Origin of the sequence: Actinoplanes sp. CA-252034 (genome assembly GCF_050956125.1) — a bacterium.
Lineage (GTDB): Bacteria > Actinomycetota > Actinomycetes > Mycobacteriales > Micromonosporaceae > Actinoplanes.
In genome coordinates, this window is the sequence record NZ_CP191846.1 from 5,137,690 (window position 1) to 5,191,862 (window position 54,173).

The window sequence follows — 54,173 nt, forward strand, 5'->3', positions numbered from 1 at the left end:
TCGGTCCTGGCCACCCGCGCCGACGACCGCGTCGACCTGCTCGCCCTCGACGCGAAGGTCCGCACCCGCATCGAAGGCGGCGGCAACCGCAAACTGCCCCGCCTCATCGACGCCATGGCCTCCCTGCACCCGCAACTCGCCGAAACCGACTTCACCCTGCTCGGCCAGGAGATGCTGCGCCGCGACCGCAAACGCGCCCTCCTGGTGATCTTCACCGCGCTCGACACCGCCCCGATGATCGCCGGGCTGCTGCCGCTGCTGCCCCGGCTCACGGCCCGGCACAAGGTGATCGTCGCCGCCGTCCGCGACCCACTGGTCAGTCGCCTGGCCGACCTGCCCGACAACGCCGGCCCCGCCGACGTGCACCGCGCCGCAGCCGCCCAGCGGGTGCTGGCCGAACGCGACCGGGTCCGTGACGTGCTCGCCCACTCCGGAGCGACCGTCGTCGACGCCGACGCCGACACCTTCGCCGGCAAGGTCGCCGACGTCTACCTGCTGCTCAAAGCCTCCGGCCGGCTCTGAACCACCCGGCCCCACACCAGCGCATAGCCCAGAAACAGCAGCCACAGCACCGCCCCGATACCGACGCGCACCGCCGGCGGCAGCCCCGACGGCGTCACATACGCCTCCAGCACACCCGACACCAGCAACACGACCACCAGCCCCACCGCGACGACCATGCCCTCGCGCGCCCACCGCACCAGCGACTCCCGGCGCGTCATCAACGGACCCGGCGCGATCCACGACCAGCCGATCCGCAACCCCACCCCACCACCGATGAAGATCGCCGTCAGCTCCAGGAAACCGTGCGGGGCGATGTAGGTCAGATAGATGTCACCGGCCCCGGCGTCGAACATCGCCGCACCCATCATCGCGATACCGATCAGATTGCTGCCCAGCAGATAGAACACCGGCAGGATCAGCACCCCCGACGCCAGGCACTGCGCGGCCAGCATCGCGTTGTTCACCCACACCGCGCTGAAGAACGTCTCCGCCCGGTACTCGCTGTAGTAGCCGACGAACTGCTCCACCAGCCGCGCCTCGTCCGGATGCGCCCCGAACCAGGCCTCCAGCACCGCCGGATACCGCTGCACATGCGCGATCAGCGCCCACGCCGCGGCGACCATCACCACCATCACCGTCAGCCACCACCGACGCGTGCGGTACAACGCCGCCGGCAGGTCCACGACGAAGAACGCCGCCACCGGCCGCCACGACATCCGCTCACTACGGTTGATCGCCGCCCGCCCGGCCAGCACCAACCGCGACAGGTCGGCCAGCACCACCGCGTCCGGCGTACGGCTACGCACGATCGACAGGTGCGTCGCGGCCCGCTGATACAGCAGCACCATCTCGTCGATCTCCGCCGTGTTCAGCCGGCGCCGCCCGACCAGCACCTCCAGTCGCCGCCACTCACCGCCGTGCTCGGCCACGTACGCATCGAGATCCACCCTCGCAGCCTAGAGGGCCCATCGTGTTGACTGTCCGGGTGCTCACCACCGCCGAAGCCGTCGAGATCGACGTGCGCCCCGCCCGCCTCGGGTCCCGCGCGATCGCCCTGATGGTCGACATCCTCATGCAGGTGATCGTCTTCGGCTTCCTCACCGCGGTGTACCTCATCGCCCTGGACATACTGCCCGAGTGGTACGGCGAGCTGATCCGCCCCGACACCGCCTACCTACTCGGCGTCGCCATCGTCACCGTCGGCTACCCCACCGCGATCGAGACGCTCACCAACGGCCGCAGCGTCGGCAAGAAGGTCATGGGACTGCGCGTCATCCGTGAGGACGGCGGCCCGATCCGCGCCCGGCACGCCTTCACCCGCGCCCTGATCGGCCTCGCCGTCGAATGGCCCGGCCTGCTGCTGCCGCTGGTCACCTGGGCCGGAAGCCTGGCCACCATGATCGCCTCCCAGCGCGGCCGCCGCCTCGGCGACCTCGCCGCCGGCACCCTGGTCGTCCACGAACGCCGCCCGGTGCCCTGGAACCTGGTCCCCGGCATGCCCGCCGGGCTCGCGCCCTGGGCCGCCGACGCCGACCTGTCCGCCGTCGACGACGACCTGGCCGAGGCGATCCGCCAGTTCACCGCCCGCTCGTTCAACTTCGCCGAACCGTACCGCTCCGCCCTCGGCCAGAGCCTGCACGCCGAAGCCAAAGCCAAGGTCACCCCGCCACCACCACCCGGCACCCCACCATGGCTGTTCCTGGTCGCCGTCCTCGCCGAACGCCGCCGCCGCTCCGCGGCGCAACTGGCCGCCACCCGAGCCGTCACCCAACGCGTCCTGCCCGGCTTCGGCCAACTCCCGGCCGGCACCCGACGATGAAACCCCGTCGCCGTCGCGCACGTCGCCACCGCACTTCCGGTTGACCTCAACCAAGGTTGAACGACGACGCTGGACACCATGACCGTGACGATCCTCGACGAAGCCCTCGACCGGCTACGCGACACCGGCCCGGAACGCGACGGCTGGCTGTCCAACCACGCACCGATGGCCGTCGAAGCCCTCGTGCACACCGGGCACGGCGATCGGGTGCACCGATGGATCGACGACTACGCCGGCCGCCTCGAACAACGACCCCGCGGCATCGCCCGGATCCACCCCGACCAGTGGCGCGACCCGCTCGGCGACCCCGTCCGCACCGGCGACTGGCTCGACCTGTTCGACACCGAGCTACGCGCCGACCCCTGGCGGCAGGTACTGCTGCGCTGGTGGCCGCGACTACTGCCGGGCATCGCCGCCGGCGCCACCCACGGCGTCATCCGGGTCGGCCACGCCGTCCGGGCGCTACAGGCGGCCGAAACACCGGCGCGGGTCACCGAACTCGGTCAGGGACTGGCCTACTGGGCGGCCCGCTGGCAGCCGCTCGCCCCCGCCGGTGCCGGCCCCTACCCGTCGGCCGACCCGAGAGCCGCCCTCGACGCGGTGCCACGGATACCGGACCAGCGGTTCGGGATCCGGCACCGGCTGGCCCAGCTCGCCGACCTGCCCCGCTGGCCGTCCGTGCCCGACGCGGGCGCCGCCACCACCCAGGCACGGCTGTTCGCCGTGGTCGCGGCGGCCGCCCGACGCCACGGCGAATACGGCCACGGCAGCCCGGTGATGATGGTGCACGCCGTCACCGCACCCAACGCGGTCCGGCGCGTCCTACCCGTACTGCCCGAATCGATGTGGCCGGCGAGCCTCGCCGCCGCCTGGGCCGCGACAGCGGCGATCACCGCCGCCTACACCCCGGCCGACGCGCGCCCGCTGCCGCCGCCGCGCCCCGGGCTCACCGTCGTCGACCTGGCCGACCGGGCCGCGGCCACCGGCGACCCGCACGCCATCAAGTACGCCGACGCGGTCGCCGACGTACTGGCCGCCGCCCCCGATCCGGTGCTGCTGACGGCCGCGCTGCGCAGCGTCGACGACCTGGCGTGACGCCGCGCAGCCGCGGTGCTCAGCCGATCGCGCCGTAGCCGGCGAACGCGCCGCCGGTGGGCCACATCGCCGCGTACGACGTCAGCTTGCCCGCCCCGTTGCCCGGGAACAGCAGCATGTCGTTGTTGTTGTTGATCGCCGCGATGTCCAGCTTGCCATCGGTGTTGAAGTCACCGGCGGCGATGCCCTTGTAGTTGACGAACGCGCCACCGGTGGGCCACATCGCCGCGTACGACGTCAGCTTGCCCGCCCCGTTGCCGGGGAACAGCAGCATGTCGTTGTTGTTGTTGATCGCCGCGATGTCGAACCTGCCGTCACCGTTGAAATCTCCCGAGGTGATCGCCTTGTAGTTGACGAACGCCCCACCGGTCGGCCACATCGCCGCGTAGGTGCTCAACTTGCCCGTACCGTTGCCGGGGAAGAACAGCATGTCGTTGTTGTTGTTGATCCCGGCCAGGTCCAGGTTGCCGTCACCGTTGAAGTCACCGGCCGTGATCGCCTTGTAGTTCGCGAACGCCGCGGTGCCGGGCCACATCGCCGTGTACCCCAGCAGCTTGCCCGCGCCGTCGCCCGGGAAGAACAGCAGGTCGTTGGTCCGGTTGATGCCGGCCAGGTCGGCTTTGCCGTCGTTGTTGAAGTCGCCGGTGGCGATGCCCTTGTAGCCGGTCCACGCGCCGCTGCCGGGCCACATCGCCGCATACGACGGCAGCTTGCCCGCGCCGTCACCCGGGAACAGCAGCAGATTCTGGTTCTGGTTGATCGCCGCGACGTCCGGGTTGCCGTCACTGTTGAAGTCACCGCGCGGCTTGATCTCGGCCGCGGTCTGCGCCACCCAGGAGGCGATGTCGTCGACCCGGGTCTGCGTACCCCCGGCCGTGGCGTCGGCCGGCGCGCGCAGGCAGCCGCCCTGGCCACCCTCGGCGGTGATCGCTGCCAGCTCGAACCCGCCGGCCACGGCACGCAGCCCTGGCCCGCCGGCGTCACCCTTGCACGGCCCGGCCTGCCCGGCGGTACTCGGCGCGATGCTGGTCACCGCCGCACCCACCGCCGACACCACGAAGGTCCCCAGATGCGCCTGCTCCGGCACCCACGTGGTGGCGGTCCGCCCGTACCCGATGACCGACAGCGTCTCCCCGGCCACCGGCGCCGTCGTCGCGACCTTGACCGGGGTGACACCGAGCGCCGAGGTGGCGAGCTTGACCAGCACCACGTCGCGGCTCGCGTGCGGCACCACCCGCGTCGCACCACGGGCCGTGCCGGCGACGGTGACCGTGGTCGCCACCTTCGGCGCCCCGTCGACCACCGCCTGCCCGCCGGCCTCGAAACACGACTTGGCGGTGATCACCCAGCGGGTGTTCACCAGTGCACCGGTGCAGGCGAACCCGGACCCGGGCGTGCCCACGACCACCTTGGCCAGATACGGATGAACGGCCGGATCAACCGCGGTCCCACCGACCGCCGCGACCGGAACCTCGAACAGCACCGCACCGACCGACACGGCAGCCACCACCCCGCCGACCAGCCGTCTCCGTGACCCTGCGCGCATCAGAACGTCCCCCATGACCAGCCCACCGGCATAGACACAACCGAATATCGACGCTGGGCACGATACACGGGCGGGCCGACACGGTGGTCACCCGCGAATCCCACCCGGGCCCGCTAGAATTCCGGCGTGACCGACGACGCCGACACCCCCGACGTCCCGCCCAGCCACCAGTTCGCGGCGCTGTTGGGCCTGCCCGCGCCGCAACCGTTCGACGATGCCGAGGAACGCGCCTACCAGCAGTGGCTGACCGACGGCGACGCCCAGGTCGAGGCGGTCCTGGCCCGCCGCCGGCACCGCGCCGCGTGATCCAGGTCCGCCCGCGCATCCTCGACGCGTCCGCCCTGGTCGAGTTGTTCTCCGGCCATCCCCGCCTGATGCGGCTGCTCGACGACGCCGACGCCGGCGACCGGTTCGTCATCGTGCCGACCCTGGCGATCGCCGAGGCCCAGGCCGTGCTCAACGCCCGCCAGTCACACTGGGACCGCATCCTCGGCGTGCGCAGCCTGCTCACCATCGACCTGAGCCCGCACGTCGCCGTCGAGATCGGCCGTCTCGCCGCGCCCCGCCTACGCCGGCCCACGGTGCTCGCACCCCTGGTCGGGCCACTGATGGCCGCACAGGTGCTCCACGAAGCGCAAATGCTCAACGGCGTCATCGTCACCCGCGTGCCGGAGGCCTACGGCGGACACGACGTCGCCGTCCAGACGATCTGATAGGTTCGCTCACGCCGTGCGCCACGACGACCCGAGGAGGTGAGACCGATCAACGCTGCAACCGATCGGGACTCCCCGCCTCGCATGGTCCGGGGAGTGCCATCCAGGCATCTCCGAAAGGCCTCGATCACTCGTGCGCTCACTCTCCACGTCGTCGGCTGACGGCGTACAACAGCTGATCTTCTCCGTCGCGGACGTCCCCGCCGCCCTCTGGACGCCGCAGGGCGCCACCGGCGCCCGCCCGCTGATCCTGATCGGTCATGGCGGCGGCCAGCACAAGACCGCCCCCGCCGTGCTGCACCGGGCCCACCGTTTCGTCGCCGACCTCGGCGCGGCGGTCGTCAGCATCGACGTCCCCGGCCACGGCGACCGGCCGGTCCACCCCGACTTCCACGCCGCCGCCACCGCCAACCAGGCCCGCATCGACGCCGGCGAGGACCTGATCACGCTGCTCACCGCATTCCAGGCGACGGTCGCCGAACAGACCGTCCCGGAATGGCGGGCGGTGCTCGACGCCGTCCAGACCCTCGATCACGTCGGCGCCGGCCCGGTCGGCTACTGGGGCGTGTCGCTGGGCTGCGGGCTCGGCGTGCCGTTCGTGGCGGCCGAGCCGCGGGTCCGCGCCGCCGTGCTGGGCCTGGGCAGCGGCCTGGCCAACGCCGGCGACGCCGCCCGGATCACCGTGCCGGTCGAGTTCCTCATCCAGTGGGACGACGAGCGGGTCCCCCGGGAGCAGAGCCTGGCGCTGTACGACACGTTCGCGTCACCGGAGAAGACCCTGCACGCCAACCCGGGCCTGCACTCCGATCGTCTACCCGACCACGAGCTCGACAGCACCGTCCGCTTCTTCGCCCGCCACCTATGACACGAGGGCCCGGCACCGATGTCGGTGCCGGGCCCTCATCGGGCATCGTTACTTCGTCTGCCCCGGCTCAACCGACGGCGGGGAGCCGGCGTCGGCCTGCTGCACCGGCTCGGTCGTCTTCCCGGTCTCGCTGTGCGCCTCGGCCTTGCCCTGGGCCTCGGTCTCGCCGAGCGCTTCAGTCTTGCCGTGCGCCTCGGACTTGCCGTCAGCCTCGGTTTTGCCGTGCGACTTGCGGTGGAACGTCAGCGCCATGAACGCCACGATCAGCGCGCCGATCGCCAGACCCACGATCGCGCTGGCCAGCGTGTTGGTGAACCATCCGAACACACCGCCGAGCGCCCCGGTCGCGCCGTGCACGGCATCCTCCATGTCATGAACGATCGAGTAGGGCCCGTGCCAGCCCAACTCGTCCGCCCCGACCAGCAGGATGTGCCCGCCGACCCACAGCATCGCCGCCGTGCCGATCACGCTCAGCCCGGTCAGCACCTTGGGCATCGCCTTGACCAGGCCACGGCCGAACTTGGCGACACCCTTGCCCGGCTTCTCAGCCAGGCGCAGGCCGACGTCGTCCATCTTGACGATCAGGCCGACCGCCCCGTACACCAGCACCGTCATGATCACCGCAACGATCGACAGGATGATCAACCGCGACCAGAAGGTCTCGCTGGCGACCTCGTTCAACGAGATCACCATGATCTCCGCCGACAGGATCAGGTCGGTCCGGATCGCGCCCGCGACCAGCGTCTTCTCGTCGGTCCGCTCCTCCTCGCCGGCACCGTGGTCGGAGTGGGCGATCCGCTCCCAGATCTTCTCGGCACCCTCGTAACACAGATACGCCCCACCGATCATCAACAACGGCGTCAGCAGCACCGGCAGGAACTGACTGAGCACCAGGATCACCGGCAGGATGATCAGGAACTTGTTACGCAACGACCCGAGGGCGATGCGCTTGACGATCGGGATCTCCCGCTCGGCGGCCAGGCCGCGCACATACTGCGGGGTGACGGCGGCATCGTCGATCACCACACCGGCGGCCTTGGCCCCGGCCTTGGCGGCGGCGACCCCCACGTCATCGACGGATGCGGCCGCCGCACGCGCCAGCACCGCGATATCGTCCAGCAGGGCTGCGAGTCCAGCGCTCAAGGAAGAGGTCCCTTCAAGTCGAAATGCTTTCGTGCACGCTCATTCTCGTCCAGCGGGGCGACCGGCGCATGACCCACCCTGGGTTAGCGCCCGAGCGTGCGTCCCGCGCCGGCGGACACCGAGGTCGCCGGCACCCGTCCGGCCACCGCCTTGTCCGCCCCGACCGGATCCCAAACCTCGACATGCCCAGGATCGGGCAGCTCCACGCGGTCGAGGAACAGATCGTCGGCATCAGGTCTGCGGCCACCGCCCGGCAACCCACTGCGGCCAGCCGTCCCAGCCCGGCGGCGGCCCGGGAATCACCGACCCCGCATCCAACTCGGCGGCATCCGGCTCCTGGAACCACCGCCGCCACCCGTCGAGGTCGGCGTCACTCATCGGGAACGTGGTCTCCGGCGCCGTCGCCTGCCGATACGCGACCCGCGCCCGCTGCACCTCCGGGCTGACCGGCAGATACACCACCTGGCAGGCCGCACCCTCCGACGCCGCCAGCCACCGCAACGCCGACCGCTCGTCACGGCCCCACAGCCCGAAATCGAGCACCACATTCGTACCCACCCGCAGCGCCTGCAGCGCCACGGCGATCAGCCGGCCCTCCAGCACATCGCGTTTCCCACCGGCGTCGTGGTCACCGAACAGCGCGATCATCCACTCGTCCGGAGTCAACCGCAACGCGCGATGCGCGACCGCCAACCGCCGCGCGCGCCTGGTCTTCCCCGCCCCCGGCAGGCCGACCATCAAGAACAACTCCGGCGGTACGGGCGACCGACGCCCGTTCTCAGGCAGGCCGGACTGAAGCTCAGAATCGTGAGACACCACATGCTTCCCGAAATCGTCCCCGACGAACCGGCAGCACGCACGAGCACGTCAACAGGCTGCCGGACGGACACCGATCCGGCGGGACGGCCACGACACCCGCCCTCAGGGCAGGCGCGTCAGAACAACCGTGACACCGCCGTCAAGCGGCAGCGCGAGTCAACATGCAGCCGAAGCACCCCATGGCGTCACCCTATCCGTAGCGATACGCCCGCCAGCACCCTGCTCCTCGCCACGTGATCGCACCGGCCCCCGTGGCGTCCTGCGCACCCCGCTCCTCACCACGTGGCGTCTTGCGGGACCCCGCACTTTCCTACGGGGGGCACACCGGGCCCTCCGGTCACCGCGTCCCCGAGCGCAGCAACCCGGCCCGAAGCAACGCGTCGAAGACGATCTGGTCCACCGCCGAGACCCGGTCCCGATCCGCATACGTCAGCCGCGCGATCTGCTCGATCTCGTTGTCCGCCCGCACTTCACCGCGAAAGTCGGCGGTGTAACAGGTCATCCGCACGATCGTGCCGTCCGGGTGCCCGTGCGCCTGCGCCTCGAAGGTGCCCACATGCACCGCACTGTCGGCGACGATCACGACGCTGAGCTCCTCCCGGATCTCGCGCACCAGCGTGTCGAGGTCGCTCTCGCCCGGCTCGCGCTTACCGCCCGGCAGGTAGTAGACGTCGCGCCCCACCGACCGGGTGCTGAGAATCGCCCCGTCCTCCACCTGAATCCAGGCGATCTTGTCAATGAACCCCACCCCGAGAAGCTAACCGACCGGCGCCCCCAGCAGCAGCCCACACGCCGCCGCCGTGCAGTCGCGAGGATGCACCGCTCCCTACCCGACGCCACTGCGATCGGCAGATGTCGGTTCGTGGACCGAACCCGTGCCCGTCACTGCAGCATGCTGGCCTCCAGATAGGCGGCACCGGCGCGCAGAATGGCCGGGTCTTCGGAGGACAGCCCGATCATCGTGTTGCAGTTGTTGCAGAGCAGTCCACGAACCCGTCGGCTGTTATGGCAGTGATCGACCACCAGCCGCACCGCGCGAGCCGTCGGTGTGCCGTCCAGTCGTGGTCTGCCGGTCAGGATCACGGTGATGTCGTCCTCATGGGTGCCGCAGATCCCGCATCGGTACTGCTGAGCCGCTCGCAACGCGTCGTACTGCTCCACGGTGATCCGGTACTTGTCCCACAGATTCGCCGCACGCACACCGGCGGGCCCCATGCGCTCGCGTCTCAGCCGGGTTTCTTCGCGCTTGGCGTCCAGACACGCGCGACAGTGCGTGGACGGCTTACCCCGAGCGGTCCGAAAGTGCTCCGGCGGCCAGATCTTGCGGCAGTACCGGCACTTGATCTGTCCCCCTGAATCCGGCTGTTCCATGGCTCGAACCGTAGACCTGGGGTCTGACATTTCTGGTTACACCAGAACGGATCTTATGATGTACGCCCATTATGTCCGTTTCGAGCTTCTCGAACTATTAATGGATTGCCAGTAACGGTAATTCGATAATTAACCCAAGAGCCTGCCGTCACGAGTGCTGGGAAGACGTTTGTCAGCTCTCTTCTGACCTGACGGGGGGGGTCTCAGCGCGTCTCTCAGAACCGGGTGGCGGAGACTCGCCTGACCTGGCGGCTCATTGGCGCCTCGGAGGCGCGGCTGACCCGCCCGTCGAAGCCCGGCGGAGACGGCGTGGTCACGTCAGCGACGTCAAGCGGGTGTCAGCGCGAGCGGTGTTCAGAGTTCGTACGGATACAGATGGACGTCTCCGTGAGGGACGTAGATCTGAATCCAGGTGCCGTCCGTCTCCGGTGGAGGAGGCTCCGCGAAGTCCAGCATGATCAACGAGCCGCTGAGATCGAGGACCCCGGCGCCGTCGGGCGTCAGTCGCAGACGTCCGCGCAGGATCACGCAGTGGCCCCCAGCCAGGATGGCCGGCGCGCTCTCGGCTGCGGGCTTCGCGGTCAGACCCCAGGTGACGTCGGTGTCGATCGTCCACTCGACGTCGTACTGCCCGAGCGGCGTATCCGGTGGGCCGTGCCAGGGCACTGCCGTCCGGCCGATCGGCGTCTGGATCTGAGCGATCGGGAAGGGGCTCCAGGGGAACGTGCGCACCTTCTCGACCTCGACCAGCACCCTACGATCATCCTTGCCGGCCCGGGGCATTTCCAAGTTCCACTCAGTCACCGGAGATCCAGAGATATCCGCGTGCCCGGGTCGCCTCCTCGATGAGCGCCTCCAGCGTCTGCACGTCGACCCGCAGCTCCGGTCTACGGCTCGCGATCTCGTCCAGCTCCGCGGTCAGCTGCGGCAGCTGGATCAGGTTGATCATGGTGTCGCCGTAGGAGTCGATCCTCGACACCAGGTGGTGCTGCTCCCGGTCGCTCGCCGCCACCAGGCGTTGCAGCGAGGAGCCCGCTTCCGCGCCGGCATAGCGTCGCTCGTGCACCTGGTTCTCGACATACACCCCGAACCCCACCGCCGTGCCTCCTTCACGAAATGGCCGGCCGGGGCATGGCACACCCCGGCCGGCCAACCCTACGGTCGTCGACGCTCAGTCCTTGCAGGGAATCGGGTACATCGTTCGCACGCCGCCCCACCTGTCCTGAACCACCATGTAACAACTCGTGATCTGTGCGCCACTGTCCTTCGACGTCCGGCCGACCGGCTGGTCGGCCTTCGCCTCGCGCTCGTAGTGGCCGTCCTTGTTCGGTCCGTTGCACGGGCACTTGTTCGCCTCGTCGACGAGATCGTCGAGATCCACCGTGCCGTCGAAGACGCCCTTGCTGTCCTCGACCTTCGGCCCGCCCTGTACGTGCTTGTCTTTGACGTACTTCTCGGAGGCATCGTCGAGCATCGCCGGTACGCAGTTGGCGTTGTGCACCAGCAGCGGCGTGTTGCCGGCCGCCACGTAGTAGGTGTGCATGCCGGCCACGGTGAGGTTGAAGACCGTGGTCTCCTCGTTGCGCGACGCCAGCGCGGTGATCGTGACCGGCTTGCCGGCCCCGTTCGCCACGGTCGAGCCGGCCACCAGGTCACCGGCTTGGACCCACGCCTTCGAGGCCGGCACCCAGAACGGGTGGCCCTCGGTGGCGGTGACGACGGTCGGCGCCGTACGCGCGTCGTGGTCCTGGTCGACGGAGATGTCGACCAGATGTTTGACGCCGGTGCCACGGATCAGTGTGGTCACCGCCCGGACCCCGGTGCGCCCGGCGACCGGATCGGTGGCGACGACCTTCTCGCCGGCCTCGACGTCTTCGATGTCCTCGAAGCGCCCGGTGGCGAGCAGCACGCGGGTGCCGGCCACGAAGCTGTTGCAGTCCACCGCCGGTCGTCGCAGCTTGTCGAGAATGTTCTGGACGTTGCGGAACCGGTCGGAGTTCTTCCACGCCTTGGCGCCGGTCGCCAGCCAGCCCGCGACGGGGATGGCCGAGCCCAGCGACAGCAGGCCGCCGAGCCAGTCGCCGCGGCCGAACGACACCGCCGCGTCGATGCCGTCGCAGACCTCGCCCGCGCCCGGGATCAGACCGCAGGCCATCAGGGTGAACTGCAGGATGTCGAGCAGGACGTCCTTGTTCTCGGCGACGAACTGCTTGAGGTCGCCCAGCATCGAGCACCCGGTGGTGTCCTTGTTGGCCGGCGCGGCGCACTTGGCCGGGTTGATCAGGGCGTCGGCGAAGTCCTTGAAGACCGTCAGGCACTCCTTGGACAGGTTCGCCGGGTCCAGCGACAGACAGCCCCACGTCTTGTGGTTGTCGGCCGCGGTGCCGTCCCCGCCCGGACCGCTGCCGGGCGCGGTGCTGCGCCGGTCCTTCTCGGCCTGTTTGAGCCGCTCGGTGTAGATGTCGGACGCTTCCTTGGCGGCCCGGGCCGCCGCGGCGGCGTCCGCCCCGGCCGCGTCGGCGGATGCGCGGGCGTCCCGCTTGGCCGCCAGCGCCGCGGCGGCGTCGTTGCGGGCTCGCTGCGCGGCCGCGGTCGCGGTGGCTGCCGACCGGGAGGCCGCGGCTGCGCTGGCCTGGGCCCGGTTGGACGCGTCGCGGGCGGTGACGGCCGACTGCGCCGCCTGGTCGGCCGACCGCTTGGCGTCCTGGGCCGAAGCCTGGGCCTGGTTGGAGAAGGTGATCGCCTGGGTAGCGGCTGTGTTCGCGCGGGTCTTGGCCGCATTGGCCTCGTCGGCGTAGCCCTGCGCCCGCTTGGCCGCCTCCATCGCCCGGTTGGCGTCCTCGACCGACTTCTGCGCGTACTGCTGGGCCTCGGCGATCAGCTTGTGCACGGTCTGGATGTGCGCCGCCTGCTCGAGGTCACGCTTGGCCGCTTCGTACCGGCCACTGGCCAAGAAGTACGACAGGTACGAGGCCGGGCCGTTGAGGGCCACCTCGCCGGCCGCTTTGACCTCGGGACCGCCGGCCTCTATCACGCGGTAGATCTCGATGCGGTCGTCGGCAGCCCGGGCCTTGTATTGCCCCGTGCGGATGAACTGGTGCATCTGGGCCGAGGTGCCGGCCAGCGCCGTGTTGGCCGCCGCGGTCAGGCTCGGGCCGGCGCCGGTGAGCATCGCGTAGACCGTCTGGCGGTCCTTGGCCGCCTTGCCGGCGTAGGTGCGCGTCCGCAGGAACGTCTCCACGGCCGTGTCGTTGCCGTTGAGCGCCGTCTGTGTCGCGGTCTTCTCGGCACCGTCGGGCAGCGTGTCGAGCAGCCGCCACGCCCGGGCCCGGTCGTCCTGCCCGACCGCGGCCCGCCGGCCCTCGGTCAGCCAGAGCAGGACTTCGGCGTCGGTGCCGGCCAGGGCGTCCTGGGCAGCGCCCTTGGTCCACTCGCCACCGGTGGTGAGCAGCGCGACGGCCGCCCGGCGACCCCGGTCGACCGCCACCGCGGGCGAGGTGCCGGCCGCGGTGGCTTCGTTGAGCAGGGCCCGGGTGGCCGCGTTGACGCGGTCCTCCTCGGCCGTGTCCCACAGCAGCGAGCGGTTCCAGGCGCTCAGCTCACCGCCGGCGGCGACGGCTTCCTGCTCGACCAGCACCGCGTCCTGCGCGGCGTGGATGCCCTGCTCTTTCCACTCGGCCAGGCGGTCCGCGTCCTCCTGCCGGGCCAGCGCCTCGAGCTCGACCGCCTGGTTGGCCGCGTTGACCGCGACGTTCGCGGCGTCCACCGCGGCCGTCGCGTGTTTGGCCGCCTCGGCCGCGGACACCTGACCGCGGTCGGCGGCGTCGGCCGCCGCGATCGCCTGGGTGACGGCGTTGTCGGCGTGCTGCGCGGCCGACTTGGCGTACGCGAACGCCTCATCGGACGCTTCGCGCGCCTGCCGCGCGAGGGCCTCGGCCCGGTCGGCGGCCCGGTCGGCGGTCGCCGCCGATCGGCGCGCCTGCGCGGCGGCGTTGCGGGCCCGCTGCGCCTGCTGCTGCGACACCCCGGACTGCTGGCTCGCCTGGTCCGCGGCGACACCTGCGGCATCCGCGTTCTGGCTGGCCAGTTTGGCTGACGCCGACGCGGCGCCGGCCTGGGCCAGGGCCCGGTCCCGTTCCGCGCGGACCTGTTCCAGCTCCTTCGCCTTGGCCGCCGCGTCGCGGGCCGCTTCGGCCGCCTCGCGGGCCAGGCGGGCGTCGCCGGCGTTCAGCCGGGCCGCGGAGGCGGCCCGCTGCGCCTTGGCCGCCGCCTGCGCGGTCAGAGCGGCCGCGGCGGTCGCCTTGCGGGACGCGTCGGCGGCCACGCTGGCCGCGCGCATCGCCGCGTTCGACGCTGCGATCGCCTCCCGCGCCGCGGCGGCCGCGCCCTCTGCGGCGTCCGCGGCCCGGCCGGCCGCGGCTGATGCCTTCTTCGCGTCACCGCCGGCCGCACGGGCCTCGGCCTCGGCCGCCTGCGCCGCCTTCTTGGCCTCGGCGGCCGCGTTGCCGGCCCTTGCCGACGACTCCTCGGCCAGGTTGGCCTCACGCGACGTGGTCTCGCCGGCCTGCTTGGCCTGCTCGGTGAGGCTGGTGATGGACGCCAGCTCGGCGTCGCGGGCCCGGGCCGTGAACTGACCCCAGCGCAGGAACTCCCGCAGTTCCTCGGGGGTGCCGCCGAGCGCCGTCGATGCGGCCGCGTTGAGCACCGCGCCGCTGGCGTTGGGGGCGCCGGTCAGCATGCGGGTCGCCGCCAGCCGGTCGTCGGCGTACTCGGCGGCGTCCAGGCCGTCGGACAGGAACGACGCGACCGTCTCGGTGCCGCCGTTGACCGCACGCTGGGCCGCGGCTCGCACCGTGGGACCGCCGGACTCGATCAGGCGGTATGCCCGCAGGCGCTCGTCGGCGTTCCAGGCCGAGGTCCAGCCACCCTGCACGAAGGACTCGACCTGGGACGGGGAGCCGTTCAGCACGTTGAGCGCGGCGGCCCGCATCGACGGACCGTCCATGGCGGCCAGCGACTGCGCGGCGGCCCGCTGGTCGGCCTGCTGGGCCGCGGTGAAGCCGGTGTCATAGTAGGTGCGCAGGTCCTGGTCGGTCCCCAGCAGCGCGGTCTCGGCGGCCCGGCGGATCGACGGCGTGCCCTTGATCGCGTCGAGCACGGCGATGCCGCGGATGGCGGTGATCGACATGTCGGCCGATGCCGCCCGGGCGGACACGCCGGAGCCGGCGATCTGGACGATCAGAGTGAGGACGACGAACGTCCATAGGGCACGGAGCCCCAGCGAAAACGTGCAGCAGAAGCCGCAGGCATTACTTCCCCCGTAGATAGACGGAAAAATCCGACTGCCCCGGCAGCATAGTGACGGTCATGAACTTCTGCCCGCCCGAAACCGGCCTCCGGTCCGGCCCCGAACTCATCCTTGGCGCTACTTTTCGTTCGATGTTCCTCAATGGCCTCCCCCGTGCCGCTGCCCCGGGCCGACCACGTCCCCGGCATCGGCTACTGCGAGTTCGGCGCCCTCACCGAAGCGGCCGAGAAACCGTCCTGGGCGGGCAGGACCGACGTGCCGCAGGCGCTCAAGCCGCAGGTCTCCCGGCCGGGCATCTCGACCTGACGCACCCGCAACCTCCGAGTCCACGTGGGAGACGATGCTGCTGAAGGGGCCGGTCATTCCGCAGAAATGTCGTACCGGTACGGCATTCTCGCGGCGTGATGGAGATCGGTGAGCCCGGCGGAGAGCAGGACGTGCGGTGGGTGATGGCGGCCCTGCGTGCGGCCGGCGAGCCGAGGTTGGACGACGTGCCCTGGGCGCGGTTCACCGACGAGTGCTGGGCACCCGACAGCGTTCCCGGCCTGCTGCGGGCGCTGTCTGATCCCGGCCACGCTGCCGGGAGCCTCGGCGAGCTGTGGGCCATGGTGCGCAACGAGGGCATCAGCGACGTCACCGGGGCCCTGGCGGTGCCGTTCCTGCTGCGAATCGCCGCTGACCCTGCGGCATCCCAGCGCGGCGACCTGCTGAGACTTGCCGCCGAGGTGGGACACCGGGAGCACTTCGGTACGGACGTGCGCGCGTCCTTTCTCCAGGTGGTCGACGAACAGGACTGCGTGACCGTGGACGGGTACGGGCGCCCCGTCGCGTGGACCTGTCAGGCGGCACGGGAAGCGGTCACCCTCGACGTCTGCCCTGGCGGGCGCGTTGAGGCCACCGCCCGAGGTGACGGCTGCGCTGCGGGAGCGCCTCGCGGTCGAGACGTCCCCGGCCGTACGGATCAGTCTGGTGCCGGCTCTCGCGCAGGTGGCGGTGGAGCACCGGTCCTCGGACGTGGTGGCGTGGACGGCTGCGCTGTGGGCCGGCCAGGGCAGCCCGCCTGACGTGCGGTTCGCCGCCGCGGTGGGCTGGTTGTGCGCGACGACCGAGCCGGTGCCTGATCGGATGCTGGACCTGTTCGCCGAGGTGGTCGACGTTCGCCTGGCCGAAGCGATGGACGATGTGCCCTGGCCCAACCATCACCTGCGCGGTGGCGGGCTGGCCGCGTGGCTCGTCGCCTTCCTGGGCGGCCTGCCCGATGCCCGGACGGATCTGGTGGCACGCCTGGTGGTGTCGCCTCATCCATCTGTGCGCGCATCGGCCCTGCGTTCGGCCCACGCTGTCGCCTGCGAGCGGCGGTCGCGGACCGGCGAGATGATCGGTCTGCTGGCGGATCGGCTGCACGACACCGAGCCGGCCGCCCGGCGCCTGGTCCGTGTTGGAGCCGCCGCCGCCGATCGGATCGCTGACGCGCTCGACGATCCGGTCGCCGAGGTGTGGGCTTGGACGGTGGTGATGCTGGCTCGTCTGGGTGATGCCCGGGCGGTCGAGCCACTGGCGGACCTGCTGGCCCGGCCGGCCTATCCCTGGCCCGAGCCTCGCCGGCACCCGGCTGGCAACCCCGATCCGGGCCATCCGGGTCCCGTCGCCGCGGCACACGCGCCGGTGATCCGCGCTCGGCTGAGTGCCGACAATGACGTGGCGACCAGAGTGGAGGCGGCGTTCGCGCTGTGGAGCGCCACCGGCGACACGGTGCCTGTCCTGACTGCCGTGCTCGACGAGTCCTGGGGCTGGAGTCCGTTCGGCTCCGCTCACACCGCCGTCGCGGATCACCTTGCCCGGATCGGCCCGGCCGCAGTGCCGGCGTTGACGGCTTTCCTCGAAGCCGACAGCCGGATCGAGCACTGGGGCTTGAACGACCCGATCGACGGGGACCATCGTTGCCGGCAGTCGGCCACGGCCGCCCTGCGCGTCATCCGTCCAGCGCCGCGCTGACCGCCGGGCCGACTGTCGCGGTCCTTGGACACCTGCGCGCCGATCGCCGCCCACACCGCGGGCAAGCTGGAGAGTCGCGTCGTCGGCGGTGGCGGGGCGTCCGGGGCGGCCAGGGCGATCAGTGGTTGCCGGGGTGGTCGGTCGTGAAGTCGGCGAGGAGCTCGTTGATGAAGGTGAGGCTGTCGTGGGTCTCGGCGGGGTCTCGGCGGGTGCGGTAGTACGGGAGGGCGATGATCGCCAGCGACAGTGTCCAGCCTCTGGCCCGTACCCAGGCGTGCTCGTCGGGTTTGAGGGCGTCTTTGAACGCCTGCCGGGAGTCGCCGTCGAACAGGTGCCAGGCGGCGAGGATGTCGGCGGCCGGGTCGGCGGCCCAGGCGGTGCCGAAGTCGATGACCGCGGTGAGGCGGCCGTCGGCGACCAGGACGTTGCCGGGCATCAGGTCGCCGTGGATCCAGCGGGCCGGGCCGGTCCAGGTGTCGGCTTGCAGGGACGCTTCCCAGGCGGCCAGGGCCAGGCCGGTGTCGAGGTCGTCGCGTAGTTCGTCGACGGCGGCGCGGAACAACTCGTCGCGGGGGGCGAGGGCGGTGCCGCGGCTGAACGGGGAGTCCGGTGGGGTGGGGGCGCCGGTGGTGTCGATCTGCTGCAGGTGGTGCAGGAAGTCGGCGAGTTGCCCGGCGGCGGCTGCCGGGTCGTCGAGGGCGTCGAGGGTGAAGGCGGTGCCGTCGAGCCAGCGGTAGACGCCCCAGGTGAACGGGTAGTCGCCGGTGGGTGTGCCGGCCGCGAGGGGTTCGGGGACGGCCAGGGGCAGGTGTGGGGCCAGCCGGGGCAGCCAGGCCTGGTCCTTCTCGATCTGGCCGGTGGTGCCCGGGGTGCGCGGCAGGCGCACGGACAGGTCGTCGCCGAGGCGGAAGGTGGCGTTGTCGGTGCCGGAGCTGGCCACGTACCGGACGGGCAGCGCCGCCCAGTGTGGGAACTGGTCGGCCAGCAGCCGCCGGACCAGGCCGGTGTCGATGTCGACTTCGTCGTCGTGGAGTTTGGTGACCTCGTTGTCCGGCACAGTTGGCCAGCCTGCCGCAGCCGCGGGTAATCGTCCACCGAGTTGTAGGGTGCCCGGATGGAGGTCTTCGGGTCGGTCGCGACCGCGTATGCCCGTCATCGTCCTGACTACGCCGACGCTGCCGTGCGGTGGGCGGTCGAGTCGGCGCCCGGTGTGCGGGTTCTTGATCTGGGTGCGGGTACGGGCAAGTTGACCGCCGTGCTGCTGGCCGCCGGGGCGCAGGTGACGGCGGTGGAGCCGGATCCGGCGATGCTGGCCGCGTTGCGGGAGCGGTTTCCGCAGGTGCGGGCGTTGAGGGGAAGCGCGGAGTCGATCGGGTTGCCGGATGCCTCGGTGGACGCGGTGGTCGCTGGGAACGCGTTGCACTGGTTCGACATGGCGGTCGCGGGGCCGCAGATCGCCCGGGTGCTGGCGCCCGGTGGGGTGCTGGCCGGGTTGTGGAACACCCTCGACGACCGGGTCGACTGGGTGGCGGGTCTGGCGCGGGTGGCCGGTCCGGAGGTGATCGGCCCGCGGGACACGCCGGCGGCCTGGCGGGCGGCGACCGAGGGCATGGTGTCGGCGTCGGCGCAGCGGGCCCGGTTCGCGCACGCGCAGGTGCGTACGGCGGATTCGCTGGTGCAGACGCTGGCGACACGGGCGGGGGTGCTGGTGATGGAGCCGTCGCGGCGTGAGCAGACGCTGCGGCGGATCCGGGAGTACCTGGCGGGGCGGCCGGAGACCGCGGACGGCGAGTTCGTGGTGCCGATGCTGACGTGCGGGTTGCGGGCGCCGTGGGGCTGAGCGTCCGGCCGTTGATCTTCCTCGACGTCGACGGGCCGTTGATCGCGCTGCGGGCCCGCCCGGGTGAGCCGGTGTCGGTGCCGCCGGATCCGTCGGGGCATCCGCTGATCCACCGGCTCGATCCGGGCGTCGGGACCCCGGCTGCTGGCGCTGGGTGGTGATCTGGTGTGGGCCACGACGTGGATGCAGACGGCGAACGAGCTGGTCGGCCCGCGTCTGGGGTTGCCGCCGCTGCCGGTGGTGACGTTCCCGGACGAGGATCGGGCCGTCGGCAGTGGGCTGCACTGGAAGACGCTCGCGGTGATGGCGTGGGCGCGGGGCCGCCCGTTCGTGTGGCTCGACGACGAGGTGACCGGCCGTGATCAGCGGTGGGTCGAGGACTTTCATCCGGCGCCGGCGCTGGTGCACCGGGTGGATGCGGGGACGGGGCTGACCGCCGACGACTTCGCCGGGGTGGACGGCTGGCTGACGGCGGTGGCGCGGGGCACGTGACCGGGCCGGGCGTGGCGGGTCGGGACTCTACGGTGTCGTGGTCGGGTGCGGTGCCAGACAGCGGGATGCGGCGGCGCGGCGCAGCATCGCTTTGACCACGGGCGGGTGGAACAGGCGGATCAGTGCCAGGTAGACGCGACCGCTGCGGTTGCGGGCCACGGCGTGGGTGGACAGGGTGACGGTGATGTCGTCGTCGCCGGCGTCGACGAGGATCGAGGCGCGGAAGTCGAGATGGCCGGCGTCGGTGCCGAGCAGTAGTTCGCGGTCGGTGCGGATGATGGTGTCGAAGGCGGTGCGGTCGCCGCGTGCGATGCCGAACGGCGCGACGAGGATGTTGCGTAACCGGAGCAGGGCCGTGACGGCGGGCGGCGGGTTGCGGAAGATCGCGTCGGCCCAGGCCTGCGCATCGGTGGTGGCGCCGGGTGGGATCCGGGCGGCGAAGGCGTCGGCGAGGTCGGGTTGCGGCAGCGCCGATCGCAGGGCGAGAGCGTCGGCGGGTACGGCTACCGCGCTGACGTGGACGCTTTCCAACCGGGCTGCCAGTCGCGCCCGCCACGGGTAGCGGTACGGGTCGGTGACCGTGCCGGTGACGGCGATTTCGGCGTTGTCGAGCAGGTGTTCCAGGACGGCGTCGTGGCAGGGCCCGACGACGGCCGGCCACAGCGCCCGCATCCAGGCGGTGGGGGTGGCGACGAGCCGGTGCCGCAGCACGCAGCTGTCGCCGTGGTCGAGCAGGTCGAAGGTGTGGGTGCCGGTCAGGCCGGTGCGGGGGTCGAAGGTGAACTCGACGAGCCGTCCGGGCCGGTGGGCGGTGACGTGGTAGCGGATGGCGCCGTGGCCTCCGGTGGCGCCGACGCCGACCGGCCGGTCCAGGCGCGCCGGTGGCCAGGCCGGTGACGGCCAGAGCACGTCGCCGGGGCGGCCGAGGCGGTCGAGTAGGGGCCCGACGGTGGCGGCGGGGACCGGGAGCAGTCGTTGGTGGGTGTTGTCGATGACGGTCATGAACCCTCCATACGGTGGCGTATGTTCGACCGTACCGTACCGTATGGAGATGGTTGAACGCCGCACCCGCAAGCCCACCGCGACCAAGCTCACCGCCGCGGACTGGACCGCCGCCGCACTGGAGGCGATGGCCCGCGGCGGGCTGGCCGCGGTCGCCGTCGAGCCGCTGGCCGCGCGCCTCGGCGCCACCAAGGGCAGCTTCTACTGGCACTTCGCCAACCGCGACGCGCTGATCGAGGCGGCACTGCTGCGCTGGGAGGCCGACCACACCGAGGCGGTCATCGCCATGGTGCAGCAGCAGCCGGATCCGGAGGCCCGGTTACGGACCCTGATCGGCGCGGTGATCGAGTCGACGGCGATCCCGGGGGCCGACGCGATCGAGCTGGCGATGCTCGCGACGGCCGGCCATCCGCTCGTGGCGGCGGTGCTGGCCCGGGTGACGGCGCGGCGCCTGGCGTACACCGCGCAGCTGTTCGAGGGCCTGGGGTGCCCGCCGCAGGAGGCCGCGCATCGGGCGCTGCTGGCGGTGAGCGCCTACCTGGGATTTGCGCAGCTCGCCCACGCCACTCCGGCACTGGTCCCGGCGACACCGCAGCTGCGCCGAACGTATGTCGACCGGATCATCGGCCTCGTCACGGGCCCGTGATCGGCTACCCTGCCGGGCGTGATCTACCTGCGCAATGCCGCGGCCATGTGGACCGCATTGTTGCCCGGATCCCGCCTCGACGAGCGGCTGCTGCGGGTGGACCGGCCCGGCTCGACCCGGGTGATCCTGCGGCAGCCGCCGACCACGCAGACGGTGGCGGAGGTGGCGGGGATGGCCCTGCAGAGCCGGGTCGTGGTGGAGGACGTGTTCACCAGCCCGGACGCGGCACCGGTGTTCCCGAACTCGCGGTCGGTGTGCATGCCGGTGATGGACCGGCCGCCGGGTGGGCTGAAGGCGGCGGCGGTTCCGGTGGTCGAGGTCCGTGACCCGGACACGCTGGCCGCGGCCGAACAGGTGATGGTCGACGGGTTCCCGTTCCCGCAGCTGCAGCCGTGGGCGCGGGGGCAGGCGCTGCCGCCGCGGGTGCTGGATCTGCCCGGCTGGCGGGTGTGGCTGGCCCACGACGACGACGGCTCGCCCGCCGCCGCGGCCTACACCTTCGACGACGGGCACGCCACCGGCCTGTACTGGCTGGCCACCCTCGCGCAGCACCGGTCACGGGGGCTGGGCCGGGCGGTGCTGTCGGCGGCGATCGCGGCCCGCCCGGACCAGGTGTTCACGCTGGTCGCCACGGAGGCGGGCCGGCCGCTCTACGAGTCGCTCGGCTTCGCGGTGGTGCGGATGGCGACCTGGCACACCCGGCCGCCGATCCTCACCGCCTGACGTCGCCGGCCACTGGTCACCAGGTCCATTTCTGCAGGGCCGCCCCACTACAGGTGACGATCTTGATCTGGGCGGCGTTGGTGTTGGCGGTCGCGGCCAGGCACAGGGCGGTGTTGGTGACCGGCCGGACCGTGCCGTCGGTACGGAACTGCCAGCGCTGCGCCCCGGTGGCGTTGCACCCGTACTGCCAGATCCGTTGACCGTTGCTGAAGTTGCTGTTGGGCACGTCGGCGCACATCCCGAACACCCGCAGCGTGTCGTCGGTGAATCGGGTCAGCGACTGCGCCTTGGTGTTGTTGCACGTGTAGGTCTGCAGGTAGGTGCGGGCGGTCAACGCCGAGTTGGGGATGTCGACGCATTTGCCGGTGCTGTTCTTCAGCGGGCTCATCAGCGGGGTCGGCGCCTTGGCGACCTGCACCATCCTGGCCACCGAGGGGACACCGGCGGCGTCGGTGACGAACAGCATGTACCAGCCGGGCGGGGCGGCGCCGCCGGTCGGCGGGCCGGTCACGCTCAGGGTGGTGCCGGAGACCGTGTACTTCAGCGGCAGGTAGCGTTGTCCCTGGTCGATGCTGTGGGTGACGTCGCCGAGACCGACCAGTGCGACCTTGCGCACGGTCGCGGCCTGCGGGCTGGTGACGGTGAAGGCGGCGCCGATGCCGACACTGGCCGGGGCGGCGCTGATCACCGGCCGGTCGGCGGGCTCGCCGCTGCCGTCGGACTTGAACAGGTACGGCGGGCTGAAGTACTCGATGTTCTTCTCCAGGTAGCCGGCACTCTGGCAGGCCGCGCAGATCCCACCCCCGCCGGTCATGATCCGCCCGTCGGGCAGCAGCGCGGCCGTGGAATGGTATTGCCGGATGCGGTCGGCGGCCGACAGCACGGTCCACTGTCCGGTGACCGGGTTCCACAGTTCAGCGCTGGTGGTGGCGTTGTCGAGGTCGACCAGGGCGTTGCGGGCGGTGCTGCTCTGCCCGCCGGTGACCAGGACCGAGCCGTCGGCCAGGATGGTGGCGTTGTGCTGGCGGCGCCCGACCGACATCGATCCGGTGGTGGTGACCGCCGGGGTCAGGCCCTTGTTGCTGTCGAGGATGACCGCGGTGCGGGTGGGCCGTTTGGCCACACCGTCCTCGGTGAGGTTGCCACCGCCGACGACCAGCGTCCGGCCGACGTCGAAGGTGGAGAAACTGCCGTAATCACGGGTGATGGTGTCGCGGTTCGCCGTTCCGGTGATCGCCGCGTTTCCGGCGGTGGTGATCGTGTAGCCCGGGTTATAAGGACCGAAAAGGCCCAGTTGGGTGTCCGGCCGGGAAATCATGAACGGGTAGATCCGGGCGTTGTATTTGGTGAAGTTCGGCAATGGGCGAATAGCACCGTTGGTCTGATACACCTCGGCTGTGGCGGGCCCTCCCCCGATGATCACTTCTTCACCGTTCGCCATTTCCGTCACCGACGGATACCAGCGGGCGCCGGCCATGTCATTGCCGCGGGTCCACGTTTCGCTCTGCCAGTTGAACACGTAGGTGCGCACCGTGCCGGCCAGCTGCGCGTTGGCGTTTCCACCGGCGACCAGAATGTTGCCGTTGGCCAGGTGCGCGAACCCGGCACAGAACAGGTTGGTGCCCTGCAGGTCCACCCGCTTGTGGGTGTCGTCGGCCGGGTTCCACACCATGGCCCGGGTGAAGTCGTGCGTCGGGTAGGTCTCGGCCGCGTTGTCACCGACCGAGTCCCAGATCAGCACCTTGCCGTTGGGCAGCACCGCGGTGAACACCGGCACCACCGGGGTGCCGACCACCGGACTCCACAGGCCGGACACGCCCGGGTCGGCGTCGGCGCTGGCCCGTAGCCGGGCGCGGCCCGGTCGCTGGCCGGTCTGGGCTTCGATGCGCGCGGCGTTGTCGGCGGTCGTCTTCTCGATCTCGTGCATCGGCACGCCGACCAGGTCCTGCGCGCGGTGCTCGGCGTCGTCCCCGGCGCCGAGGGCATGGCTGTGGGTGCTGTGATCGTGCGGTGGTGCACTGCCGGCGGCCGGCGCAGGGCCGGACACGGCGACCACGAATGACGCCGACAAAAGGCAAGCCGCTATTAAGGCACGATGAATCCGCATGGCATTGTCGTCCCTTCACCGATAGCGCGGCGGGACTTTCTGCCCAGGCTCGATCTTGATTATCCCCGTGAATTGTCGCGCGCCGCCCCCGTCAATGCTCAGTGCGGCCACCATAACTCTTAATCAAAGTGTTCTTCAATATTCACCGATGGGACTTCCGGGCCCGGCACGCTCACCCTTTCGGTCAGCGCCCTGTCGGTTCGGCGATACTGGAGCGATCTCCGGGGAGATCCATTCCGGCGGCAATCCGGGCGGCACGTGACACAGGTGACCACCGGGGATTCATATTTCGCCGCTAGGTTTTGGGCATGTTTCTCGCAGCGCAGGCCGACAGCCAGGCCCGGGTGCTCGCCGCCGAAGCGGCCGGATACACGTTCGTCACCCTGCCCGACACCCCCGGAACCGGCACCGACGCCGGCGTGACAGCGGCCTTCCTGGCACGCCGTACCACCCGCATCGGACTCGTGCCCCAACTACACACGACAGTGACCGAGCCGTTCCACCTGGCCACCCAACTCGCCTCACTGGACCACGCGTCACGGGCCCGGCAGGCACGCACCGACGGCGCCGCCCTCGTCTTCGCCGACCTGACAGCGGCCGACCCGCACCTCATCGACCGGCTGGCGGGGGTGGTCGACGGAGTGCACCTGAGCGCCACCGTCCCCGACACGGACCTGCCGGCCCTGGCCGCCGCGATCGGGCCACGCCCACCGGCCCGCGACACGTTACGGGCCACCCTCGGACTACCGCGTCCCGTCAACCAGTTCGCCTGAGAGGACCGTACCCATGCCGCAGTTGCACCTCGGGGTCTTCTTCACCGGCGTCGGCCCACAGCTGATCTGGACCGAACCCGACTTCGCCGACCACACCCACATCGACACGTTCATCCACACCGCACAGACACTGGAACGTGGCCTGTTCGACGCGTTCTTCCTCGGCGAAGGCCTCCGCGTGCGCGAGAACCGCGGCCGGATCCTCGAACTCGACGTCGCCGGCCGCCCGGACGCGATCACCCAACTCGCCGCGCTGGCCGCCGTCACCGACCGCATCGGCCTGGTCGCCACCCAGAACACCACCTACAACTACCCGGCCGACCTGGCCCGCCGCCTCGCCACCCTCGACCAGCTCTCCCACGGCCGGGCCGGCTGGAACATCGTGACCACCGACAACGCCTGGACCGGCGAGAACTTCCGACACGGCGGCTGGCTGCCGCACCAGCGCCGCTACGAACGGGCCGACGCGTTCGTGCAGACCGCGAAGGCACTGTGGGCCGGCGAGCCGGTGGACCGCCACGACGACCTGATCGACGTGACCGCCCACCCGAGCGTCACGGCCCGCCCCGTGCTGTTCCAAGCCGGTGACTCCCCCGGCGGCCGTGACCTGGCGGCCCGGCACGCCGACGCGGTGTTCTCCGCCAACACCGCCTACGACAAGGCCGTCGCCTACGCCGACGACCTGACCACACGCCTGGCCGGACACGGCCGCCACCGGGACTCGCTGCGGATCCTGCCGGGAACTCGTCATCGACGTCCAGCCACGGCACAACGTGTTCGTCGGCACCCCCGGCGAGGTGGCCGACGAATGGGCACGATACGTGACGGCGCGAGCGGTCGACGGGTTCAACATCCTGCCGCAGCTGCTGCCGGGCACCATCGAGGACATCGTCGACCGGCTCGTCCCCGAACTACAGAACCGCGGCATCTACCGCACCCAGTACACCGGCAGCACCCTGCGAGAGCACCTGGAACTGCCGTGAAACCGGGTCACCCCGGCCCGGCCGGCCCGGCCGTGAGGAAGTCGCGGGCCCCGCGCAGCGTCACGGTGAGCCGCGCCTGCGTGAACGCACAGTCGAGCCGCACATCGCCCGCCCCGGACAACCCGGCCGCCGCCCGCGACCCGGCGACCACCGACGCCGGGTCCAGACCGTCACGGGCGGCGATCAGCCGGGCCAGCTCGTAACGACTGACCGCATCCGCGCCCGCCACATGATGCACGCCCGCATACGGCGACGCGGCCAGCTCCAGCAACGCCGTCGCGAGGTCCCCGACATCCACCGGACAACGCACGTCGTCGGTGAAGAACACCCCACCGGCGTGAACCCGCGCGGCGATCACCGTCCGCGGACCACCGACGATCAACGACGTACGCGCGATCACCGCACCCGCATCCACCGCCCGCACCGCCGTCTCCGCCGCAGCCTTCGCCGCCCCGTACACCGTCGCAGGCGCCGGCGGGCACGTCTCGTCATACCGGCCCGCCACACCGGAGAACACCGCATCACTGGACACGTGCACCAGCCGTACCCCACACGAACGCGCCGCCGCCGCCACATGAGCGGCCCCGTCAGCGGTGACCACCCAGTCGTCCTGCCGGTACGCGGCGTTGACGATCGCATCCGGCCGGACCCGGCGCACCAGATCACGTACCGCCGCGGGGTCACGAAGGTCCGCGTCGCGGCTGCCCACCGCAACGGCCGCCGGACCCGCCTGCCGGGTCAGCTCCCCACCCAGCCCGCCGGTCCCACCGAACACCAACAGCCGCATCAGGCGGGCGACCACGCCGGATCGCGGCCGGTCAACGCCAGCAACCGCCCGAACCGGCCCACCTCGGCGCCGACCGGCACCACCGGACCGAATGCGCCCATCGACCGGCCCATGTCACCCATCGTGTCGAGGAACTCAGCCGTCGGCGCCAGCAGCACCTCATCCACCTGATACGGCTGCCCGGTCGCCGACGCCAGATCCCAGCCGTGCACCACCAGGTCGACCACCATCATCAACCCCAGCGTGCGCTGCGGCAGCCCCATCCCGGGCGACACCCCGTCGAGCACACCCGGCTGCGACCACGCACCGACCATGGCATGCGCGTCACCGGCGAACACCCGCCGCCAGTCACCGGACAACGCGTCCACGGTGACACTCCAGTCGACGTCGCGCCGCGCGGCCACCAACCGGGCGTTACGGGCCACCTGAAACAGATGGTTCAGCAGGTCACGCACCGCCAGCCGGGCGCACGGCGTGGCCCCGGCCAACTGCTCGTCACCAACCCCGGCGACCAGGCCGATCACCGGAGGCACGGCATGCTCGAGCAGATCGCTGATCTCGGTCGACATACCAGCACCCTAGTCACCTCGCCCGGCACCGGCCGGGTCCGCCCCGCACGAGTGACAGCCGTCAGGCCCGCGCCGGATCGGTCACCAGCAACGGATCATCACTGTCGACCTCACCAGCCTGCGCCTCGGCCGCGGTCACCCCGACCAACTGCAGGAACCGGTCACCGAGCTCCGGATCCGCGGCCAGGATCACCACACTCAACCCGGTCGGCGGGCCGTCACCGTGCGGATACCCCGTGATCGCCGCACCCAGATCGGCCCACTGCCCCTCCTCGAACGGCTCCCCCGCCTCACCAGCCAACCCGGCCAGCACAGCAACCCGGTCGAGCAGCAGAAACGGCCACTGCGGCGGCTGCTCACCGGCACCGGCCACCCGCAACGTCAACTCGAAGCCCTGCCGCTCACCCAACCCGTACGACACGTAATGCCAATGCCCGTCCGCCGGATACGCCGACGCGGCCGACAACGCGAAACCCTCAGCCGGATAGCTCACATGCCACGGCTGCGCCCGGGGGTAGAGACGACTCAGAGCATCGGTGACGGTGTCCCACATCATCCCGGCATTCGATCATGACGATGGGTGTCGGCGGCAGCCCGCCAACCCCGCCGCCGTCCCCGCGCCACCACCGCGGCCACCACACCCGCCAACACCGCCACACCCGCACCACCGGCAGCGAACACCCCGGCGCGCTGCCACGCCACACCCCGGCCCGCCGCCACCACCGGCGCCACCGCCTGCTGCGGCACCGCCGCCACCACCGGCCCGGCCGCCTCCGACAACGCCCGGTACGGATTGAGCAGCCCCACCCCGTACCGGCTGCTGCGAACCCCACCCGGCGCCGGATCCGCCGACCGCAACAGCCGGTCCACGATCTCCTGCGCACTGTCGTCCGGAAAGCGTTCGCGCAGCAACGCCGCAGTCGCCGACACATACGGCGCCGCGAAACTCGTCCCCTGCACCGCCCGGTGACCACGAACCGGCGACAACACGGTCACCTGATCCCCGAACGCCGCGATGTCGACGTGACCACCCGGCTGCGAGTAGTCGGCCAGAACCCCGTCCTGCCCCACCGCCCCGACCCCGACCACACCGGCGAAACCAGCCGGATACGCCACCCCGGCGTCAGCCCCACCGTTTCCCGCCGCCGCGACCACCACCACCCCGGCCCGGATCGCCGCGGCCACCGCATCACGCACCGCCGGATCCGGCTCCGGCATCACCAGCGAGATGTTGATCACGTCAGCGTCCCCGGCACCCGCCGCCCACCGGATCGCCTCGGCAAACGCGTCAGCACTCGACCGCGACCGCGGAATCTGCTGCTGACCCCTGGTATCGGTGTCCTCGGTCACCCGAACCGGAACGATCGTCGCCCCCGGCGCCAGACCCCGCACCCCCGTACCCGCATCCGGCAGACCCGCGATGATCCCCGCCACCGCCGTCCCATGCCCGACACAGTCCCGCCGCCCATCCGGCGCACCGTGCAACAGATCCCGGCCCGCCGCCACCCGACCCTTGAGCTGCGGATTACGCACATCGACACCGGAATCGACCACCGCCACCCGCACCCCCGCACCGGTCGCCAAACCCGCCAGCCGCTCCGGCGAATACGCCCGCAACTCCGCCGGCACCCCCGCCGTCACCGTGCCCGCACCCAGACACGGCGCCGCCACCGCCGGCATCACCGGTACCACCACACCACCGAGCACACCCACCACGAGCGCCGCCACCCACCGCACCGCAACCACCCCCGAACCCCAGCGACCGGCGTGGATGCTACCGCTGCCCGGTTGTGCCACCGCCATCCCGGCCGTTAGGTTGAGACCAGCCAATCTGCGGTGTGTGAGGGAAACCGGTGAGAGTCCGGTGCGGTCGCGCCACTGTGAACGGGCCCTCAGCCAGAGGGCCGGTGAGTCAGGACGCTCACGTGCCGCAGGCCCCATCGATCGGGACGCGTCATCCCGTAGGAGGTTCACTCCACCATGCCCAAGGCACAAGCCCTCACCACGCCCGCGGTCTCCGGCAAGCTCCTGGCCACCGCAGCCGGCTTCACCGGACTCATGCTCCTGCTGGCCTACCTCGTCGCCTTCGACCAGGGCGCCCTCTCCCAGAGCGGCATGTACCTGCACGAGCTGATGCACGACGGCCGCCACCTGCTCGGTGTCCCGTGCCACTGAACCACCGGCCCGGCTACATCCAGCTCCTGCTCCGCGGCTTGCTGGCCGGCCTCTTCGCCGGCCTGCTCGCCGGCGGCTTCGCCTACCTCACCGGCGAACCGCACATCAACGCGGCCATCGCCATCGAAGAGGCCGCCGCCCCCGCCGGCGACACCCCCGAGCAACCCCTCGTCGACCGCGACATCCAGAGCACCGTCGGCCTGTTCCTGGCCACCGGCCTCTACGGCGTCGCCCTCGGCGGCATCCTCGCCACCGCCTACACCGTGCTGCGCCGCCACCTGCGCACCGGCAGCGACACCCAGGCCGCCCTCGGCCTCGCCGCCGCCGCCCTCACCGGCATAGTCCTGGTGCCCTACCTCAAATACCCACCCAACCCACCGGCGGTCGGCAACCCCGACACCATCGACCAGCGCACCGCCGCCTACCTGGCCGTACTGGTCCTCGGCCTCGTCGCCGTCTGGGCCGCCGTCCTCGCCGCCCGCACCCAGACCCACCTGTGGCGCCGCGCCGCCGCCGGCACCGCCGCCTTCATCATCGTCGTCGGCATCGCCTACACACTCCTACCGACCTTCCACGAAGTCCCCGACGACTTCCCGGCCACCCTGCTGTGGGACTTCCGGATCTCGTCACTGGGCACCCAGACCATCCTCTGGACCGCCCTCGGCATCACCTTCGCCGGCCTGCTCACCCCCGCCCGGCAGAAGGCGACCGTCCCCGCCGCATGACCGGACTACGGCTCATCGCCGCCGGACACACCCCCGCACTACGCCGGGCCGTGTTCGGCGGCGACGACCCCCTCGACGAAGCCGGCCGCAACGCCGCCCTCGCCCTGAAACACTCCGACACACTCCTGCCACGCCTCTTCCCCCACGACCGGCCCTGGCTCGTCGCACCCACCCACGCCGCCCGGCAGACCGCCCGACTCCTCGGCGCCCCGGCCGTCACCGACGACCCGAACCTCACCGAACCCCACTTCGGCACCTGGACCGGCCTCACCCTCGACCAGATCGACCCCGCCGCCCTCCAACGGTTCCTCACCGACCCGGCAGCCACACCCCACGGCGGCGAATCCCTCACCACAGCCACCCACCGCCTCACCGGCTGGCTGCAACGACAAACCACCAGCAGCGGTACGGCCATCGCGCACCCCCTCGTCATCCGCCTGCTCGCCGCCGCCGCCCTCGGCCTGCCACCCGCCACACCCGGCATCGCCGTCGCCCCGCTCTCCGTCGTCCGTCTCACCCACCACCGCGGGTGGACCCTGCACCTCTGACGCCCGCCACGTCTGCCCGGGTGACCCGGCACGTTCTCACGCGCCGGGCGTAGCTTCCAGCGAAAAAACAACGCCAAGCAGGGGCGCCGGGAGGCCGGGCCAGCGGGTCGGCCGGCTCACCGGTTGGCCTGAGTTCCCAAGCCCGCAGAGTCTCGGTGACCAACCGTCGTCCGAGACGCAGTGCGGTCAGCTTGTCGGTCGGCCACGGCGACGGGTCTAAGAGGGTGTTGACTTGCTTGCCAAGCGGTTCAGGATGGTCCGGGCCATCACGTCGAGCCGGGATCGCAGGTCGTTGTCGGCGCGGCCGCCGAGGTCATCTTCGAGACGCTCGGCCAGTGCGGTGACCGCCGCGAGCAGGTCGTCCAGCGGGCTGCCCTCATGTCCCACCACGTATAGACGGTGGGTTCCCACCTCGGCGGGAATGCTGCGGTCGAGGATCCGCTCGCAAGTGTCGACTGCGATCAGCTCCACCGCAGTCGCCAGGTCCGGTTCTGCGAGGCCGAGTTCGGCGGTGACCGCCGCCAGGCGCCGGTTCGCGTCATGTGCCGGCAACGTCCGAGCCGACTCCGCCGCGAGCGCCACCACGGCGTCGCCGTTGACACCGGCCACCAGCAAGTCGCAGGCCAGCATCACCGCATGGTCGGGTTCGGCGTCGTAGAGAAGCGCCCGGGCCTGTTCGGCCCGGAGCCGACGAAGAAGGCTGTCATCCACGGGCCGAGACTAGTGCGTTGCCATTGCAGAGGCCTTCAGTCAGCCGTGCAGACAACCGCCGACTTCGACACCCGGCGGGGAGCGTTCAGGCGGCGGCGCGGTCGCCGGTGCGGCGGCGGCGCAGGTCCGCGTGCTCGAGGGCGGGCGGCGTGTAGGCGATGTCGAGGGTTCCCGGGTTGACCCCGGGCGCGACGACCTTGTCGATGCGGTCGAGGGTGTCGTCGTCGAGGGTGGTGCCGGCGCCGGCAAGCAGGTCGTCGAGGTGGGCCATGGTGCGCGGCCCGATGATCGCCGAGGTGACCGCGGGGTGGCTGACGACGAACGCCAGCGCCAGGTGGGTCAGCGACAGACCAGCCTGCTCGGCGATCGGTACGAGTAGTTCGACGGCCGCGTGGTTGCGGGGATCGGTCATGTGCTTCGGCACCCAGTGCATGCGCCCGGCCGAGGGCTGTTCACCACCGGGACCGAAGCGGCCCGTGAGCAGCCCCGACGCGAGTGGGCTCCAGGTCAGCACGCCCATTCCGTAGCGTTCGCAGACCGGCAGGACGTCACGTTCGATGCTGCGGTTGAGGATGGAGTAGGTCGGTTGTTCGGTGCGGAAGCGTGCCAGCCCACGTCGTTCGGAGGTCCATTGGGCTTCCACGATGTCGGCGGCCGGCATGCTCGAGTGGCCGATCGCGCGGACCTTGCCGGCCCGCATCAGGTCGGTCAGGGCGGCGAGGGGCTCCTCGATGTCGGTGCCGGGTTCGGGGTGGTGGACCTGGTAGAGGTCGATGTGGTCGACGCCGAGGCGCCGTAGGGAGTCCTCGAGCGCGGTGACGATCCAGCGGCGGGAGTTGCCGCGCCGGTTCGGGTCGGTGCCCATGGCGCCGGTGAACTTGGTAGCGAGGACGACGTCGTCACGGCGGCCTTTCAGGGCTGCACCGACGATGCGTTCGGTTTCGCCGTCGCCGCCGTAGACGTCGGCGGTGTCGATGAAGTTGATGCCGGCGTCGAGGGCCCGGTGGATGATCCTGGCGCAGTCGTTGGGGTCGGGGTTGCCGAACGGGGCGAACATCATGGTGCCCAGGCAGTAGGGGCTGACCTGGATGCCGGTGCGGCCGAGGGGGCGCATGCGCATGTGCTGTTCCTTCGCGGTCGGGGCGGTCCGGGGCTGCCTGCTCGGCGGCCCCGGACCGTATGGGTTGTGGGGGTCAGCCGGCGGAGGCCACGGCGACGTCGAGGATCCAGGTGACGCCGAACCGGTCGGTGAGCATCCCGAAACCGGGCGCCCACTGCGAGGGGCCGAACTTCTCGACGATCTCGGCGCCGTCGGCGAGCTTGTCCCACAGCGCGCCGACCTCCTCGGCGGTCTCACCGCGGACGGAGACGAAGAACCGCTCGCCGGTCAGGGTCATGCCGTTCTCACGGGTGGTCGTGGCCGCCGGCGCAGCGGCGGGGCCCTGGCTGGGTACGTCGTAGGCCATGATGCCGAATCCGTTGTCGGCGGTGACCTGACCGAACACGACCTTGTCGGCGTCGGGGAGTTCCTTGGGCATGCCGAAGTCGCTGTAGGCGACGACGGCCAGGTGGCCGCCGAAAACCGACTGGTAGAACTCCAGCGCTGCCCGGGCGTCGCCGCGGAAGTTCAGGTGCGTGGTGGTGGTGATGGCCATGCGGGACTCCTTGGTGGTCGTTCTCGGGCAGCATCGGCCCGATATAGGGTGTTTTAACCTCATGTGAGGCAAGCAGGGCAGCGATGGTGTGGGCGGCCGGATCGCTGGATCCGGCCCGCTACCGGTGCGGTCTCAGATGGCCAGCAGGATGGCGCTGACGATCAGGCTGCCGACGATGTTGTAGCTGCCGGAGATCGCCGCGTAGAGCAGCGGTCGAGGAAAGTTGGGGTTGATGGCGATGGTGACGGTGTTCGCGGCGAGGTAGCCGACGCCGACGATGAGGCCGAACAGCAGCGCGTCACCGTAGGTGTCGACGTTCAGCGCGGCGAACAGGATCGCGCTGGTGAAGGTGATGACCAGGCCGGTCATCGGCGGTCCGGCGAGAAACAGCGGGGTCGACGGCGCTTTCGCGTTCGCGTCGCGGCCGAGGGAGCGGTTGTACGCCTGGGGGAACAGCGCCGCGAACCACAGGCCGCCGAGCAGGGTCAGGGCGATGAACCCGACCACAATCCCGAGCCAGTTGAGATCGCCCAGAACATCGAACATGTGTTGACTCCATAGGTGAAAAGGGGATGAGCGGCTCTCGGCGTCGCCGAAGCACCGTGCTTGACCGGCTCGAAGTCAAGACTCCCAGCAGTAGGTGACAGGAAGTGGCACCTACTGCTGGCAGAATCGGGTTCATGCCGAAAACGTCCGCGCGACTGCTGGCCCTGCTGTCGCTGTTGCAGACCCGCCGGGACTGGACCGGCACCGTACTGGCCGATCGGCTGGACATCAGCCTGCGTACCGTGCGCCGCGACGTCGACCGGCTGCGCGAACTCGGCTACCCCATCGCCGCGGTCAAAGGCCCCGACGGCGGCTACCGCCTCAGCGCCGGCACCGAACTGCCCCCGCTGCTGTTCGACGACGACCAGGCCGTTGCTCTCACCGTCGCCCTGCAGATCGCCGCGACCACCCCGGACAGCGGCCTCGCCGAGGACGCCGAACGGGCGCTGAACACCATCCGGCAGGTGATGCCCTCCCGGCTACGTCACCGCCTCGGCGCACTCGACGTCACCGCCGTCCAGCGACCCATCACCCGCCCGGCCGAACCGGTCGACGGCAACGTGCTCCTGACCATCAGCGCCGCCGTACGCGCCCGCGAGATCCTTCGCTTCGACTACGGCGACGACAGCACCAAACCCCCGCGCCGCACCGAACCACATCACGTGATCACCCGGGACGGGCGGTGGTACCTCATCGCGTGGGACCTCGACCGCGACGACTGGCGTACCTTCCGCGTCGACCGGATGATCCTGCGCACCCCCAACGGGCCACACTTCACTCCCCGTGCGCTGCCCGGCGCAGACGTCGCCGCGTACGTCACCGGCGTCTTCCGCGGATCCGGCGACGCCTCCGGGAACTGGCCGTGCCAGGGCACGGTACTGCTCGACCTCCCGGCCACGACCGTGGCCCTCTACACCCGCGACGGCCTCGTCGAACACGTCACCCCCGACCGCTGCCGGCTCACCCTCGGATCCTGGTCCTGGCCCAGCCTCGCTGCCACCATCGCCCGCTACGACGCCGACATCGAGGTCGTCGGCCCCGACGAACTGACCGAGGCCTTCGCCGCCCTCGCTCACCGATTCACCCGAACCGCAGCGGCCCACGCCCCCACAGGCCCGCCCGTAGTTTCCAGACCAAAAACGACGCTAAGCAGTTGATCTAGGTCAGGACCTGGATCGATCGCCTAAAGAGGTGGGCCGCTGGACGGCCTCTCCCCGGTTTCTCGTCGTTCCGGCATGTGGGATGCGGGACCGGAGACCCACGCGGCTACTCGAGCCGGTTAAGGGGGCGGCCCTGAATCCGGGCGGCCAGCTCGGGGTCGGTCGGGTCGAGCACTCGGGCGGGCCGTGGGCGGACGATCGCCGGAAGGTCGTCCGCGCGTTGCGCGTGTTCGGCGCGGGCCTGCTCGACGGCGTCCGGGTATGCCCGGGCTTTCTCGTACGCTGCGAGCGCGCGGTAGATGCTGGCCACACTGGGGTTGCGGCCTTGGCGTCTACCGGTCGGGGATGACCAGGTCGGGTTGGATCTGCTCGACGGTCTCGCCGGCCGCGCGCCCGTGGCCGGGGCAGGACTTCCCGGACCGGCTGCCACGAGCGTTGAACCGGGCGACTTACGCCGGGATGCGGGCGCCTGCACTGATGTTCGGCCGCACCGTCGACCGGTGGCGGGAGACGCTGGGCCTGCCCCGCCGGCGCGGCCGGCACGATCCCACCCGCCGCCCGAACGGTGGTCCCGCACCGGTGCCGCACGCGATCAGCCCGGCGGTTCTGCCCCGCCGGGCCGACTGGCCGGACACTGCCCAGGTCACCGGCTACTGGTTCGCCGAGCCCACCGCCCCCGCCGCTGGAGACGGCCTCAGCGACCATGCGCGGACGTTGCTGGACGGGCCGGTGCCGCCAGCGCTCGTCCGGTTCGGCAGTATGGCCGGCCGGTTCCCGGCCGAGATGACTCGCATCGTGCTGGACGCGCTCGATCGTGCTGGGCTGCCCGGCAGCGTGGCCGGCGGCTAGGGCGGCCTGCAACCGTTCACCTCCGACCGGCACGCCTTCGTTTCCGGGGAGGTCGATCATGAGGCGGTGTTCGCGCGTTGCGCGGTGATCGTGCATCACAGTGGCGCCGGGACCACCGCGGCCGCCGCCCGCGCCGGCCGCCCGCAGGTGATCTGCCCGTTCGTCGGCGATCAACCGTTCTAGGGACGCCGGATGCAGCACCTCGGCGTCGCCCACACCAGTCGGCCTCAAGAGCCTGCAGGTGCGTTCTCTCGCCCTCGCGGTCAGGCAGGCCGCCGAGGATGCGGGCATGGCCGAGACGGCAGAACGGCTCGGTGTACGCATCCGCGAGGACGACGGCGTCACCGTCACCGTCGACGCCTTGGAGCAGGTCGCCGCAGCCGGCCGGTGACGTGTGCCGCTGCACGTCTCTACGCGCTCGCCTATCACTGCTGGGATCTGCGGATCTGACGCAACCGCTAGGAAAGCAGATCGCGGCGGCGGTAGGCGGCGACGCCCAGCACGGTCAGGAGCGTGGCTATGGCGAGCACGACCGATGAGGCCGTCATGCTCGCCGGAGCGAGTGGTACGGGTGCCAGGTGAGCGAACGGGGAGATGTCGCGTATCCAGTCCGGTGCCGCGACGCTCTCGGCGATGACCAGCAGCAGGAACCCACCGACGGCGGGAACGCCGCCGAGCGGCCCGGTCCAGCGGGGGGCCCAGCCGGCCGCGAACACCGCCGCGCCGAGGCTGAGCGCTACGATCGGCAGCACGTTCCACGTGCCGCGCAGCGCGTCGAACAGGGCCAGCTCACCACCGATGGCGGTGACACCCAGCCACGTCGCCAGGCCGGCGCCGGTGACCAGGACCACCGCGGCTGCGGCGGTGACGGTGATCTCGGCGCCGATCAGCCGGATCCGGGTGATCGGCTGACTGGCGAGCAGGGTCAGCCGCCGGTCGGACTCGGCCGCGACGAAGGCGGTCATCCGGGCGGTGACGAAGCCCCCGACCGGCATGGCGAGGATCGCGAACAGCGTCGCGGCGAAGCCGGCGATGCTGCCCAGCCCTTCGAAGCCGGCCTGCGACGCCTCGCCGGCCATCGCAGGATTGTCGCGCAGGAAGTCGGTGACCGACACCGCGGTCAGCCCGATCAGCAGATAGTACTCACCGACGCCGATCATCCAGCCGGTCAGCGGCCGCAGCACCCGGCGTGCTGCGAACGGTGCCATGCCCGCCAACAGCAGGGTCCGCGGACGCCGTCCTCCCGCCGCCGGGATCAGACCGTCGCGAACGTCGCGACGGCGGGCTGCGGCAAGGGTCAGCACCGTGACGAGCGCGGTCGCGGCGGCCAGCACCAGCCGCGGTAGGACACGGTTGTGAACGTACGGTCCGCTCAGCGACAGCAGCCCGAACGGCGACAGCCAGTGCAGCCAGCCGAGGGCGGTGGCCCCGTCACCGATCATGCGGGCCAGTAGGCCGACGCCCAGCACCGCCACAGCCGTCCCGGTCGCCGCCGAGCGGGCGGGAAAGACCTGCGCTGCCAGCGCGGCCACCGCGACAAAGAACGCCCCGAGCAGGCCGGTGCCTGCGCCGTGCAGGACCGCGCCTGCCGGTTCGGTGCCCGACAGCAGCAGAACAGCCGTGAGGGCGGCCGCGGTGGCGGCCGCGACCGCCCTCACGGGGACCAGGTGGCGCAGCAGGACAGCTGTGGCCGGGAGGCGGCCGGACAGCAGCAGGTCCCAGCGGCCGGCGTCCTCCTCTCCGCGGGTGATCCGGGTGGTCGCCAGGATCACCCAGGCGCCGAGCAGAACCGCGATGACGGTACCGACGCGCCACACCGTGAACCCGCCGGCGGTGTCGAGGCCGATCGGGGCGCCGAACAGCGTCCGAATCGCCGGATTCCCGGCCAGCGCCTGCAGACCGCCGGCCGCCGCCGGGTCAGCCATCACCTGCGCGTAGGTGGCGGCGACCAGCGCGGTCATCCCGGCGGCAAGCCCGGCGACGATGAGGGCGCCGCGCCGGATCTGGCGCACGGCCAGCCACATGACAGCCCGGCCCGGCGCGGGATGCGACATCGTCACAGGGCCGGCCGGGGCGGGTCGGGTGCCGATGCTCATCGGGCCGTCTCCGTCCCGTAGTAGTCGAGGAAGATCTCCTCCAGGCTGGGCTCGCGCATGCTCAGAGCGGTGACCTCGGCGTCGGCCAGGGCCCGCAGCGCGGGAGCGGGTTCCCCGGTCAGCGTGAACCGCAGGCGTCGTTCTCCGGCCGGCTCGATCGCCTCGACGCCCGGGATCACGCCCAGATCGGGTGCGCTCCCGGTGTAGGTGATCGTCACTTCGGCCCGGTGCAGACCGCGCAGGTCGCTGATCGTGGAGACGTCGGCGAGCCGGCCGGCGCGCAGGATGGCGACCCGGTCGCAGACAGCTTCGACCTCGGCGAGCTGGTGCGAGCTCAGGAAGACGGTCTGCCCGCGGTCGCGGGCGTGACGCACCGCAGTGCGGAACTCGTGTTCCATCAGCGGGTCCAGGCCGCTGGCCGGCTCGTCGAGCACCAGCAGCGGAGCCCGGGTGGCGAACGCGGCGATCAAGGCGACCTTCTGCCGGTTGCCGGTGGAGTAGGTGCGGGCCGGTTTCGACGGGTCGAGGGCGAACCGTTCGATGAGCTCGTCGCGGTAGGCCATGTCGGTGCCCGGGCCGGTGCGGGCTTGCAGGTGCAGGATCTCCGCGCCGGTCAGTTGCGGCCACAACGCCACATCTGCCGGCACGTAGGCCAGGTGCCGGTGGGCGTGGGCCACGTCGGCGGCGTCGACGCCGAACACCTCGGCGCGGCCGGCGCTCGGGCGGGCGAGGCCGAGCAGCAGGCGGATGGTGGTGGACTTGCCGGCGCCGTTGGGGCCGAGGAACCCGAACACCTCGCCCGCGACGACGTCCAGGTTCAGGGTGTCGAGGGCGGTCAGGCGGCCGTAGCTTTTCGTCAGGTCGACAGCGCGCAGCGCGGGATCGGTCATCACAGGAGGCCTTCCGGGTCGGGGCGTGGATCAACGACCGCCGACCAGACTTCCCGGCACACCTGTCGCTCACCGTACGCCTACCCCGCACGGGGCGGGAAGCCCCCGCGCTGCGATCACCGCAGCAAGCCGAAGTCCTGCCCGTGACAGACCTCAGACACGCCGCCGGCGTGCGTTGTCCAAGCTGTTGGTGAGGTCGGCACGAGGGCAGCTACCGTCCGATCTCGTGGTCAGCCTCGTACACGTCGGGGATGCCATCGTGGTCCGCGTCGACGTTCTCGATGTCGTGGATACGCCGGTACACCCGGTTACGGATTCGCAGCACGCCCGTGGCCAGCAGTGCGGCGGCCAGCGATCCGGCCAGGACGGCGACCTTGACGTGGTCGTCGCGTTCGCTGCCGGTGCCGAACGCCAGTTCCCCGATGAGCAGCGAGACGGTGAAGCCGAGCCCGCCGAGCATCGCCAGACCGATCACGTCGGTCCAGCTGAGCCCTTCGTCGAGGTTGGCGCGGGTGAACCGTGCGACCAGCCACGTCGCCGCGGTGATGCCGATGGTCTTACCGATCACCAGCCCGGCCATGATGCCGAGCGCGACCGAGTCGGTCAGCGACGCGCCGAGACCGCTGAGCCCGCCGATGGTCACGCCGGCCGACAGCAGTGCGAACACCGGCACGGCGAACCCGGACGACAGCGGCCGGAACCGGTGCTCGAAATGCTCCGCCAGGCCGGGGCCGGCGTCCGGGCCCCCGCGGCGTCGCTGCGGACGACCGGCACGGTGAACGCCAGCAGCACTCCGGCGACGGTGGCGTGCACCCCCGACTCGTGCATCAGTACCCACGTCGCGGCGGCCAGCGGCAGCAGCAGCCACCACGACCGGACTCGCCGCTGCACCAGCACGCCGAACACCGCCAGCGGTATCAGCATCGCCAGCAATGGCAGCACCGACAGTTGGGCGGTGTAGAACACGGCGATGATGGCGATGGCCAGCAGATCGTCGACCACCGCAAGGGTGAGCAGGAACGTCCGTAGCCCCGCCGGCAGATGCCGCCCCACCACCGCCAGCACCGCAAGGGCGAACGCGATGTCGGTCGCGGTCGGGATCGCCCAGCCACGCAGCGCGCCGTCACCCGTACCGAGGTTGAACGCAACGTAGATCAGCGCCGGAACGATCACACCGCCCACCGCGGCGGCCACCGGGACCGCGGCCCGCCGCGGGTCACGCAGATCCCCGGCGACGAACTCCCGCTTGAGCTCCAAACCCGCGACGAAGAAGAAGATCGCCAGCAGGCCGTCGGCGGCCCACGTCGCCAGGCTCAGATTGAGGTGCCAGGCCGCCGGGCCGATCTTGAATTCGCGAAGAGCCTCGTACGCCGGCGCCCACGGCGAGTTTGCCCACACCAGCGCCATCACCGCCGCAACCAGCAGCAGCGCCCCGCCGATGGTCTCCTGCCGCAAGATCTCCCCGATGCGGCGCGCCTCCGGCCAGGAACCACGCCGGAACAGAGACGTACGGGGGCTGTCACTCACGACGGTGCTCGCTTTCAGGGGTCGGGCCAACCAATTGCCGACCAGACTTCCCGGCGCACCTGATCTCACCCTATCCCACGACCCCTGCGTACGGCCCAGCGTGTCGAGCAGGCCCCCACTCGCCGGCGGCGGACCAACCCGACCCGTCACCCACTACCGCCACACCGCAGGCGCCCGGCCATCACCTGGCTGATCTAGCAGCCCCGCGGAGTGGGTGCCGTAGAAGTGCACGTCCTCGTGGTGAGTAGGCCAGATGTGGGCCAAGAACTCGTCGTCGACCTGACGGCCGGCCTGGCGTTGCGAAGGCGGTGCCGTCACCGACTTCGAGAAGGATCCGGGCTGCGGTCCTGACCCCGATGCCCGGCAGTCCCACTCGGCCCGGCACCGCTCGCAGAGCAGGCGCTCGACCCGCGCCCAGGATTCCTCCCGGGCCCGGTTGCGGTCCGTGGCCACGTGCTCGAGCAGATGCACCACACCGGGCCGGGCACCCGGCCCGAGATCAGGAACTCCCACGCAGGAACTCGTCCACTTCCCTCCACACGGCGGCATCCGTCGTGCGCCACCCCGCATACGCGGCGATCACCGGTGACGCAAGCGGTCGAAAGCCTTCGGCCCGCTCAGCCTGCTCCACTCGCCGACGATCAGCCGCGCACACACGTCCGCCCCGACGTCGGTGGTGTCCACCACGATGTCCCGGTCACCATGGGCGTAGACCAGCGTCTGCGACAACGCCAACCCCACCGGCCGATCCCCGCGCGCCCGCTCCCGCCGCTGCAACTCCGCCGGTGAACACCGCACCTCAACCAGAGTCACATCGAACCCGCACAACACCTCCAGCAGGTCCGCCAGCCGCCACGCCTCACTCAACGGATAATCCATGATCACGTCGTTACCGGCCGACGCCAACCCCGCCACCGCCCGGTGATAGCCCCGCCGAGTCCGCGTCAACATCTCACCGATCTCGGCATCGTCGAGACACCGCGTGTGCACCGTCGACCGCATCGTCCCCAACCCGTCCACCGGGAACAAGAACCACGGATCCGACAGCAACGGCAACAACGCCCGACCCACACTGCTCTTACCCGAACTAGACGCCCCATTGAGCAACATGATCCGACCCGGCACCCCACGACCGTACAATCAGCCGCCGTGACCCTGCACATCACCGTCGACGACCTCACCGGCCCCGCCATCGCCGACCTCCTCCAGCAACACGTCGACCAGATGCGCGCCATCACCCCACCCGAAAGCAAACACGCCCTCGACCTCGACAGCCTCCGCGCCCCCGACATCACCCTCTGGAGCGCCCACGACGGCGACCACCTCGTCGGCTGCGGCGCCCTCAAACACCTCGACCCCACCAGCGCCGAGATCAAATCCATGCGCACCGCCACCGGCGCCCAACGCCGCGGAATCGCCGCCGCCCTCCTCACCCACCTCATCACCGAAGCCCGCAACCGCGGCTACCACCGGCTCTACCTGGAGACCGGCACCGCCGACTTCTTCCACCCCGCCCGCACCCTCTACCAGCGATTCGGCTTCCAACCCTGCGAACCGTTCGCCGACTACCGCCCCGACCCCAACAGCGTCCACCTCACCCTTACGCTCTGACGAGTGCTCCACCACCTCGACGCCTACGCCCGCCTCTACGTCGACGTCTTCACCCGCCCACCATGGAACGAGACCTGGCACCCCAACGACGCCACCCAGCGCCTGCACGACATCCTCACCACACCCCGCGCCCACGCCGTACACACCACCGACGCCTCCGGCACAGTCACCGGATTCGCCGCCGGCCACCGCGAACGCCACAGCACCGCCGACCACTTCCTCCTCCAGGAGATGTGCGTCCACCCCGACCACCAGCGCCAAGGACTCGGCCACCGCCTGCTCACCGACCTGACCCGGCAACTACCCGACGTCACCCACTGGTACCTCCTGACCGGCCGCGACACCCCAGCCGCCGCCTTCTACCAGGCCCACGGCTTCCGACCCGCCCGCTCGCAGGCCGTCTACGTACGCCCCTGACACACCGACCCAGCAGCCCCCCGCGGCATACCTCAGATCCCTGACTTCAGCACGAGACGGCCGGCGCAAGCCGGCGGCACGGGAAGGCCGGCCCCGAGGCCGGCCTTCCCGGACGACCTACCGAACGCCGTCCAGAACCGCTTCCTCATGATCGAGATGCGCGATCAGATCACCGGTCAACGCATCCACCTCGGCCAGCAGCACCGCCCGGCTCAGACCCGGATCCCCCAGCGCCGCCCGCAACCGCTCCAGCAGCCCCGCAACCACACCGTGCTCGACCCGCAACCGCCCGACCACCGGCCCCAACTCCGGATGCGCATACTCCAGCATCGCGAACAGGCCCTGATCCTCCTTCACATGGTGACCGTGCAGATTCGCGCACAACGTCAGGCAGTTCACCCGCAGCTGCGCCCCCAGCACCGCACCCGACGCCACCACCTCGCCCCGGATCAACTCCAGCTCCCGCCGGAACGCACCGTGCACCAACCGCAGGATGTCCGCCGGCGACGACGGCGCCCCGTCCGCACGCGGCGGCCCCGCCACCGGAACCGCCCGCAACGCCACCACCGGCAACTCGCGCCCGGACTGCCGCTCATAGTCGGCCCACCCGGAATCCTGCTCGACCGCCCGCGCGAACACGTCGTCGCGCTCCCTGCCGGACAACACGGTGGCCGTCGCCTCGTACACGAACGGCCCGTCCTCGACCTGGACGACCGGGTTCGCGAGCACATTGTGCAACCACGCCGGATGACGGCGTGACCCACCGTTCGACCCGATCACCAGAACCCGGTCCTGATCAGGCAGATAACCCAGCGGAACGGTGTGCGGCCGCCCACTGCGGGCCCCGGTCGTCGTCAACAGCAACAGCCGGGCACCCTCGAACATCCCACCGACCCGGCCCTGGTTGGCCCGGAACTCGGCAATGACAGAGGAATTGAAATCGTTCGACATTCTCAGCTTTCGGTAGTCCACCCGGAAACCCGCGTACGGAACGCGGGGCAGCAGAAATCCCCCGTCGCGACGACGCGACGGCATGCGCGGAGAAGACGAACGATCAGGCGGCGATCGAGCGCGGGCAACAGGCGACCGTGGCGGCCGCCCGGCGATCACGCGTCAGCCGGGTGCCCCACTCGGTAATGGCCCAAGGCCGACCCGGCAGTCACGGGCCACACCTTACCGAACTTTCTGTCCGGTCGGCGAAGCCGTCCTTTGTGTTTGGTAGATGTGCGGCTTGCCGCACTACCTCTACGGCATCCTAGGATGAACGGTTGTCAGGACATGCCCGCCGTGTCCAGCAGGGCCGTCACTGTGGGGCGAACGAGTCCTTCGAGGGTGTCGGCATGGATCCCGGCGCGGGCGGAGACACCGTCGAAGACGACGCTGAGCTGGCGGGCCAGCAGGTCGGGATCGGCGGCCCCGCCCCCGGCCGCCTCGGCGCGGAAGAAGCCGGTCAGCTCCTGCTTGATCCGGTGAGCGACCCGGCTCGCGGGGTGGCTCTCGTCCTTGAGCTCGATCTGCACCGCCAGATACCGGCAGCCCCGGAACTCGGCGGTGGACGCCTGCGCCTCGACCTGCTCGAAGACGTGCATGATCCGCTCACGCGGGGACCGCCCGTCGTCCGCCGCCGGCAGCAGGGCCGCCACGTACTCCGCGAAGCCCCGCTCCAGACTCGCCGCCAGCAGATCGTCCTTGCTGTCGAACAACTGGTACATGGACCGCTTCGACACCCCCGCCGCCCTGCACAGCGCGTCGATGCCGACACCGACGCCGTCGCGGTAGGTGAGCGAGGCCGCCGCCGCCAGCAGTCGCTCCCGGGGGCTCGCCTTCTCGTCGATGGTCATGTCACGAGGTTAACGCGATGACCGCGCCTCGAAAACCGATCGGTTTTTCTCCCCTTGCGGCGTGGAAACAGATCGGTTTACAGTCGCGGAAACAGATCGGTTTCCACGACTGCCCCGCGGTCCAAACCATCGGAAGGACGACGATGCCCCGCAACGAGTCTCCCGACGCCGCCTACACGAGAACGTGGAGCAACGGCCGCGGTGACGTGCGCTTCCTCACCAGGCCCGACGGTTCGCGGCTGCGCTACTACACCGTGGGCACCGGCCCCGCCCTCGTGCTGATGCACACCGTCCGCGGCCAGCTCGACTACTTCCAGCGCGTGATCCCCCTGCTGTGGGACCACTACACGATCCACGCCGTCGACCTGCCCGGGATGGGATGGTCCGACATCGTCCCCGGCGCACGGTACGAGGAGCCGCAGTTGCGGGCCGCCGTGGTCGACTTCGTCGACGGACTGGACCTGCGCGAGGTGACCCTGGCCGGCGAGTCCCTCGGGGGCGCGCTGGCACTGTCGGCGTCGATCGACCTGAAAGACCGCGTCAGCCGGGTCGTCGCGTTCAACAGCTACGACTACCCGGGCGGGGTGGGACGGGGCAACCGCACTGCCCGACTCATCATGACCAGCGTGCGAATGCCCGTCCTGGGCCCGCTCTTCGCCCGCCTCGAACCGAGGTCCGTCCTGCGCACCGTCCTGCACGGCGGCTACGTGGACACGACCAGGCTGCCCGAGGACTTCCTCACCGACCTGCTGCGCAGCGGCCGCCGCACCGGCTACTCCACGGTGTCGCGCGGCGTGCTCCGCAGTCTGGACAGCTTCGACCGGGCACGGGAGCGCTATCCGCGCGTGTCGGCGCCGGTCACCCTCGTCTACAGCGAGAACGACTGGTCACGGCCCGCCGAGCGTGACCGGGTGGCGCACGCGCTGACCGACGTTCAGCGCATCACCCTGCCTCGCACCGGCCACTTCTCCGCACTGGAGCGCCCCGACCGGGTGGCCCGGATCCTGCTCGACGCGGCCCCAAACTGACCGACGGGCCCGGACAGCACCGACCGGGCCCGTCACGGGAAGCGGAGCTCAGAGGCGCCAGGTCGCGGCGAGCGGGATCGGCTTCAGCTCGGCCGCCGACAACGCGATCACCTTGTTCCAGTCGAAGTGGAACGCGTCGAACGTGGCCGCGTTCGCGATCGCGTACTTCACCCCGTTCGTGACCAGGAACAGGTCGAACGAGTTCTGCTGCCGGGCCAGGTACGCGTCCTGGCTGAAGTAGCCGGCCAGGGAGATCGCGTCGCAGCCGTTCATCTCGATCTTCTGCATGTCGGCGAACAGCTTCGTCCCGACCGCCGCCGTCGGAATACCACGCCGATAGCCCTCGGGATCGATCAGGAACGTCGCCGGGCCGCCATCACACCGGACCCGCTTGCCCTTCAGATCGGGGCGCGGTCCCGGCGCCGGAGCCGCCGCGACGTCGCGCACACCGATGTCGCGGGCGACCGCCGGACCCGGGACGAGGACCAGGGCTGCAGCGGCCGACACCACCGTCACCGCCACACGCGCCGGTGAAAGCATTCGACTCTCCTTCGCCGCCGGCCAAAGACCGGCAAAACGGCCGTTCCGCCCATCGCGAGCGTAACCGCCACGGGCCCGCTGCCCCGGCCCGCTCACCGGAGACCACTCGACCGTGATCCGGTCGGCCCGCCGTGTTCATGCTCCGCCGCGAGAACGGCGCCGGAGTGACCGGATATCGAGGCACGAAGGCATCGGATCACACACCAGCCGACGTGCGATCCGACGCTTCGAGCAGGTCAGTCCGGCGGGATCGCCAGCAGGGCGGAGATGGCTCGTACCCCTTCGGCGAGCACCGCCTCGGACTCGTGCGGGTCGTCGATCGCGCGGGCCAACTGCAACGACCCCACGAGGACCGCGATGCATCCCAGAGCCCTGCGCCGCCCGGCCGCGGGAGCGCCCGGCGCCATCAGCGCGGCCAGGTCGTCGGCCACGCCGAGGATGCCGGCGCTGTAGGCCCGGCGGATCACCGGCGAGCTGCGAACCACCTCGTCGAGCAGGGCTCCGGACGGACACCCGTTCTCCGCGTCGTCACGATGCCCGGGTGAGAGGTAGCCGTGCACGAAGCGCATGAACCCGTCCGGCTCGTCCACGAGCCCACGCAAGAGCACCCGCTGCTCCTGGAGCTGGTCGGTGATGGTCGCGGCGATCAGCTCGTCCTTGGACTCGAAGTGTGCGTAAAAGGCGCCGTTGGTCAGCCCGGCGTCGGCCATCAGCGTTGCCACACCCGAGCCGTCCAGCCCGTCCTTCTTCAGCCTGCGGCCCGCGCTCTTCACCATGCGCCGCCGGGTCTCTTCCTTGTGCTCCCTGCCGTAACGCGCCACGGTTCTCCCTTCGCCCGACGGGTGCTGCACGTCATGTTCCCGCCCGTAGGAATTACGACCATACTACAATTCGCTCGACGAACCCCGGAGCGCCCGCCGCCTGCACTCACGACCTCACCCGGAGAACGCCATGAAGGCATACGTCATCGACCGGTACACCAAAGAGCCGAGCGTCCGGCTCGCCGAACTGCCCGAGCCCGGCGTCGCGGCCGGAGAGGTCCTGGTCCGCATCCACGCGGCCGGCGTCAACCAACTCGACACCAAGATCGCGCAAGGGGAGTTCAAGCTCCTGCTGTCCTACCGCCTGCCCCTGGCCCTGGGCAACGACCTGGCCGGCACGGTCGTCCGGGTCGGCGCCGGGGTCCATGCCTTCGCGCCCGGCGACGAGGTCTACGCCCGCCCCGACAAGGACCGGATCGGCACCTTCGCCGAGATGCTCACACTGAACCAGGACGACCTCGCGCGTAAACCGGTCAACCTCACCATGACCGAAGCCGCCTCGCTGCCCCTGGTGGCCCTGACCGCCTGGCAGGCCCTCGTCGAACGCGCCGACCTGCAGCCCGGCCAGAAGGTCCTCGTCCAAGCCGGCTCCGGCGGCGTCGGCACCATCGCCATCCAACTCGCCAAACACCTCGGCGCCACCGTAGCGACGACCGCGAGCGCCACGAACGCCGCCTTCCTCAAGGAACTGGGCGCCGACATCGTCATCGACTACCGCACCCAGGATTTCGCCACCCAGCTCGACGGCTACGACGTCGTCCTGGACAGCCAGGGCCCGGACAGCGTGGCGAAATCGATGAGCATCCTCAAGCCCGGCGGCAAGGTCATCGGCATCGCCGGCCCGCCCGACCCCGACTTCGCCCGCGAGATCGGCGGCAGCCCCGTCCTCAGACTCGCCACCCGCCTGCTCAGCCTGACGACCAGGCGCAAAGCCGCACGACTCGGCGTCGACTACTCGTTCCTGTTCATGCGGGCCAGTGGCAGGCAGCTCAGCGAGATCACCACCCTCGTGGAGAACGGCACCATCCGCCCGGTCATCGATCGCGTCTACCCCTTCACCGCCACGCCGCAAGCCCTCGACCACATCGCCAAGGGCACCGCCAAAGGCAAGATCGTCATCTCGATGATCTGACCCGGCACCCGCGCGAATCAGAGCACCATCATGCCCGGATTGCAGTACGAACGTCATTTGAATGATCGAGGGGTTCGCGAGGGCAGCACGACATCGGAAGGGCGGTGCCGCCGGCGTACAGCCCGCAGCAACGGAGCGTTGTCTTCGGTCCGGAACTGCAGGTGGGTCGGCGAAGCCGTCCTCTGATTTGTTCACGGGCGCACAGCGCCTAGGGCGTCCTAGGACACTAGTTGGATGGCGCCCGCCGGATCGTCCCGATCCCACATAGCGGTCGGTTTTCCGCCGCGACCGGTCGGTGCGGAGGCAGCGTGGCCTGGCGCCGGTGAGGACCCGAGCCCTCCGGCCGCAGCCCGGCGGGGCCCCCGGCGGTGTGAGCGGGGCACCATGATGGCAGCCATGACGACCGGCGAGACCATTGAGGACCTTATCGGGTACGCACGGGAGCAGGGCGCCGTCGGCTATCCGGTCGACGAGGTGAGGCTGTGTGTCTGTGCCGGCTGCGGAAGCCGGGTCTTCAGCCTGTGCGGCGACCTGTCCCGCCAGACGATCCGGCGCGACTGCCGGGGCTGTGAGAGCACCCACTTCATCGCCGACAGCTCAGCCCGCTCCCGCGACGACGACGTCACGCTGATGGGCTGCGACTGTGGCAGCGACGATTTCAACCTGGCCGTCGGCTTCGCCCTGGACGAGCGCCGTGAATCGATCCGGGCCCTGGCCGTGAGCAGCCGCTGTGTCGGGTGCGGCCGGCTCGGTTACTGGGACGACCGGCTGGTCCACGACGGCGGTACGGCCCTGCTCGATCTGGCCTGAAGGCTCTGGCGAACTTTACCGACCAGTCGGTACAGTTTCAGCATGCTCCTCGCCCCGATCCGGCACCGGTGGGCTGCCCTGGCCGTCCTGGCCGCGGCCGTGCTCCTGCTCGCCATCGACAACACCGTGCTCGCCCTGGCCGTGCCCGCCCTGACAGCCGACCTCTCCCCCACCGCCGAGCAGGTCCTCTGGATCGGCGACGTCTACTCCCTCGCGCTGGCCGGCCTGCTGGTGCTGATGGGCAACCTCGCCGACCGGTTCGGCCGCAAGCGGATCCTGCTGCTCGGCGCGGCCGCGTTCGGTGTCGTGTCACTGCTGGCCGCGTTCGCCGACAGCGCCGAGCAGCTGATCGCCGCCCGGCTGGCGCTCGGGGTGGCCGGGGCGACGCTGATGCCGTCGACGCTGTCGCTGATCCGCAACCTGTTCCCCGACGACACCGAACGGGCCCGGGCCATCGCCATCTGGTCGACCGCGTTCGGCGCCGGCTCGGCGATCGGCCCGCTGACCGGTGGCGCGCTGCTGGAGCACTTCTGGTGGGGTTCGGTGTTCCTGATCAACGTGCCGGTGATGCTGCTGGTCCTGATCTCCGGGCTGCGGCTGCTGCCGGAGTCCCGCGATCCGCAGCCGGGACGCTTCGACGTCCTCTCGGCGGCGCTGTCGATGGCCGCGATCGTCCCGCTGGTCTTCGCGATCAAGCACGTCGCGGGGCACGGCGTCGACACGGTCACGGTCGGATGCGTGCTCGCCGGTGTGACCGCCGGCGCGCTGTTCGTGCGACGGCAGCGGCGTCTCGACCAGCCGATGCTCGATGTGGAGCTGTTCCGCAGCCCCGCCTTCTCCGGGGCGGTCGCCGCCAACGTGATCGCGATCTTCGCGCTGACCGGGCTGCTGTTCTTCTTCTCGCAGTACCTGCAGCTGGCCCGTGGGCTCAGCCCACTGCGGGCCGGCCTGGCCGAGCTCCCGGCGACGATCGCCTCGATCGCCGTCGTCGCGCTGATCGGCGTCGCGGTGACCCGCTGGGGGCGGGGACGGGCGATCGCTTCCGGTCTCGCCACGGCCGCGGCCGGCCTCGCTCTGGTCGCGGCGGCCGCGCATGGCCCGTACCTCTGGATGGGTCTCGCTCTTGTCCCCATCGGTCTCGGCATCGGCCTGGCGATGACGCTGACCGGCGACGCAATCGTCTCGGCAGCGCCGCCGCGCAAGGCCGGCTCGGTGTCGGCGATCACCGAGACCGCCAACGAGCTCGGTGTCGTTCTGGGCATCGCGGTCCTCGGCTCGCTGGTGTCGTTCGTCTACCGCAGAGCGGTGGTGATCCCTTCCGGCCTTACGGCCGAGGACACCGCGGCGGTACGGGACTCGCTCGGCCCCGCCCTGAGGGTGCTGGGCCCGCAGTCCCCGGCCGCCGACGCCGCTCGCGACGCGTTCATCGCCGGCATGCAGGTCACGTCCCTGGTCGCCGCGGCCCTGACCGTCGCGGCCGCCCTGGTGGCGTGGCGGCTGATCCCGTCGCCGCGCCCGTCGAAGGCCCTGTCGCCCTCCGCGACGGGCGCGTAGGTAGGTTGTCGGTCGTGGGACGCACAGCCGGCCGGTCGCCGCAGGAGACGAGGCGGTCGCTGCTCGCGGCCGCCGCCGAGGCGATCCGGGTGCGCGGCATCCACGCCTCCCTGGACGAGATCGCCCGTTTCGCCGGCGTCTCCAAAGGCGGCCTGATCTACCACTTCGCCAGCAAGGACGAGCTCATCCTGAAGCTGGTCCGCACCGAGCTGGCCGCGTTCCAGGCCGCCGTCGACGCCGCGCTGGACCCGGCCGACACCTCGCCCGGCCGGCTGACCCGCGCCTACATCAGGGCGGTGCTGTCCGGCAGCGACGCCGAGGCCCGCGAGTCGCTGGCCCTGATCACCCAGCTGATGACGCTGCCCGCGGTCGCCGAGGTGGCCAGGGCCGACGCCGAGCGCATCGAAGCCGCCCTGGCCGCCGACGGGCTCCCCGACGACGTCCTGGCCCTGGTGGTGGCCGCCGCCGACGGCATGAGCAGCGCCCCACTGTGGGGCGGCTCCGCCGGCAGCCCGGCCCACCGCCGCCTCGCCGACCGCCTGATTCACCTCACTCGCCACCCCCGGCTGTGGGAGTCGCTGCCGTGGCCGTGAGGGTCAGCGACTGAAACCGGTGACCGCGGCCGGTGTCGACCGGATGGAAGTCGGCGACCTCGAACCCGGCCGCGGTGGCGAAGCCGATCAACTGCTCGTCGGTGCGCCACGAGAAGAACCGCGGCGGCACATGCTGATCGCCGTCCAGCGGCCCCTCGGCGCTCTCACCGCCGTACACCCCGACGAACAGCAGGCCACCGGGCCGCAGGATCGTCCGGATCGCCGCCAGGACCGTGGGCAGATCGCGGTTGGGCACGTGCAGCAGGCAGTTCATGGCATACACGGCGTCGAACGAGCCGGCCGGGAAGTCCAGGTGCAGGAAGTCCATCACGTGCGCGTCGACGCCCTTGGCCCGGCAGCGCTCCACCATCTCCGGTGACAGGTCGGCGGCGACCACAGCCAGGCCCTCCTGCTGGAAGAACAGGCTGTCGTGCCCGGTGCCGGCGCCCACCTCCAGCAGGCGCGCGCCGGGCGCCAGCCGGTCCCGGAACGCCTGCCGCTCCCCCAGCTTCCACGGATCCTTGGTGACACCGTCCCGCCAGGCCGCGCCGGTGTCGTAGGCCTGGCGCAGTGGATCGAGCACCTCGTCGTAGCGAACGTTCATGCCGATCATTATCCGGGAACCGCTCGTCGTCCGGCACGGGGCCGGGATGCGGTCGCCGTCGTCGCCGCCGAAGGGCGCCCCTCGGTGACACGCCGGTCAGATCGCCTCGGACCAGTCGACGATCAGCTGGAACATCGGGGCCCGGCCGGCGAACATCGGCTCCCAGTCACGGGTGTCGTAGCCCCTGCCGCGCGGGCTGCTCCACGCCGACACGAGCATGCGCGGCAGCAGCCAGAAGTACTTGGTGGCGCCGGTCACCATGACCGCCCGCCGGACCTCGTCCGGCGGCAGCACGTCCGCCACACCGCGGGCGTAGCCGCTGATCACCGCGTCGACGACGGCCGGGAGGCGCGCCACGTCGACGTAGCCGTCCCAGAACGTGTCGAGCGCCAGGTTCGCCGCGTCCTCGCCCAGCGCGCCCGGTCCGGCGTACGCCCAATCGAGAAGAACCGGGCCGCGACCGGAACCGATCAGGTTCATCGGCCAGACGTCGTGGTGGCAGAGGGTGCGCGGCAGCGCGGCCGACGCCTCGATCAGCTCGTGGCGCCGCTCCCACAGCCGCCGCAGCCCGGCGCGCAGCGGCGCCGGGAGGGCGGCCTCAGCCGCCGGATGATCCCAGCGCAGGTCGTCCGGCACCGGCTGGGCCAGCGTGTAATCGGCGAGGAAATCCCGGGCCAGCCAGGCGGTCCGCGGCGGGTCGGCGGCCCATCCGCTCTGCCCGACCCCGAGCCGGTACGCACACTCGCCCAGCTCCCCGGGCTCCAAGGACATGCCGGCCGTGCCCTGGACGTCCTCCAGGAGCATCTCGACCACACCGTCGTCGAGGGTGTTCAGCGCGATCAGCGACGGCCCGCGGAGCCCACCGGCCGCGAACGCCGACGCCGCCAGCCCGGTCTCGTAGACGAGCGGTTCGCGCCGCCAGTAGTTGAAATGCCCCGGGTCGTCGCTGGCGGCCAGGTGGGCGGCGGCACCGTCCCGGCGCGCGTTGACGACCTTGCGGATCGCCGTGCCGTCGCCGTGCCGGATCCGCCACACCCCGCCGGTGACCTCGTTGGCCGTCGAGTGAACCAGTAGCTCAGTCACGTACCGATTCTGCCCGGTCAGCCGCGCCCCGCCTGCTGCCGGACGGCGATCACGTTCACCGCCACCACGACGGCGATCCCGATCCACTCGTGCGGCTCCAGCACCTGTCCGAGAAGGATCAGCCCGGCGAGGGCGGCGAAAACGGGGTGGACGCTCATCACGACACCGAAGTAGGCGGTCGGCACCCGGCGCAGCGCCAGCAGGTCGATCGCATACGGAACGACCGACGCCATCAGGCCGGCGGCCAGCCCGTAGGCGAGGGCCGGCGGTGTCATCCGGCCCTGCACGACCAGCGTGATCACCAGCGGCAGGGTCAGCACCGCGGCGACCGTCGTCGCGGCCGCCGTCGCCTGCAGACCGGGCAGCCGGCGGCCGAGCAGCCGGTTCAGCAGGATGTAGGACGCCCAGCAGCACGCCGCGACCAGGCCACAGCCGATCCCCACCCAGTCGCTGTCGCCCGCCGGCAGGACCAGCACGTACACCCCGGCGCCGGCACCCACCGCGCAGAGCAGGTCGAGCCGGCTGCGGGAGCCGGCGAGCGCCACCGCGAGCGGGCCCAGGAACTCCAGGGTGACCGCCAAGCCCAGCCCGATCCGGTCGATGGCCGTGTAGAGCGTCAGGTTCATCGTGACGAACACCGTGCCGAGCAGGATCGTCGGCCACCACTGGGCCCAGGTGAACCGGCGCAGGTCCGGGCGGACCACCGGCAGCAGCACCGATGCGGCCACCAACTGCCGGACCGCGACCACCCCGAACGGGCCGATCAGGTCGAACGCGTGCGCGCCGATCGCCGCGCCCGTCTGGTTGCTGGCCGCACCACCCGCCATCATCGCCAGCCCGGCGAGCCGCGAGCCCCGTCGCGTCACCGTTCTCTCCTCGACCACAGCCGTCATGTCCGCCAGTGTCGATGCAGCCCCGGGGCGATGAGAAATACGCGCGGTGCGGTACTTATACGCTGGGCGCATGGATCTGCAGCTGCGTCACCTGCGTGCGCTCGTCGCCGTCGTCGACACCGGCACGTTCACCGACGCCGCGGCCGAGCTGGGCGTCTCCCAGGCCGCGGTGTCGCGGTCGATCGCGGCGCTGGAGGAGGCGCTCGGCGTACGCGTGCTGCAGCGCACCACCCGCCACGTCACGCTCACCGGGACCGGGACGCAGGTCCTGGCCGGCGCCCGCCGCGTCCTCGACGAGATCGCCCACCTGGGCCGGCTCGCCGAGCGTCAGCGCACCGAGCTGCGCATCGGGTACGCGTGGGCGGCCCTCGGCAAACACACCCGCCGCCTGCAGCGCACGTGGGCGGCCCTGCACCCGGGCACGCCGCTGGTGTTCGTGCACACCAACACGCCCAGCGCCGGGCTCAGCGACGGCACCGCCGACGTGGCCGTGGTCCGCCGCGCCCTTGACGACCCACGGTTCGCGACGGCGCACATCGGCAGCGAGGCCCGGTGCGCGGCCGTCGCCACCGACAACCCGCTCGCCCGGCGCCGTACCCTGCACGTCAGCGACCTGACCCGGTACCCGGTGGCCATCGACGCCCGCACCGGGACGACCACGCTCGACCTGTGGGCGGCCGGCCCCCGCCCGTCGAACGTCCGCACCACCCACGGCGTCGACGAGTGGCTGCTGCTGATCGCCGCCGGGCAGGCGGTCGGCGTCACGTCGGAGGCGACCGCCAACCAGAACCCACGGCCGGGGGTCGCCTACCGCACGCTGCGCCAGGCGCCACGGATCGACGTGTGGCTGGCGTGGTGGCGTGACGACCCACCGGCTCACCTGGCCGATCTGGTGCGCCTGAGCAGGGCCGCGTACACACCCGCTACAGCATCCTAGGAGGGCAGGAGGATCGCCTGCCCTCCGCGTGGCCGCCGCCGAGAGGAGGCAGCGACACATCTGAATACGTGAGAGCATGCGCTGGTTCCTGCTTCCCACCGGAAGGAGACTCCGTGCGCCGATTCGCCGTTCGCGCGGGAGCCGCTCTCGCGCTCACCGCCGCCGCGCTCGCCGTTCCCAGCGCCGCGACCGCGGCCCCACCGTCGATCGCCTGGTCCGCGTGCACCGAGACCGCCCTGCTGGGCTTCGACTGCGCCACCTACGAGGTACCGCTCGACCACGACAGGCCGGGCGGCCCGACCACGACGATCGCCCTGTCCCGCCGGC

Annotated in this window: 62 protein-coding genes, 3 pseudogenes and 1 riboswitch (2 of these 66 only partly in view); of the genes and pseudogenes, 32 read left to right on the forward strand and 33 right to left on the reverse strand. The window is 71.0% G+C overall.

Annotated elements, in window-relative coordinates:
* Positions 1-522, forward strand: partial view of a DUF58 domain-containing protein gene (locus ACQPZW_RS23400; protein WP_433797066.1) — the 3' portion only. Its footprint begins 792 nt before the window's first position; the window shows 522 of its 1,314 coding nt (coding positions 793-1,314); its start codon lies beyond the left edge, outside the window; it ends in the stop codon at positions 520-522.
* On the opposite strand, the gene ACQPZW_RS23405 is transcribed toward ACQPZW_RS23400, so the two are convergent.
* Entirely contained in the window at positions 489-1,451 is a 963-nt protein-coding gene (locus ACQPZW_RS23405; protein WP_433797067.1) for a stage II sporulation protein M, read from the reverse strand. The two genes, ACQPZW_RS23400 and ACQPZW_RS23405, sit on opposite strands and share 34 nt — an antisense overlap.
* Positions 1,452-1,474: 23 nt before the next feature.
* Here ACQPZW_RS23405 and ACQPZW_RS23410 point away from each other — a divergent pair, with 23 nt between their 5' ends.
* Positions 1,475-2,323 (forward strand): RDD family protein, encoded by an 849-nt coding sequence (locus ACQPZW_RS23410; protein WP_433797068.1) that lies wholly within the window; start codon positions 1,475-1,477, stop codon positions 2,321-2,323.
* Between the two features lie 84 nt (positions 2,324-2,407).
* Positions 2,408-3,418: a questin oxidase family protein gene (locus ACQPZW_RS23415; RefSeq protein WP_433797603.1), complete on the forward strand. Its 1,011-nt coding sequence runs from the start codon at positions 2,408-2,410 to the stop codon at positions 3,416-3,418.
* A gap of 19 nt (positions 3,419-3,437) precedes the next feature.
* On the opposite strand, the gene ACQPZW_RS23420 is transcribed toward ACQPZW_RS23415, so the two are convergent.
* Positions 3,438-4,964 (reverse strand): FG-GAP-like repeat-containing protein, encoded by a 1,527-nt coding sequence (locus ACQPZW_RS23420; protein WP_433797069.1) that lies wholly within the window; start codon positions 4,962-4,964, stop codon positions 3,438-3,440.
* A 126-nt stretch (positions 4,965-5,090) separates the two neighbouring features.
* Here ACQPZW_RS23420 and ACQPZW_RS23425 point away from each other — a divergent pair, with 126 nt between their 5' ends.
* The 3 genes from ACQPZW_RS23425 (at position 5,091) to ACQPZW_RS23435 (ending at position 6,542) form a co-directional block, all read left to right on the forward strand.
* Positions 5,091-5,270: a hypothetical protein gene (locus ACQPZW_RS23425; protein ID WP_433797070.1), complete on the forward strand. Its 180-nt coding sequence runs from the start codon at positions 5,091-5,093 to the stop codon at positions 5,268-5,270.
* The gene (locus ACQPZW_RS23430) at positions 5,267-5,677 is read left to right on the forward strand and encodes a hypothetical protein (protein ID WP_433797071.1); all 411 of its coding nucleotides are present in this window, start codon (positions 5,267-5,269) and stop codon (positions 5,675-5,677) included. The genes ACQPZW_RS23425 and ACQPZW_RS23430 overlap by 4 nt, the downstream gene beginning before the upstream one ends.
* 133 nt (positions 5,678-5,810) lie before the next feature.
* The gene (locus ACQPZW_RS23435) at positions 5,811-6,542 is read left to right on the forward strand and encodes an alpha/beta hydrolase family protein (protein WP_433797072.1); all 732 of its coding nucleotides are present in this window, start codon (positions 5,811-5,813) and stop codon (positions 6,540-6,542) included.
* 48 nt (positions 6,543-6,590) lie between these two features.
* Here ACQPZW_RS23435 and ACQPZW_RS23440 read toward each other — a convergent pair whose 3' ends face one another.
* From ACQPZW_RS23440 to ACQPZW_RS23470, 7 genes are all read right to left on the reverse strand, one after another.
* On the reverse strand, positions 6,591-7,685 hold the full coding sequence (locus ACQPZW_RS23440) for a DUF808 domain-containing protein (RefSeq protein ID WP_433797073.1): 1,095 nt from the start codon (positions 7,683-7,685) through the stop codon (positions 6,591-6,593).
* A gap of 231 nt (positions 7,686-7,916) precedes the next feature.
* A complete protein-coding gene (locus ACQPZW_RS23445; RefSeq protein ID WP_433797604.1) occupies positions 7,917-8,423 on the reverse strand; it encodes an AAA family ATPase in 507 nt (168 codons plus the stop codon).
* A gap of 418 nt (positions 8,424-8,841) precedes the next feature.
* Positions 8,842-9,252 (reverse strand): NUDIX hydrolase, encoded by a 411-nt coding sequence (locus ACQPZW_RS23450; protein ID WP_433797074.1) that lies wholly within the window; start codon positions 9,250-9,252, stop codon positions 8,842-8,844.
* 134 nt (positions 9,253-9,386) lie between these two features.
* A complete protein-coding gene (locus tag ACQPZW_RS23455; protein WP_433797075.1) occupies positions 9,387-9,875 on the reverse strand; it encodes an endonuclease domain-containing protein in 489 nt (162 codons plus the stop codon).
* A 354-nt stretch (positions 9,876-10,229) separates the two neighbouring features.
* Positions 10,230-10,628 (reverse strand): hypothetical protein, encoded by a 399-nt coding sequence (locus ACQPZW_RS23460; protein WP_433797076.1) that lies wholly within the window; start codon positions 10,626-10,628, stop codon positions 10,230-10,232.
* Between the two features lie 43 nt (positions 10,629-10,671).
* Complete coding sequence (locus ACQPZW_RS23465; RefSeq protein WP_433797077.1) at positions 10,672-10,971, reverse strand: hypothetical protein; 300 nt, start codon at positions 10,969-10,971, stop codon at positions 10,672-10,674.
* Between the two features lie 75 nt (positions 10,972-11,046).
* Positions 11,047-15,063 carry a polymorphic toxin-type HINT domain-containing protein gene (locus tag ACQPZW_RS23470; RefSeq protein ID WP_433797078.1) on the reverse strand — a complete coding sequence of 1,339 codons (4,017 nt, stop codon included), beginning with the start codon at positions 15,061-15,063 and terminating at the stop codon, positions 11,047-11,049.
* Between the two features lie 261 nt (positions 15,064-15,324).
* Between ACQPZW_RS23470 and ACQPZW_RS23475 the strand changes: the two genes are divergently transcribed.
* The 3 genes from ACQPZW_RS23475 (at position 15,325) to ACQPZW_RS23485 (ending at position 17,178) form a co-directional block, all read left to right on the forward strand.
* Positions 15,325-15,489, forward strand: a complete 165-nt coding sequence (locus tag ACQPZW_RS23475) for a hypothetical protein (protein ID WP_433797079.1) — start codon at positions 15,325-15,327, stop codon at positions 15,487-15,489.
* 95 nt (positions 15,490-15,584) lie between these two features.
* Positions 15,585-16,247 carry a hypothetical protein gene (locus ACQPZW_RS23480; RefSeq protein ID WP_433797080.1) on the forward strand — a complete coding sequence of 221 codons (663 nt, stop codon included), beginning with the start codon at positions 15,585-15,587 and terminating at the stop codon, positions 16,245-16,247.
* 1 nt (position 16,248) lies between these two features.
* On the forward strand, positions 16,249-17,178 hold the full coding sequence (locus tag ACQPZW_RS23485; RefSeq protein WP_433797081.1) for a hypothetical protein: 930 nt from the start codon (positions 16,249-16,251) through the stop codon (positions 17,176-17,178).
* 118 nt (positions 17,179-17,296) lie between these two features.
* Here the strand turns inward: ACQPZW_RS23485 and ACQPZW_RS23490 are convergent, their stop codons facing one another.
* Positions 17,297-18,235: an aminoglycoside phosphotransferase family protein gene (locus ACQPZW_RS23490; protein WP_433797082.1), complete on the reverse strand. Its 939-nt coding sequence runs from the start codon at positions 18,233-18,235 to the stop codon at positions 17,297-17,299.
* Positions 18,236-18,292: 57 nt separating this feature from the next.
* Between ACQPZW_RS23490 and ACQPZW_RS23495 the strand changes: the two genes are divergently transcribed.
* Both ACQPZW_RS23495 and ACQPZW_RS23500 read left to right on the forward strand, forming a co-directional pair.
* Positions 18,293-19,018: a class I SAM-dependent methyltransferase gene (locus ACQPZW_RS23495; protein ID WP_433797083.1), complete on the forward strand. Its 726-nt coding sequence runs from the start codon at positions 18,293-18,295 to the stop codon at positions 19,016-19,018.
* Positions 19,019-19,029: 11 nt separating this feature from the next.
* Positions 19,030-19,510, forward strand: a pseudogene (locus ACQPZW_RS23500) (HAD domain-containing protein).
* Between the two features lie 27 nt (positions 19,511-19,537).
* Here ACQPZW_RS23500 and ACQPZW_RS23505 read toward each other — a convergent pair.
* Positions 19,538-20,512, reverse strand: coding sequence for a DUF2867 domain-containing protein (locus ACQPZW_RS23505; RefSeq protein ID WP_433797084.1), 975 nt, complete (start codon positions 20,510-20,512; stop codon positions 19,538-19,540).
* 49 nt (positions 20,513-20,561) lie between these two features.
* On the opposite strand from ACQPZW_RS23505, the gene ACQPZW_RS23510 reads away from it, so the two are divergent.
* The gene (locus ACQPZW_RS23510) at positions 20,562-21,158 is read left to right on the forward strand and encodes a TetR/AcrR family transcriptional regulator (RefSeq protein WP_433797085.1); all 597 of its coding nucleotides are present in this window, start codon (positions 20,562-20,564) and stop codon (positions 21,156-21,158) included.
* An 18-nt stretch (positions 21,159-21,176) separates the two neighbouring features.
* Positions 21,177-21,881, forward strand: coding sequence for a GNAT family N-acetyltransferase (locus tag ACQPZW_RS23515; protein ID WP_433797086.1), 705 nt, complete (start codon positions 21,177-21,179; stop codon positions 21,879-21,881).
* A gap of 16 nt (positions 21,882-21,897) precedes the next feature.
* Here the strand turns inward: ACQPZW_RS23515 and ACQPZW_RS23520 are convergent, their stop codons facing one another.
* The gene (locus ACQPZW_RS23520) at positions 21,898-23,937 is read right to left on the reverse strand and encodes a galactose oxidase-like domain-containing protein (protein ID WP_433797087.1); all 2,040 of its coding nucleotides are present in this window, start codon (positions 23,935-23,937) and stop codon (positions 21,898-21,900) included.
* A 359-nt stretch (positions 23,938-24,296) separates the two neighbouring features.
* Here ACQPZW_RS23520 and ACQPZW_RS23525 point away from each other — a divergent pair, with 359 nt between their 5' ends.
* The 3 genes and pseudogenes from ACQPZW_RS23525 to ACQPZW_RS23535 all read left to right on the forward strand — a co-directional run bounded on the left by ACQPZW_RS23525 (position 24,297) and on the right by ACQPZW_RS23535 (position 25,744).
* Positions 24,297-24,761: an LLM class flavin-dependent oxidoreductase gene (locus ACQPZW_RS23525; protein ID WP_433797088.1), complete on the forward strand. Its 465-nt coding sequence runs from the start codon at positions 24,297-24,299 to the stop codon at positions 24,759-24,761.
* A gap of 13 nt (positions 24,762-24,774) precedes the next feature.
* Positions 24,775-25,491, forward strand: a pseudogene (locus ACQPZW_RS23530) (LLM class flavin-dependent oxidoreductase); the annotation flags it as partial.
* A 43-nt stretch (positions 25,492-25,534) separates the two neighbouring features.
* Entirely contained in the window at positions 25,535-25,744 is a 210-nt protein-coding gene (locus tag ACQPZW_RS23535; protein WP_433797911.1) for a hypothetical protein, read from the forward strand.
* A 7-nt stretch (positions 25,745-25,751) separates the two neighbouring features.
* On the opposite strand, the gene ACQPZW_RS23540 is transcribed toward ACQPZW_RS23535, so the two are convergent.
* The 4 genes from ACQPZW_RS23540 to ACQPZW_RS23555 all read right to left on the reverse strand — a co-directional run bounded on the left by ACQPZW_RS23540 (position 25,752) and on the right by ACQPZW_RS23555 (position 28,846).
* Positions 25,752-26,531 (reverse strand): sugar nucleotide-binding protein, encoded by a 780-nt coding sequence (locus ACQPZW_RS23540; RefSeq protein WP_433797089.1) that lies wholly within the window; start codon positions 26,529-26,531, stop codon positions 25,752-25,754.
* Positions 26,531-27,100 (reverse strand): TIGR03086 family metal-binding protein, encoded by a 570-nt coding sequence (locus tag ACQPZW_RS23545; protein ID WP_433797090.1) that lies wholly within the window; start codon positions 27,098-27,100, stop codon positions 26,531-26,533. Before ACQPZW_RS23545 ends, ACQPZW_RS23540 begins: the two co-directional genes overlap by 1 nt.
* Before the next feature lie 61 nt (positions 27,101-27,161).
* A complete protein-coding gene (locus ACQPZW_RS23550) occupies positions 27,162-27,656 on the reverse strand; it encodes a suppressor of fused domain protein (RefSeq protein WP_433797091.1) in 495 nt (164 codons plus the stop codon).
* The gene (locus tag ACQPZW_RS23555; protein WP_433797092.1) at positions 27,653-28,846 is read right to left on the reverse strand and encodes a S8 family serine peptidase; all 1,194 of its coding nucleotides are present in this window, start codon (positions 28,844-28,846) and stop codon (positions 27,653-27,655) included. Before ACQPZW_RS23555 ends, ACQPZW_RS23550 begins: the two co-directional genes overlap by 4 nt.
* 72 nt (positions 28,847-28,918) lie before the next feature.
* Positions 28,919-29,072: riboswitch (adenosylcobalamin (AdoCbl) riboswitch) on the forward strand.
* 8 nt (positions 29,073-29,080) lie between these two features.
* Between ACQPZW_RS23555 and ACQPZW_RS23560 the strand changes: the two genes are divergently transcribed.
* From ACQPZW_RS23560 to ACQPZW_RS23570, 3 genes are read left to right on the forward strand one after another with little or no spacing between them, the layout of a single operon-like run.
* Entirely contained in the window at positions 29,081-29,275 is a 195-nt protein-coding gene (locus tag ACQPZW_RS23560) for a CbtB domain-containing protein (protein WP_093617645.1), read from the forward strand.
* Positions 29,266-30,000, forward strand: a complete 735-nt coding sequence (locus tag ACQPZW_RS23565) for a CbtA family protein (protein ID WP_433797093.1) — start codon at positions 29,266-29,268, stop codon at positions 29,998-30,000. Before ACQPZW_RS23560 ends, ACQPZW_RS23565 begins: the two co-directional genes overlap by 10 nt.
* Positions 29,997-30,548 (forward strand): histidine phosphatase family protein, encoded by a 552-nt coding sequence (locus tag ACQPZW_RS23570; protein ID WP_433797094.1) that lies wholly within the window; start codon positions 29,997-29,999, stop codon positions 30,546-30,548. The genes ACQPZW_RS23565 and ACQPZW_RS23570 overlap by 4 nt, the downstream gene beginning before the upstream one ends.
* A gap of 216 nt (positions 30,549-30,764) precedes the next feature.
* Here the strand turns inward: ACQPZW_RS23570 and ACQPZW_RS23575 are convergent, their stop codons facing one another.
* The 4 genes from ACQPZW_RS23575 to ACQPZW_RS23590 form a co-directional block, all read right to left on the reverse strand.
* A complete protein-coding gene (locus ACQPZW_RS23575) occupies positions 30,765-31,259 on the reverse strand; it encodes a hypothetical protein (RefSeq protein ID WP_433797095.1) in 495 nt (164 codons plus the stop codon).
* Between the two features lie 85 nt (positions 31,260-31,344).
* A complete protein-coding gene (locus ACQPZW_RS23580; protein WP_433797096.1) occupies positions 31,345-32,379 on the reverse strand; it encodes an aldo/keto reductase in 1,035 nt (344 codons plus the stop codon).
* 73 nt (positions 32,380-32,452) lie between these two features.
* Positions 32,453-32,914, reverse strand: coding sequence for a VOC family protein (locus ACQPZW_RS23585; RefSeq protein WP_433797097.1), 462 nt, complete (start codon positions 32,912-32,914; stop codon positions 32,453-32,455).
* A 132-nt stretch (positions 32,915-33,046) separates the two neighbouring features.
* Positions 33,047-33,460, reverse strand: a complete 414-nt coding sequence (locus ACQPZW_RS23590) for a DUF1761 domain-containing protein (RefSeq protein ID WP_433797098.1) — start codon at positions 33,458-33,460, stop codon at positions 33,047-33,049.
* Positions 33,461-33,594: 134 nt separating this feature from the next.
* Here ACQPZW_RS23590 and ACQPZW_RS23595 point away from each other — a divergent pair, with 134 nt between their 5' ends.
* Positions 33,595-34,617 carry a helix-turn-helix transcriptional regulator gene (locus ACQPZW_RS23595; RefSeq protein WP_433797099.1) on the forward strand — a complete coding sequence of 341 codons (1,023 nt, stop codon included), beginning with the start codon at positions 33,595-33,597 and terminating at the stop codon, positions 34,615-34,617.
* 109 nt (positions 34,618-34,726) lie between these two features.
* On the opposite strand, the gene ACQPZW_RS23600 is transcribed toward ACQPZW_RS23595, so the two are convergent.
* Positions 34,727-34,930, reverse strand: coding sequence for a hypothetical protein (locus tag ACQPZW_RS23600; protein ID WP_433797100.1), 204 nt, complete (start codon positions 34,928-34,930; stop codon positions 34,727-34,729).
* A 35-nt stretch (positions 34,931-34,965) separates the two neighbouring features.
* Here ACQPZW_RS23600 and ACQPZW_RS23605 point away from each other — a divergent pair, with 35 nt between their 5' ends.
* The 3 genes from ACQPZW_RS23605 to ACQPZW_RS23615 all read left to right on the forward strand — a co-directional run bounded on the left by ACQPZW_RS23605 (position 34,966) and on the right by ACQPZW_RS23615 (position 35,860).
* The gene (locus tag ACQPZW_RS23605; RefSeq protein WP_433797101.1) at positions 34,966-35,469 is read left to right on the forward strand and encodes a hypothetical protein; all 504 of its coding nucleotides are present in this window, start codon (positions 34,966-34,968) and stop codon (positions 35,467-35,469) included.
* Between the two features lie 66 nt (positions 35,470-35,535).
* Positions 35,536-35,652 (forward strand): nucleotide disphospho-sugar-binding domain-containing protein, encoded by a 117-nt coding sequence (locus ACQPZW_RS23610; RefSeq protein WP_433797102.1) that lies wholly within the window; start codon positions 35,536-35,538, stop codon positions 35,650-35,652.
* Positions 35,653-35,710: 58 nt separating this feature from the next.
* Positions 35,711-35,860, forward strand: a complete 150-nt coding sequence (locus ACQPZW_RS23615) for a hypothetical protein (protein ID WP_433797103.1) — start codon at positions 35,711-35,713, stop codon at positions 35,858-35,860.
* A gap of 67 nt (positions 35,861-35,927) precedes the next feature.
* Here the strand turns inward: ACQPZW_RS23615 and ACQPZW_RS23620 are convergent, their stop codons facing one another.
* The 5 genes and pseudogenes from ACQPZW_RS23620 to ACQPZW_RS23640 all read right to left on the reverse strand — a co-directional run bounded on the left by ACQPZW_RS23620 (position 35,928) and on the right by ACQPZW_RS23640 (position 41,041).
* Positions 35,928-37,565 (reverse strand): ABC transporter permease, encoded by a 1,638-nt coding sequence (locus ACQPZW_RS23620; RefSeq protein ID WP_433797104.1) that lies wholly within the window; start codon positions 37,563-37,565, stop codon positions 35,928-35,930.
* Positions 37,562-38,455 (reverse strand): ABC transporter ATP-binding protein, encoded by an 894-nt coding sequence (locus ACQPZW_RS23625; RefSeq protein WP_433797105.1) that lies wholly within the window; start codon positions 38,453-38,455, stop codon positions 37,562-37,564. The genes ACQPZW_RS23620 and ACQPZW_RS23625 overlap by 4 nt, the downstream gene beginning before the upstream one ends.
* A gap of 211 nt (positions 38,456-38,666) precedes the next feature.
* Positions 38,667-39,982 (reverse strand): annotated as a pseudogene (gene nhaA, locus ACQPZW_RS23630) (Na+/H+ antiporter NhaA).
* A 153-nt stretch (positions 39,983-40,135) separates the two neighbouring features.
* The gene (locus ACQPZW_RS23635) at positions 40,136-40,495 is read right to left on the reverse strand and encodes a hypothetical protein (RefSeq protein WP_433797912.1); all 360 of its coding nucleotides are present in this window, start codon (positions 40,493-40,495) and stop codon (positions 40,136-40,138) included.
* A 66-nt stretch (positions 40,496-40,561) separates the two neighbouring features.
* On the reverse strand, positions 40,562-41,041 hold the full coding sequence (locus ACQPZW_RS23640; RefSeq protein WP_433797106.1) for a phosphotransferase-like protein: 480 nt from the start codon (positions 41,039-41,041) through the stop codon (positions 40,562-40,564).
* Positions 41,042-41,131: 90 nt separating this feature from the next.
* Here ACQPZW_RS23640 and ACQPZW_RS23645 point away from each other — a divergent pair, with 90 nt between their 5' ends.
* On the forward strand, positions 41,132-41,593 hold the full coding sequence (locus tag ACQPZW_RS23645) for a GNAT family N-acetyltransferase (RefSeq protein ID WP_433797107.1): 462 nt from the start codon (positions 41,132-41,134) through the stop codon (positions 41,591-41,593).
* A gap of 3 nt (positions 41,594-41,596) precedes the next feature.
* Entirely contained in the window at positions 41,597-42,010 is a 414-nt protein-coding gene (locus tag ACQPZW_RS23650; protein WP_433797108.1) for a GNAT family N-acetyltransferase, read from the forward strand.
* Positions 42,011-42,127: 117 nt separating this feature from the next.
* Here the strand turns inward: ACQPZW_RS23650 and ACQPZW_RS23655 are convergent, their stop codons facing one another.
* Together ACQPZW_RS23655 and ACQPZW_RS23660 are read right to left on the reverse strand one after the other, a co-directional pair.
* Complete coding sequence (locus tag ACQPZW_RS23655; protein ID WP_433797109.1) at positions 42,128-43,120, reverse strand: nitroreductase/quinone reductase family protein; 993 nt, start codon at positions 43,118-43,120, stop codon at positions 42,128-42,130.
* Between the two features lie 161 nt (positions 43,121-43,281).
* A complete protein-coding gene (locus ACQPZW_RS23660) occupies positions 43,282-43,851 on the reverse strand; it encodes a TetR/AcrR family transcriptional regulator (RefSeq protein WP_433797110.1) in 570 nt (189 codons plus the stop codon).
* A gap of 143 nt (positions 43,852-43,994) precedes the next feature.
* Between ACQPZW_RS23660 and ACQPZW_RS23665 the strand changes: the two genes are divergently transcribed.
* Positions 43,995-44,879, forward strand: a complete 885-nt coding sequence (locus ACQPZW_RS23665) for an alpha/beta fold hydrolase (RefSeq protein ID WP_433797111.1) — start codon at positions 43,995-43,997, stop codon at positions 44,877-44,879.
* 48 nt (positions 44,880-44,927) lie between these two features.
* Here the strand turns inward: ACQPZW_RS23665 and ACQPZW_RS23670 are convergent, their stop codons facing one another.
* Together ACQPZW_RS23670 and ACQPZW_RS23675 are read right to left on the reverse strand one after the other, a co-directional pair.
* Positions 44,928-45,419 carry a hypothetical protein gene (locus ACQPZW_RS23670; protein WP_433797112.1) on the reverse strand — a complete coding sequence of 164 codons (492 nt, stop codon included), beginning with the start codon at positions 45,417-45,419 and terminating at the stop codon, positions 44,928-44,930.
* Between the two features lie 236 nt (positions 45,420-45,655).
* Positions 45,656-46,240: a TetR/AcrR family transcriptional regulator gene (locus ACQPZW_RS23675; RefSeq protein WP_433797113.1), complete on the reverse strand. Its 585-nt coding sequence runs from the start codon at positions 46,238-46,240 to the stop codon at positions 45,656-45,658.
* Positions 46,241-46,370: 130 nt separating this feature from the next.
* Here ACQPZW_RS23675 and ACQPZW_RS23680 point away from each other — a divergent pair, with 130 nt between their 5' ends.
* The 4 genes from ACQPZW_RS23680 to ACQPZW_RS23695 all read left to right on the forward strand — a co-directional run bounded on the left by ACQPZW_RS23680 (position 46,371) and on the right by ACQPZW_RS23695 (position 50,329).
* Positions 46,371-47,372, forward strand: coding sequence for an NADP-dependent oxidoreductase (locus ACQPZW_RS23680; protein ID WP_433797114.1), 1,002 nt, complete (start codon positions 46,371-46,373; stop codon positions 47,370-47,372).
* A 396-nt stretch (positions 47,373-47,768) separates the two neighbouring features.
* Positions 47,769-48,182, forward strand: coding sequence for a hypothetical protein (locus ACQPZW_RS23685; protein WP_433797115.1), 414 nt, complete (start codon positions 47,769-47,771; stop codon positions 48,180-48,182).
* Between the two features lie 42 nt (positions 48,183-48,224).
* Complete coding sequence (locus ACQPZW_RS23690; RefSeq protein ID WP_433797116.1) at positions 48,225-49,736, forward strand: MFS transporter; 1,512 nt, start codon at positions 48,225-48,227, stop codon at positions 49,734-49,736.
* A gap of 14 nt (positions 49,737-49,750) precedes the next feature.
* A complete protein-coding gene (locus ACQPZW_RS23695) occupies positions 49,751-50,329 on the forward strand; it encodes a TetR/AcrR family transcriptional regulator (protein ID WP_433797117.1) in 579 nt (192 codons plus the stop codon).
* On the opposite strand, the gene ACQPZW_RS23700 is transcribed toward ACQPZW_RS23695, so the two are convergent.
* From ACQPZW_RS23700 to ACQPZW_RS23710, 3 genes are all read right to left on the reverse strand, one after another.
* Positions 50,286-50,942 (reverse strand): class I SAM-dependent methyltransferase, encoded by a 657-nt coding sequence (locus ACQPZW_RS23700; protein WP_433797118.1) that lies wholly within the window; start codon positions 50,940-50,942, stop codon positions 50,286-50,288. The genes ACQPZW_RS23695 and ACQPZW_RS23700 overlap by 44 nt on opposite strands.
* A gap of 87 nt (positions 50,943-51,029) precedes the next feature.
* Complete coding sequence (locus tag ACQPZW_RS23705; RefSeq protein WP_433797119.1) at positions 51,030-52,016, reverse strand: phosphotransferase family protein; 987 nt, start codon at positions 52,014-52,016, stop codon at positions 51,030-51,032.
* Between the two features lie 17 nt (positions 52,017-52,033).
* A complete protein-coding gene (locus tag ACQPZW_RS23710) occupies positions 52,034-52,909 on the reverse strand; it encodes an EamA family transporter (protein WP_433797120.1) in 876 nt (291 codons plus the stop codon).
* A gap of 70 nt (positions 52,910-52,979) precedes the next feature.
* Between ACQPZW_RS23710 and ACQPZW_RS23715 the strand changes: the two genes are divergently transcribed.
* Positions 52,980-53,846 (forward strand): LysR family transcriptional regulator, encoded by an 867-nt coding sequence (locus tag ACQPZW_RS23715; protein ID WP_433797121.1) that lies wholly within the window; start codon positions 52,980-52,982, stop codon positions 53,844-53,846.
* A gap of 113 nt (positions 53,847-53,959) precedes the next feature.
* Positions 53,960-54,173 carry the 5' portion of an alpha/beta hydrolase gene (locus tag ACQPZW_RS23720; RefSeq protein ID WP_433797122.1) on the forward strand. The gene runs 1,313 nt beyond the window's last position, so the window shows 214 of its 1,527 coding nt (coding positions 1-214); its start codon is at positions 53,960-53,962; the stop codon falls past the right edge of the window.

Excerpts from the sequence above, each read along its gene's own strand:
- ACQPZW_RS23420 (WP_433797069.1), bottom strand. The coding sequence starts at position 4,964 with ATGCGCGCAGGGTCACGGAGACGGCTGGTCGGCGGGGTGGTGGCTGCC.
- ACQPZW_RS23445 (WP_433797604.1), bottom strand. The coding sequence starts at position 8,423 with ATGGTCGGCCTGCCGGGGGCGGGGAAGACCAGGCGCGCGCGGCGGTTG.
- ACQPZW_RS23455 (WP_433797075.1), bottom strand. The coding sequence starts at position 9,875 with ATGGAACAGCCGGATTCAGGGGGACAGATCAAGTGCCGGTACTGCCGC.
- ACQPZW_RS23470 (WP_433797078.1), bottom strand. The coding sequence starts at position 15,063 with ATGTCGATCACCGCCATCCGCGGCATCGCCGTGCTCGACGCGATCAAG.
- ACQPZW_RS23475 (WP_433797079.1), top strand. The coding sequence starts at position 15,325 with ATGGCCTCCCCCGTGCCGCTGCCCCGGGCCGACCACGTCCCCGGCATC.
- ACQPZW_RS23495 (WP_433797083.1), top strand. The coding sequence starts at position 18,293 with ATGGAGGTCTTCGGGTCGGTCGCGACCGCGTATGCCCGTCATCGTCCT.
- ACQPZW_RS23505 (WP_433797084.1), bottom strand. The coding sequence starts at position 20,512 with ATGACCGTCATCGACAACACCCACCAACGACTGCTCCCGGTCCCCGCC.
- ACQPZW_RS23510 (WP_433797085.1), top strand. The coding sequence starts at position 20,562 with ATGGTTGAACGCCGCACCCGCAAGCCCACCGCGACCAAGCTCACCGCC.
- ACQPZW_RS23525 (WP_433797088.1), top strand. The coding sequence starts at position 24,297 with ATGTTTCTCGCAGCGCAGGCCGACAGCCAGGCCCGGGTGCTCGCCGCC.
- ACQPZW_RS23540 (WP_433797089.1), bottom strand. The coding sequence starts at position 26,531 with ATGCGGCTGTTGGTGTTCGGTGGGACCGGCGGGCTGGGTGGGGAGCTG.
- ACQPZW_RS23545 (WP_433797090.1), bottom strand. The coding sequence starts at position 27,100 with ATGTCGACCGAGATCAGCGATCTGCTCGAGCATGCCGTGCCTCCGGTG.
- ACQPZW_RS23550 (WP_433797091.1), bottom strand. The coding sequence starts at position 27,656 with ATGATGTGGGACACCGTCACCGATGCTCTGAGTCGTCTCTACCCCCGG.
- ACQPZW_RS23560 (WP_093617645.1), top strand. The coding sequence starts at position 29,081 with ATGCCCAAGGCACAAGCCCTCACCACGCCCGCGGTCTCCGGCAAGCTC.
- ACQPZW_RS23570 (WP_433797094.1), top strand. The coding sequence starts at position 29,997 with ATGACCGGACTACGGCTCATCGCCGCCGGACACACCCCCGCACTACGC.
- ACQPZW_RS23580 (WP_433797096.1), bottom strand. The coding sequence starts at position 32,379 with ATGCGCATGCGCCCCCTCGGCCGCACCGGCATCCAGGTCAGCCCCTAC.
- ACQPZW_RS23585 (WP_433797097.1), bottom strand. The coding sequence starts at position 32,914 with ATGGCCATCACCACCACCACGCACCTGAACTTCCGCGGCGACGCCCGG.
- ACQPZW_RS23590 (WP_433797098.1), bottom strand. The coding sequence starts at position 33,460 with ATGTTCGATGTTCTGGGCGATCTCAACTGGCTCGGGATTGTGGTCGGG.
- ACQPZW_RS23595 (WP_433797099.1), top strand. The coding sequence starts at position 33,595 with ATGCCGAAAACGTCCGCGCGACTGCTGGCCCTGCTGTCGCTGTTGCAG.
- ACQPZW_RS23605 (WP_433797101.1), top strand. The coding sequence starts at position 34,966 with ATGACCAGGTCGGGTTGGATCTGCTCGACGGTCTCGCCGGCCGCGCGC.
- ACQPZW_RS23620 (WP_433797104.1), bottom strand. The coding sequence starts at position 37,565 with ATGAGCATCGGCACCCGACCCGCCCCGGCCGGCCCTGTGACGATGTCG.
- ACQPZW_RS23625 (WP_433797105.1), bottom strand. The coding sequence starts at position 38,455 with ATGACCGATCCCGCGCTGCGCGCTGTCGACCTGACGAAAAGCTACGGC.
- ACQPZW_RS23660 (WP_433797110.1), bottom strand. The coding sequence starts at position 43,851 with ATGACCATCGACGAGAAGGCGAGCCCCCGGGAGCGACTGCTGGCGGCG.
- ACQPZW_RS23665 (WP_433797111.1), top strand. The coding sequence starts at position 43,995 with ATGCCCCGCAACGAGTCTCCCGACGCCGCCTACACGAGAACGTGGAGC.
- ACQPZW_RS23670 (WP_433797112.1), bottom strand. The coding sequence starts at position 45,419 with ATGCTTTCACCGGCGCGTGTGGCGGTGACGGTGGTGTCGGCCGCTGCA.
- ACQPZW_RS23680 (WP_433797114.1), top strand. The coding sequence starts at position 46,371 with ATGAAGGCATACGTCATCGACCGGTACACCAAAGAGCCGAGCGTCCGG.
- ACQPZW_RS23685 (WP_433797115.1), top strand. The coding sequence starts at position 47,769 with ATGACGACCGGCGAGACCATTGAGGACCTTATCGGGTACGCACGGGAG.
- ACQPZW_RS23690 (WP_433797116.1), top strand. The coding sequence starts at position 48,225 with ATGCTCCTCGCCCCGATCCGGCACCGGTGGGCTGCCCTGGCCGTCCTG.
- ACQPZW_RS23700 (WP_433797118.1), bottom strand. The coding sequence starts at position 50,942 with ATGATCGGCATGAACGTTCGCTACGACGAGGTGCTCGATCCACTGCGC.
- ACQPZW_RS23710 (WP_433797120.1), bottom strand. The coding sequence starts at position 52,909 with ATGACGGCTGTGGTCGAGGAGAGAACGGTGACGCGACGGGGCTCGCGG.
- ACQPZW_RS23715 (WP_433797121.1), top strand. The coding sequence starts at position 52,980 with ATGGATCTGCAGCTGCGTCACCTGCGTGCGCTCGTCGCCGTCGTCGAC.